This is a genomic window from Mycoplasmopsis agassizii, from assembly GCF_002272945.1.
Lineage (GTDB): Bacteria > Bacillota_I > Bacilli_A > Mycoplasmatales > Metamycoplasmataceae > Mycoplasmopsis_B > Mycoplasmopsis_B agassizii.
In genome coordinates this window covers 1-57,671 of record NZ_NQMN01000002.1, presented here as the reverse complement: position 1 = coordinate 57,671, position 57,671 = coordinate 1, and the positions used below count along the sequence as shown (strand labels likewise).

Below are 57,671 nucleotides of genomic sequence, written 5' to 3'. Positions count from 1 at the left end.
GGGCGCTTTATCATCAACCGTAAGTTAACCTTATTAGACCGTATAACAGGGACTTATCTAGCTGAAGATTTAAAAACTTCTAAAGGTGCAATCATCTTTGAAAAAGGAATTAAAATCGATAAGCAAGTTGCTAAAGATATCCAAAAAGCTTTTAGTGACGGGATTTTACCTCTAAGCAAATTAACTAAAGAAACTTCTTTATCAGACGATGTTTATGCACGTTATGGAGAAGAAGATAATGAATTAAGAAAACGTGTAAATGTGATTAAAGTTCGTATCTTTAAAAACCGTCGTGACCGTGATTTAGCAGAAACTAATCCTGAAGAAGATAACAGTTATTTAGTTATTGCTAACGATCCTTCTTCAAATGAAAGACACTTATTAGTTTCAGATATTATTGCCGCTTTAGGTTACTACTTTAACCTAGGTGATGGTATTGGTTTAGATGATGATCCTGATTCACTTGTTAATAAAAGAATTGTTTCAGTTGGTGAATTATTATTAAACCAATTCATCATTGGTTTAAACAAAATGGAAAAAAACACCTTAGAAAAAATCTCTGCTAGAGAAGCTTCTAAGATTACACCAAAAAATGTAACTAACAATAAAATGGTGCAAAACCAAATTAAAACATTCTTTAACTCATCAAAACTTTCACAGTTCATGGACCAAACAAATCCTTTAGCTGAAATTAGTTCAAAACGTAAAATTACATCTTTAGGGATGGGTGGACTTAACCGTGATACTGCTCAATTTGAAGTTCGTGACGTTCATACAACTCACTATGGAAGAATTTGTCCAATTGAAACACCTGAAGGTCAAAATATCGGACTGATCTTAAACTTAGCAACTTTTGCAAGAATTAATGATTTAGGATTTTTAGAAACTCCTTACTACCGAGTTAATAACGGTGTAGTTGATGCTTCAAAACCTATTTATTTAACTTCTTATGAAGAATTAGATCTGCATTTTGCCCAATCAACTATTAATTTAGATGATAATAACAGAATTATTGACCCTAAAGTTACCGTTAAATATAACGGTGAATATACAATTGTTGATGCTACCGAAGTTGATTATGTTTCAGTTAGTTCAAATCAAATGACTTCATTAGCTAGTTCATGTATTCCTTTCCTAGAAAATAACGATGCTAACCGTGCCTTAATGGGGGCGAACATGCAACGTCAATCAGTGCCTTTATTAGTTGCTGAAGCACCTAATGTGGCAACTGGTATTGAAGCCGATTTAGCTAAATATTCTTCTGCTAACGTTAAAGCAAACCGTGCTGGAAAAGTTATTTATGTTGATGGAAAAGAAATCAAAATTCAACCTTTTTCAGATAGTGATAGTAAAACTAGAACCGATGTTTATCAACTCCTTTCTTATGAAAGATCTAACCAAGGAACTGTCATGAGTCAAACTCCAATCGTTAAAGTTGGCGATACAGTTGAAGCAGGTCAAATTATTACCGATGGAAGCAGTTTTAAAAACGGAGAAATGTCAATTGGTAAAAACTTATTAGTTGGTTTTTCAACTTTTGAAGGTTATAACTTTGAGGATGCGATTATCATTAACGAGCGTTTATTCAAAGATGATACTTTAACCTCAATTCATATTGAAGAACAAAGCATTCAGTTTAGAAAACTAAAAGCAGGAGATGATGAATTAACTGCTGAAATTCCTAACGTAAGTTTGCGTTCAAGAAGAAACTTAAATGATGAAGGTATCGTTAATATTGGTTCAGAAGTTTTACCTGGAGACATTTTAGTAGGTCGTGTTTCACCTCGTGGAGATGAAAACACAAGTCCTAGTGAAAAACTATTAAATGGCATCTTTAACCAAAAAATTACTACTAAAAAAGATACTTCATTAAAAGTTAAAAACGGACACCAAGGAACAGTTATTGATGTTCAAATTCTAAGCCGTAAATTCGGAGATAAATTAGAAGATGGAATCGATAAAATTGTTAAAGTTTATATCGCTCAAAAACGTAAAATCAAAGTCGGAGATAAAATGGCTGGGCGCTATGGAAACAAGGGAGTTATCTCAAGAATCGTGCCTGAAGAAGATATGCCATACTTAGAAGATGGAACACCACTTGATGTTTTATTAAATCCTCAAGGGGTGCCTTCTCGTATGAATATTGGTCAAGTTTTTGAACTTCACCTTGGAATGGTTAGTCGCTTAACAGGTGCAAAATTCGTTTCACCTGTGTTTGATGGAATCAAATGAGAAGACATTCAAAGCGAACTAGAAAATGCAGGACTTGATAGAAGTGGTAAAACCAAAATTTATGATCCTCAAACAGGATTACCTTTTGACCACCCTGTTTCAGTTGGAATGATGTACATGTTAAAACTTTCACATATGGTTGATGATAAGATGCATGCACGTAGCGTTGGACCTTATTCATTAATTACTCAACAACCTCTTGGAGGTAAATCTCAAAACGGGGGACAACGTTTTGGAGAGATGGAAACTTGAGCTTTAGAATCATATGGAGCAACCAATATCTTGCAAGAAATCTTGACTTATAAATCAGATAATATTGAAGGTAGAAATTACTTATATGGTGCTTTAACTAGTGGTACAGCACTTCCTAAACCTGGAGTTCCTGAATCATTTAGCGTGCTAGCTTATGAGCTTCGTGGACTAGGAGTTAAGTTCGAAGTTCATGAAAAAGATACCGATGATAATTTAGAAAATGAAATCGGTGATGTTGATGATTTAGATGATATCGAATTCGAAGATATGGACTCTGATTTCAACATTGATGCTTACGAAAATTAAGGTCTAAATGATCAAAAACAGCATACATGTTGCTGTTTTTATTGTTTTAATAACCAGAAAAGCAATTTTTTTAAACTTAAAAATAATTCAAAATTGGAGAAAAAAATGCCTAAAAATCAAACCATTGATTTAATTTTAAAACGTCGTTCACACCGTCAAATGAGTGGTGATTCAATTACTCCTGAAGATTTAGATGAAATCGTCAAAGCAATGAATGCAGCACCTACTTCAAGCAATAAATTTCATGTTAGTGCTTTAGTAATTAAAGATCCTGAAGTCAAAGAAGAAATTTTTGCAAAAGTAAATATTGAAAGACAAAAACACTACTTAACTTCAGCAATTACAGTTGTTTTCATGATTGATTTTAACCGTATTGAAACTGCAAGTAAAGTACAAAATCAAAGCGTAGTTATCAAAACTTTTGACAACTTCTTAAACGCTTGAGGTGATGCTTATATCATGTTGCAAAACGCAGTTATTGCTGCTGAAAGTTTAGGATATAACAGCACAATTGTTGGAGGTGTACGTCATTTTGGACTACCTGTATACTTAAAAGAAAAATACAACTTACCAGAAAACGTCTTTCCTGTAATTGCTGTAAACATCGGAAAAAGCGATGGACCAGCTTTAGAAAGACCACGTTTAAATCGTGTTTACATTGATAAATACGACAAAAATGAAGTTGCTCAAGAGGTCAAAGATTTTGATGCAGTTGAAACTAAATTCTGAAAAGATGTGATGAATGTTGATACAAGTTGAACCAAAGCAATGGTTAATGCCTATGCCAAAGATGTTTCACACGTTTATACAGATTTCATGAAACCATTATTTGATCCACATAAAGACTATCCTGAATTTTCAAATGAGCCACGAGAAAATTTAACAGCCGTTACTTTTGGTCTTAAAAAGCCTACTGAAGACGAAGATAAATAGGTTTTTTGCATATCAAAAAATGGCTTAAAAATTCAAAAAAATAATTATTTTTTTTCGATGCTAATCTATATAATGATGAAACATTGAAATTAAATAAGAATCAAGAATTTTAAAGTCAGAAAAATAACTTAGGTTGTTTTTCTTATTTTTATTTAATTAAAAAATTAAGACTGGAGAACTATATGGAAAAAGAAATTATTAAAACACGAGCATACCACTCGATTGACGAAAATAAAATCCAAAAAATTTCACTTTCATTAGTAACACAAAAAGACGTTGAAGAATGATCTCATGGGGAAGTTACTAAGCCAGAAACTATTAACTATAAATCATATAAACCTGAAAGATATGGTCTATTTGATGAATTAATTTTTGGTCCAACAACTGACTATAAATGTCCTATTTGTGGGCGTAAATATAAAAAATCAAACGAAGGTCAAATTTGTAATGCAACTTCTCTTTGTGAAATTGAAAAACCTGAAATTTTACCTAAATTAGCAAGACGTTCAAGAATGGGTCACATTACTTTACATGTACCTGTTGTGCACTTTTGATTCTTTAAAATTGATCACTCAATTATTTCAAAACTACTTGGTTTAAGAGTTGAAAATAGTTCAGAAAACGTTTCTAAAACTGATTTAGAAAACGTTATCTACTATAAATCACATATCATTTTAGAATCAGGCGGCTTAAAAAATCTACCTAAAAATAAAATCATCAACATTAATAATGCTGCTGAAATTTATAAAAATGTTTTAATCGAACTTAAAGAACGTTTACCAGATGATGAAGAAGCTCAAGAAATTATTGATGAATCATTAAATGAAATTATTGAAATTTCTGAATCAAAATCAGGACCAGATTATGGTGTTGATTTTTACGAATTAAACGAAGTTATCGAAGAATATTCAGATGCAAAAATTGCAACTGGAAGTCGTGCGATCGAATACTTATTAAAAAATATTAATTTAGAAGAAGAACGTGAAAAAGTTCGTGAAAAAATTAACGAAATTAATAAGGGTGAGTTATCAGGTTCACACTTACCTGTTTCTAAAAAACAAGAACGTTCAATTTTATATAAGAGGCTAAAAATTATTAACTCATTTATTGACTCTAAACAAGAGCCAATTAACATGTTAATTTATAAATTACCTGTTATTCCAGTTGAACTTAGACCACTTGTACAACTAGATGGTGGGCGTCACTCAACTAGTGATATTAATGAATTATATCGCCGTATTATCATCAGAAATAATCGTCTTAAAAAATGACTTGATTCAGATGCTCCAACATTAATTTTACAAAATGAGTTAAGAATGATTCAAGAAGCAGTTGATGCTTTAATTGATAATGCTAAGAAAAAACCTAAACCAGTTGTTTCCAAAGATAACCGTGCTTTAAAATCACTAGCTGATGCTTTAACTGGTAAAAAAGGACGTTTCCGTCAAAATATTTTAGGAAAACGTGTCGATTATTCAGGTCGTTCAGTTATCGTTGTTGGTCCTAATTTAAAAATTCACCAAGCAGGAATTCCTCGTGAAATGGCTGCTAAATTATTTGAGCCATGGATTATTAAACGGCTAATTCAAAAAGAAATTTCCCACTCAGTTAAAAATGCTCGTAAGTTAATTGAAAATTTAAACCCGATTATTTGACCTGAAGTTGCTGAAGTTATTAAAGGTAGACCAATTCTACTTAACCGTGCGCCTACCTTGCACCGTTTATCAATTCAGGCTTTTGAACCAGTTTTAATTAGAGGACGTGCAATTCGCTTGCACCCACTTGTTACTGAAGCTTTCAATGCCGATTTTGATGGTGACCAGATGGCTGTGCACGTACCGATTTCTGATGAAGCAGTCCGTGAAGCAAAAGAACTTTTATATGCTAACCGTAACATTCTAGGACCTAAAGATGGTGAACCAATTATCAACCCTTCTCAGGATATGGTTTTAGGAATTTACTACTTAACAATGGAAATTGCAGGTGCTAAAGGTGAAGGACATGTGTTTGCTAATTTGGATGAAATTAAATTAGCATACGATTCAGGAATTGTTAGCTTACACGCTCGTGTAGCAATGCCTTTTAAAAATCTAAACAAACTTTCAACAGTTTCAACTAATAAAGGTTATGTAATTTCAACAGTTGGTAAATTCATTTTTAATGAAGCCTTTCCTGAAAGTTTTAACTTCATTTTTGATAACACTGAAGCCACCTATGCAAGAAATGATTATTTTAAAAATTATCAAGTTCCTTATGGTGGAGACATCAAAGAATTTATCAAGTCAAAACCTATTAATGATGCTTTAACTAAGAAAAATGTTGCTCGTATTATTCGTGCAATTTACGAAAAATACTTACCAAGTATTTCTAAAGCAGAATTAGCAGAAGTAATTGATAAATTAAATGCTGAAAACTATACAAACGTACGTGATTTACTAGCAAATATTAAAGATGTTGAAGGTTATGATTTAAATTACACTCACATTTCAATGCTTGAAAAAATCACCATTATTGGTTTTGAAAAAATCAATAAACGTTTAAAAATTGAACGCAAACTAGATACACCTCTATGAGAAATGGAACAATACATCGAATTACTTGAATATGTTTGATTCGAATATGTCAATTCAATTGCTTCATTCTTAGACAAAATTAAAGATCTAGGATTTAAGTTCTCAACTATTTCAGGAACATCAATTTCAATTGCTGACATTATGACAGTTGAAAACAAAAACGATAAGATTCGTGAAGGTGAAGAATACACTAACCAACTGAAATCAAAATACAACCAAGGTTGAATTACTGATGATCAGCGTTACTCACTAACTATTAGAAAATGATCTGAAATTAAAGAAAATATCCAAGGTGATTTAAAACGAGTGATTGAAAATAATGACTTTACTTTCAACCCACTATTTATCATGATGAATAGTGGTGCTCGTGCAACTATTTCTAACTTCGTGCAGCTAGCAGGACTACGTGGACTGATGGCAAATAATGCGCAAAGATTAAAAGCCGATGCTGAAAATGAGCGTGTTATTCGTTCAACCGTTGAAATCCCTGTTAAGTCATCATTTTTAGAAGGGTTAACAAGTTTTGAGTTCTACTCATCAACCCACGGGGCTCGTAAAGGACTAACTGATACAGCCTTAAATACTGCTAAATCAGGGTATTTAACTAGACGGTTAATCGACGTTGCTCAAAGTATTGTTGTGCGCGAACCTGATTGTGGTGTTGATAGTGGATTTGTAATTAAATCAATTATTGATAACCGTACTAAATCAGTTATTGTACCTTTATTTGAAAGAATTCAAGGTCGTTTTAGTATCAGAGAAATTAAAGACCCATACGGAAACACTATTACTAAAGAAAATGAATTAATTACTCCATCAATGGCTCGTGAAATTATTAAACATCATGAAGCAGTGGAAATTCGTTCAGTTTTAGCATGTGCAACACGTAATGGTGTTTGTCAAAAATGTTTTGGAAAAGACTTATCAACCTCAAGAACAGTTTCAATTGGTGAAGCAGTTGGAATTACAGCTAGTCAATCAATTGGTGAACCTGGTACACAGCTAACCATGCGTACTTTCCATACTGGAGGGGTTGCTGGTGTTGAAGATATTACTGGTGGTTTTGGTCGTTTATCAGAGTTAATCGATGCTTACCAAAAACCTTGAGGACGTCAAGCTGAAATTGCTAAAACATTCGGTGAAATCCTTAATATCGAAGAAAGAAAGCACCGCAATGGAGCCTTTAGAGACTATCAAATTACTGTTTTATATGGAACTTCAGATGGCGGCACAGTTGAAGATAAAATTAGTGCCAACACAACTTCAAGTATTCGTGTAAAAGTTGGTGATAAAGTAGCACCTGGAGAAAAAATTGTCGATGGACCAATTATTCTAAACCAATTATTAGAATACGCTGGACCACGTGCTGTGCAATCTTACTTATTAAAAGAAATCCAAAGAATTTATCGTATGCAAGGGATTGCAATTAACGATAAATATGTGGAAATCATTATTAGTCAGATGCTTTCAAAAATCCAAGTTAGCTTACCAGGTGATTCTCAATTAGTTGCTGGTTCATTAATTAGCCGTGACAAATTTAGACAAATTACAGGTAAATTATTATCAGAAGGAAAGCGCCCACCATTTGGTAAAACAGTTATTTTAGGGGCAAAACAAATTCCTTTATTATCTGATTCATTCTTAGCTGCTGCTTCATATCAAGAAAGTGCAAAAATTATTGTTAATGCTGCAATTTCATCAAAAATTGATAGATTAAGCGGTCTAAAAGAAAACATCATTTTAGGGCACAAAATTCCTGCTGGAACCAATGTTTCAACTGGTAAAAACTCTAAATTTAATATCCAAGATCCTAAAGACTTCTTCAGACATCGTCAAAAACACAATCATGCGATCGAAATCGATCAAAAAATCTTGAATATGTTCCAAGATGACATCGAAGGAATGGACTTTTAAAACTCAAAAATAGCCTCAAAAGTAGGCTATTTTTACTTCTTTGAGCAACTATTTTCAAAATAATTCAAAATTAATAGAAAAAACTTAATTTGCAAGTTTTCTATTATAATTTACCTACAATTTTTAGTAAGGAAGACTATGATCAAAAATAAAAGAGGAAAAAGTTTTTTAAAACTTGCATTAATTGCAAGTGGTTTTACAATTGTAGCAACAGCCATTTCATGTAGCACACCAAGTAATCCATCACGGCCAACACCGATAGATATTAATGCTGCTGCAATTCTTATTAAGGCAGAAACAAGTTACAAAATACAAGAAAGTATTATTGGTAAATCACCTTCAGTTCTTAAAAGTGAATTAGATACTCAGGAAAAATTAAGAAATGCATTTGGTTTAAACGAACTAGTGCTTGGAACTTATAATTTGACTTTAGCAATTAAAGATCCTGATGATGTAGAAGGTAAATTAAAACTTTCTGTTAGAGTTGCAAATGCAACTAATGTTGATACTGCAAGTAAGGATTTTGAACTTAGTGGATTTTTAAAATTCACTAGAATTGATTTAGATGCAATTGTAAATAACATTACAACAACAGTTGAAGCTGCACGTGCATCAATTAGCAAAAAAATTACTAGCGAACAATTTAAAAATCTTGTTTCAGATATTTTTAAATTTGAGCAGTATTTTAAAGTATCAACAAATATTGATAATGTAACTTTTGAAAATTATGAAGTTACAACTGAAGCACAAAAAGCGACTATCAAATTTGACATTAAGCAAACAAATGTACCTGCAAACAAAAAGTGTCTAAGTTTTGAATTTGCTAACTTTTCTGAAGTTAATCAAGATGAATTAGCAACAACAATTTATAATGCTTTAAATAATCAAACACTTGATATGGCAACATCTATCACTAGAGAAGCATTTAAAAATTCAATCATAATTGAAGAAAATCAGATTAAATTAAATGATGCATGAAGTGATAATTTTAAAGCCAAAATTAGTGAATTTAATAACTCTTTAAAATCAGTTAAGGATTTATCTTTTAGCTTCAAAGATGAAGAAAATGACAACCTAACTTTTAGTCTAACTTATAATTTTAATGATGCTGATTATTCAGCAATTTTGAAGTTAAATAATTTTAGAACTGAAGCAGAACAAAAAGAAATTACACATAAATGAAAACTGGAAAATGACAGTGATTATAAAGCATTTTATGATGTTCTAAATTCCATTAAAACTGCTGATTGAAATTTAAATTCAATTTGAAATAAACAAAAATATTTAAGTTATTTTGAAACTCTAAATCCTAATGGATCTATTAAATTTTTAAACACTGAAAAATTAGAAATATTTGCTAAATTTGTAATTAGTGAAGATAGCAAAAACATTCTAAAAAATTCATTTATCAAAAACGTAACTTTAACAAATGATAAAGATGTTTTAAGAGCAGAATTCTTTGTAATTAGTGAAAATGGATTAAATGAAAAAGTTAATGTAATTTTAAATTTTGGAGCATCTTCACCAGCACCTGAATTAAGTCAAACAGCAACCGAAATCATCGCATTTTTCGATACTTTCGAATCAAAATTCATTACTTTTGATATTCAATTAAGAAGCAATAATGAACTAGAAGTTAAATCATTTTATGATCGAATTAAAACCTTAGAAGGCGATGTATTATTAAATGCATTAAAAGAAGAATCAGGTGAAGCTGGTAAGGGTAGAATTGATCAAATTTTAGCTGATAAAACAGAGCGAGAATTAGAACTAGAATTAACTGATAATAATTTAAAACTTTACCTAACATTAAAATTAAATGGTCTATCTAGAAAATACATTTTTACAGTAACAGGTTTTGGTGAAGGACTAAATGATCCAAACCAAGTACAAACAAATTTTTCATTATGAAAATTAAAATTAGAAGTCTTCTTACTTAGAAATTTACATCTAAAACCAGGCACAGTAATTAGTGACTTTTATCAAGATCTTTTAGTTAAAAGTAGCGCCGAAAGATTAGACATAATTAAAGGTTTAATTAGTGATCAAGCAACTAAAGATTTATTTGATAAATACGATTTAAAGGTGACAACTATTTCTTATAATGCAAGTGATAAATTAACATGAAATATGTTAAAAGTTAACCTAGAATTTAACAACATAATTACTAATAAAAAAGAGACTTTAACTCTAACCTTAGAATCAGATTATAACGATGTTGTTGTTTACAACGTAATTCAAACACGTGTAAATTTCTTCACAAATAAAACCTATACAATTGCCAAAGATGTTTCAAGTTATATCTTTAAACAAGAAATTGATAACCGTTATACTAACGGTACATACATCATTGATGCAATTGCGATGTATTTAAATCCAAGAGATCAAGTTGAATTTAGATCGCTAGCACAATCACCTTTTACAAAGTTTGAATTTGAAATTGATGCTAAAGATAAAACAACAATCAATATGACAGTAACTGCTCAACTTGATAAAATTATTAAAACATTTACAATTAAAATTACTGGATTTAAAATCTAAAAATTATGAACTTCCAATGCGAAGTTCATTTTTATTTCTTGAAATTTACTAATTTAAGGCAAAAGAAAAATCTGCCCGAAAGCAGATTTTCAGATTAATTTGGAAGTGATTTTCTTAAAGTAAAGTTACCGTTTTCAAAGTAAACTACATAGAATAAATCTTGTTTCATTGATGTATTAACGATTTCAAAAGCAAGTAACGATTCGATTTTATCTTGAATAAAGCGTTTAATAGGTCTTGCTCCAAAGTTATCGTTAAAAGCTTTTTTAAGCATTTCTTGCACAACACTTTCATCAAATGAAATATGGTAGTTATTCATAATTAAGCGCTGCGCTACCTTAGCTAATTCTAATCTAGCAATTTCTTCTTTAACTTCAATTGTTAACTTATTAAAAGTAATAATTGAATCAATTCGATTGACAAATTCAGGTCTAAAAAATTTATTTAATGCTTCTTGCACTTCTACTTCAGTTGCACCTGCATGTGCTAATTCAGCAGTTAAATTACTTGTCATAATGATAATCAAGTTCTTACAGTTAATTTCTCTACCTTGTGCATCAGTTATACGGCCTGAATCAAGCATTTGTAAGAAAATATTAACTACATCAGGGTGAGCCTTTTCAATTTCATCAATTAATAAAATTGAATAAGGTTTTCTTCTAATTTTTTCAGTTACTTGTCCACCTGATTCATAACCTACATAACCTGGAGGTGAACCAATGATTTTAGAAACTGAATGTTTTTCCATGTACTCTGACATGTCTAAACGAATTAAGTCATTTTCACTTGAAAATAGTTGTGCAGCTAGCGCACGACTTAATTCTGTTTTACCTACACCAGAAGGTCCTAGGAATAAAAATGAACCAATTGGCTTATTTAAGTCGTTGATATTTGCTTTATTGCGCATGATGATGCGATGAATTTCCTTAATCGCTTCATCTTGACCTTTTATAGTTTTAGCCAATTCCTTGTCAAGATTGAGAATTTTTTCACGTTCATCTTTTAATAATTTGGTTGCAGGAATGCCTGTTCAGTTAGAAATTACGATCATAATTTCTTCACGAGTTACCTTATTTTTAATTAATCTTTCTTCACTATTTTCTAAGGTTTTTTCTAGTTCAAGTTTTTCTTGTTCTAGTTTAGGAATATCTCGATATTTGATTTCAGCAGTTTTTCCATAATCAGCAATACTGTTATAGTAGTCCATTTGATGGTTAAGATCATATAGTCTTTCTTGATATTCAGCTAGTTTATCCATTTTAGCTTTTGCTGCTTTTCAAGCTTTTTCTTGAGTAGCAAAAGTTTCGTTTAACTTAGTTAATTCAGTATTAATTTCCTTAATACGTTTTTCATGTTTAGAACTGTCACTTGAATTTAAAGCAACTTTTTCCATTTCTAAACGAGCAATTTTTTCTTTAATTTCAATTAAAGGCAAAGGCTCATAATTCATTTCAACTTTAATTGCTGAAGCTGCTTCATCAACTAAATCAATTGCCTTATCAGGTAGAAAACGATCAGCAATATAGCGGTCTGACATTTGCGCAGCAGCCACTAATGCTTCATCATCAATTTTAACTTTGTGAAATGATTCAAAGCGATCTTTGATTCCTCTTAAAATTGTAATTGTGTCAGTTACTGATGATTCATTGATTAAGATTTTTTGCATTCTTCTTTCAAATGCAGGGTCAGTTTCGATGTATTTTTTATACTCTTTTAAGGTCGTTGCCCCAATCATGTGCATTTGTCCTCTGGCTAACATTGGCTTTAACATTTGTGCTGCATCAAGCCCTGATTCAGCACTGTTTTTACCCATGCCGTTTAACATATGAATCTCATCAATAAAGACAATGATGTTGCCATTTGCTTCATTAATTTCTTTTAATAAGTCCTTCATACGCTTTTCAAATTGCCCCTGATAAGAAGCACCTGCAATAATTGAAGCTAGATCAATTTCATAAACTTCTTTACCTAGTAAATCAATAGGAACTTGTTTTTCAACTATTTTTCTAGCTAATCCTTCGACTAGAGCAGTTTTACCAACTCCAGGGTCACCCACTAAAACAGGGTTATTTTTGCTTTTTCTGCTCAAAATTCTGATAATTTCACGAATTTCACTATCACGATTAATAACTGGCTCTAACTTGTTTTCTCTTGCTAGTTGAGTCAAGTTACGAGCATATTTTTCTAAAGGTTTGCGGTTATCTGTTTCTGTAAATGTTGCATTCATCTTTTCTCCTTAATAATTTTATCTAATAATAATATTTTAGCACTCTAACGCTTAGAGTGCTAAAAATTAAATAAAATTATTTTCCGTTAATTCAAGTATCTTTAAAATTGTCATAAAGATCTTGATTATTAACGTTTTTAAGGATCAGTGTTTCTTCCAAAACTTTTAAAATAATGTCGCCATAAAATAACTGAGCAACTCGACTAGATAAAGCATTGACTCGTCTCTCTTGACTAAGTGAAGCAAATCTAAGAACTAAACGATTTTCAGTATTTGTAATTTTAGTATTTTCAGTTATTAATAAAACTTTGATTTTGAATTTTTCTGCAATTTGAATGATGTAGCGATTTTCTTTTGAAGAAACAGTTTTAGAAAACATGATGATCATGGTTTCTTGTAAATATTTATTTCTTAAAGATAAAATAACTTCGTGCACGCTATTTGAAACGTGACTTTCAAAACCTAAAGTAGCAAGTCCTTGCCCTAATTCTCTAGCGACTGAATATGAAGAGTGAATTCCAAAAACTAAAATACTTTTAGTTTTGTAGATTCACTTAATTGCTTTTTCTAGTAGTTCAATATTGATCATTTCATAATTATTTTTAATTGCAAAATAATAATGATTAAAAACCTGATTTGCTTTTTTTACTAGTCCACTCATTTGGTCATCGGGAGAATGAGTGGCAATTGATGTGTTTAGTTCGGCAACATAAATTTTGAAAGATTGATAGTTGTTGTGGTTTAGTTTTTTAACCAGTCTAGAAACTGAACCAGTTGCAATTTTTAATTCATCTGCAAGCTGGTTAATAGGCATTTTTAAAAATGTCTCAGTGTTATGTTCAATAAAATCTAACAGGATAATTTCGTTCTTACTTAACTTGATCCCGTCACGATTAGTTAATTTAATCATATTTGGATACCTCTTTTTTGCTTTAAACTTGAAATAATTTCAAGTTTTTAAATATTTATCCTAAATATTTTAAATTAATTATAAAAAAATTTTTATTTTTTATTTATTAAAGTTAATTGAATGATAATTAAAAGGAAAGGGGGATGATATAGATTAATAAAGGAAAAGTTAAAAAATTTATATTGAAATATGAAAAATAAACTAAACAAGCCAAGTTTTCAGTTTTTTGTTTCTTGTCAGGCTCTCAAAGATGAACCTTTATTTGGAAAAACGACTATGCTAAAAATGGCAAAAGCCGCAATTCTAGGTGGTGCTGATGGCATCAGAACTAGCCAAATAAATAATATTAACCTTATTAAAAAGAACTTCCCACAGGTACCTTTAATCGGTCTAATTAAAAGAGAATATGATAATAGCGATGTCTACATTAGCGCAACTTTAAAAGAGCTTAAAGCCTTAATGAGAACTGATGCTGAGTATCTAGCAGTTGATGCAACGATGCGCAAGCGACCTAAAGAAACCTTACAAGAATTAGTTACTTACTTTAATAATAACAATCATAAAGAGCAAGTTTTGCTCGCTGATTGTTCAACAATTGAAGATGTAAAAAATGCCTTAGAACTAGGTATTAAATACATTGCAACTACTTTAAGAGGGGCAACAACTGAAACTGAACAATTTTCAAATACTGAAAATGATTACCAATTTATCAAAGATTGCGAAAAACTTGTTCATCAAAATGGAGCTTTTTTAATTGCAGAAGGTGGACTTAATCATCCAAAAGATTTAAAAGCAGCCAAAGCAATCGGTTGTGATTTTGCAGTTGTTGGATCAGCAATTACAAGACCACGATTTATTACACGACAATTTATTAAAGAATCCAGCATATAAGACGGGGTACAATGAAAATAGAAGTATATAAAAACTATGAATTAATGAGCGAAAGAGCTGCAGAGATTATTACTAATTTAGTAATGGAAAAACCTGATGCAAAAATTGTTTTTGCAACAGGCAATACCCCAGTTGCTACTTATGAAAAGTTAGTACGTAACTATCAAAAAAACCTAGTTTCTTTTGAAGAAGTAAAGTCATTTAACCTAGATGAATATGTAGGTTTAGATGAAACTGACAAGCACTCTTTTAGATATTTTATGAACAAACATTTGTTTGATCATATTAATATCAAAAAACGCAACATTGCGTTTCCTAAAGCAATCGATATGTCGCTTGAAGCGTTAAATAAATATGATCGCAAGATTGATAAAGTCAAAACTTTTGACTTATTAATCATGGGTATTGGAACAAATGGGCATATTGCTTTTAATGAACCTTACACTGATTGAGATCTTAGAACCCATTTTGTTTCTTTAGATCGTAATACTCTAAAAGACAATTTTTGTGATGAAAACGCACGCATTAACCGTGCGATCACAATGGGCATATCTGATATTTTAAAAGCTAAACAAATTATTGTTTTAGCAAACGGCAGTAAAAAAGCCAAAATAGTAAAAACTATTTTAAATGCTAAAGTAGGTGATTTAAAAATCCCTGCGACTGCTTTACAACAACATAAAAACGTTACACTTATTCTAGATCAAGAAAGTGCAGCGGGAATAGAGGCAAAAAATGATTATCGACAAGTTGAGTAATTTATCAAGATATAAAAGTATTGATAAAAACTTTGCTAAAGCCGTGGAATATATCGAAAAAACTGACCTAAGTAAATTAGGTTATGGAAAATTCGAAATTTCAGGTTCAGACATCTTTTTATTAAAAATGGAAGTTGATACATATGACTATGAATCTTCACAATATGAAGTTCACAACGTTTATGCAGACTTACATATTTCTCAAGATTCTGATGAAGTTCACTTCTTTGAAAGAGGTGAACTAATGGAGCGTACCAAAATGGAGTACGACGAAAATGGTGATGTTGCTTTATATGAACTTGATTCAACTAGAAATAAATTACAACCTCTTGTAGGTGAATTTATTTTCTTTTGACCAGGTGAAGCACACGCACCTAAAACAACTGATAAGATCCGTAAAATGGATAAAATCATTATCAAAATTAATACAGAAAAAAGATAGGAAAATTCTATGAAAAATAAAAAATACAGTGGTTTATTTGCAGCAATGATCACTCCTTTTGATGAAAAAGGTAAAGTAAAATTTGATGCCATCCCTTCAATTGTAAAATATATGATTGAAGTGCAAAAACTAGATGGTCTTTATGTTACTGGTTCAACTGGAGAATTTTTATTAATCTCAGTTGAAGATCGTAAAAAAATCTTTGATATTGTTGCTAAAGAAGCAAAAGGTAAAATTACTTTAATTGCCCAAGTAGGAACATTAAATTTTGACGAAATTTTAGACATGGCACACCATGCTAAAAAAGCAGGATTTGATGCTATTAGTGCAATTAGTCCTTACTATTTTGGCTTTAGTTTTGATGAAATTAAAAATTACTATCAAAGCATTTCAGACAATGTCGATATTGACTTATTCCCTTACTATTTACCACAATATGCAGGTGGAAAAATGTCAGCATCACAATTTAGTCAGATCTTAAAAATCAAAAACGTAGTTGGTGTTAAATATTCAGCAGGGGATCCATTTATGTTCGAAAGACTAATTAATAGTGACCCTGATAAAGTTTACTTCTGAGGTAGCGATGAAGTTTTAATCTATGGAGCAGTAATTGGAGCAGATGGTTACATCGGTTCAACCTATAATGCTAATGGGCTAGGAGCACGTCGTATTTTAGAAGCTTATGAAGCTAGAGATTTTGTTAGAGCTAGAGAATTAATTCATGAATACAATGACTATGTTGAAGATGTTGTAGGTAATGGATTAATGACTACCTTAAAAGCTTTATTACGTCTAGATGGACTTGATGCAGGAATTAGTAAACATCCTTTTGCTAAAAAAGATGATGAAGCATTACTAAAAAGAGCACGAGAAATTAAATCTAAATATCTAGATAAAAAATAAACTAAAATCTAATAAGGAATTGCAAAATTCCTTATTTTATAAAATTGAAAAAAGAGTAAAAAATGAAACATGTATTAGCTTTTGATATTGGTGGAACCCATATCAAATACGGTGTGATTAATGAAAAACTAGAATTTAAAGTTAAAAATTTTATTGTCACCAAAATTGAAACAATTATTGAAGACTTGCTTGATATTGCTTTAAGTATTTTAAAGCAATATCCCGAAATCAAAGATATTGCAATTTCTTCAACAGGCATTGTTGATTCAAAAACTAAAAAAATTATTAATGCTAATGGTGATTTTAAAAACTATATTGGCACTGATTTTAAAATAATTGAAGAAAATTTAAATGTCAATTTAATCTTATTAAATGATGCAAATGCAGCAGCATATGCTGAAGTTGAAAATAATGATGAGCGTTTTGCGATGATCACTTTTGGCACTGGTGTAGGTGCAGGAATAGTTTTTAATAAGACCTTGCAAGTATCACAAAACGGTTTTGATGGTGAATTTGGTTATTTACTTCATAATCATAAAATGGTTAATGATTCACTAAGTTTTAGTAAGTTCAATGAACTTAGTAAACAAAAATTTAACTTTGATTCTAATAGTACTAATGAATTTAAAAATTCCTATCTAACTAATCATGAGTTTAAAACCTTTGTTGACAATTACCTAGATGAAATTGCTAGTTTTTTATTTAACATTATAGTAACTTTAAATCTAGACAAAATCTATATTGGTGGCGGCATTAATCATATTAGTCATGAAGCAAAACAAGCTTTAATTAATAAATATAATGCTTTAAAAAAGCAGACATTTTTTGAAGCAGATATAGTGTTTTCTAACCATGGAAATTCTGCTGCTTTAATCGGTTTAGCAAAGCAAATTTTGCACAGTAAAAAATCTTAAAATTTTTTACAATTTTAAAAGTTATGTATATAATTAAAAAGCCTTTAAAACAATAAGGCTGTAAGCCCGGGTGGCGAAATAGGTAGACGCAAGGGACTTAAAATCCCTCGGTAGCAATACTGTGCTGGTTCAAGTCCAGTTCCGGGTACCAAAAGCGTCGTTAGCTCAGAGGTAGAGCAAATGGCTTTTAACCATTGGGTCATAGGTTCAAATCCTATACGATGCACCATATCATTTTAATGATCACAAAATGTCCTTTAACTAGGACATTTTTTTATTGTTTTTATGCTCTTTAGAGTAATTCTTTTTAAAAATGTGTTAAACTAATTTAGTTAAAAAAATAGCCCGTGTGGTGAAATGGCAGACACAGTTGACTCAAAATCAACCGCGAAAGCATGCTGGTTCGAGTCCAGTCACGGGCACCATATCATTAGATGATGACCACGAACACTCTTATTTATATAAGAGTGTTTTCTTATACTTGAAAGTTACTTGAAAATATAAAAACTAACGACCTGTATATGGTTTCAGGAGTTTTTTTGATTTAAATTCGCCTTAAAATATCATTTATTAAATTATACAATTCCTGCCTTTATGACAGGTTAAACTATATAATAAGATAAAACTATTAATGCTAAAAGGAACTTAAAATGACAGCAAACGAACACGCTAAAAGAACTACTAATAACATTCAAGAAAAAGCTAATTTAATTTGAAATATAGCTAATCACTTAGTAGGTGTATTTAAACCACATGAATATGGAAAAGTTATTTTACCTCTAACAGTTATAAAGAGATTCGATGATGCTTTATTAGAAAGAAAAGAAAGAGTTCTCAAATTAAATGATACACTAACTGCTAATGGTGATGCTCCTGGCTTTAAAGAAAAGGTGTTAGCTAATGAATCTGGATATCCTTTTTATAATACAAGTAAATTTACATTTAAAAATCTACTCGAAGATCCAGATAAAATAGCAGAAAATTTTGACAACTATTTAAAAGGGTTTTCAGAAAATGTTACTGATATTATCAGCAATTTTAAATTTGATCAAACTCTTAAAACCATGATTCAAAACGATCTTTTATTTGCTGTTCTTCAGGAATTTAATTCTGAAAAAGGAGACATGCACCCCGATAAAATTACTTCAACTGACATGGGATATATATTTGAGGAACTTATTAGAAAGTTTTCAGAATCATATAATGAACAAGCTGGTGCACATTTTACATCAAGAGACATTATTTATTTAATGGCAGAATTATTAATAAAAGGTGATCAAGATCGAGTAAATTGACAAGGAAAAGGTATAACAAAAAGTGCATATGATATGACAATGGGGACATCGCAAATGCTTGGTTGCTTAGAAGAAAAAATTAAAGCAATTGATGACACTATAATAATGGATTTAGCGGGTCAGGAATTAAATCCTGAAACGTATGCAATTGCTAAAGCAGATATGTTAATTAAAGGTGGAACTGCTGAAAGTATGAAGGTTGGAAATACATTGAGTGACGATCAATTTCCTAATAAAGAATTTGATTACATAATTTCAAATCCACCTTTTGGTATTGATTGAAAATTAGAACGAAAAGAAGTGGAAAATGAACATAAAAGTTTGAAGAATGACGGAAGATTTGGACCTGGGCTACCACAAATTACTGATGGTCAATTACTCTTCCTTTTAAATGGGGTAAAAAAATTAAAAAACGGTTCTGGAAGAATGGCTATAATTCAGAATAGTTCATCGCTTTTTATGGGGGATGCAGGCACAGGTTCTAGCAATATTAGAAAATATTTAATTGAAAATGATTATATTGAAGCAATTGTTCAACTACCTGCAAATTTATTTTATAACACAGGAATATCTACTTATATTTGAGTTATTTCAAAAACTAAAACTGAAGAACGGAAAGGAAAAATACAATTAATAGATGCATCTAATTGTTATGTTCCAAGAACTAGAGGTATTGGTGACAAACGCGTAGATTTAGATGATAGGAGCATTGATTTAATCAGTAGATCTTATGTTGAATACAAAAACGCTGAAATTATAGATGGTTACTTAAAAGTTGAAAGCAAAATTTTCGATAATGAACATTTTGGATTTACTAAGATTGTAGTAGAGTCTCCTTTAGTTGATGATAATGGACAAAAAATATTAAAAAAAGGAAATCATCAACCTGATCCTAAAAAGAGAGATTTTGAATTTGTTCCTTTGACTGAAGATATAAATGACTTTTTTGCCAGAACAGTGTTACCGTATAATACCGAATCATGAATTGATTTTTCTAAAAATAGGATCGGATATAAGATTCCTTTTATTAGTTTGTTCGCTAAGTATCAACAAAGAGAAAAATTACCAGAACTTATAAAAAACATTGAAAAACTAGAAAAAGAAGAATTTATTTTAAAATCAGATTTATTAGAATTTAGAAAATAAATTTAAGATAAACCATTTTCTTTAAATCTTGTTTAGAAAAGTTTAAAGTCATTTTAATATTAAGATATTGTTTTATTTTAAGTAATAAGAAAAAAATGTGGAGTAGTTATGAATAAACAAATACATAAAATTGTTTCAGGAAGATTAAAAGATGTAGCAGGAATTTTTGTTGGTAAGAACATTACAATAGAAAAAATAAAAAGTGAGAAGAACAAATATAAAGTAATGGGTGGTGGATCAAAGCCTTCTGGTTATTATTATGATTACAACTTTGAAAATGGTATAGTACTAGCGAAAACTGGTTCGGCAGGTAATTTAAATTTTTTATCAGAAAGGTTTTGAGCAACTTCAAATTCTTTTGTTATTCTAACCAAACTTGATAGGTTGCTTAATAAATATTTATTTTACTACTTAAAATCTATAGAAGATAATATTATTAGTAGTGCTACTACAACAGCTATACCGACAATAACAAAAAAGAAAGTTGATAATATTTCGGTTAGTTTTCCAACATTAGAAACTCAAAATAAAATAGTTGAAAAACTTGACCGCATAATTAATAATACTGACAAGTTAATTAAAAATCAACAAGAGCAAATAGAAAAATTTATTGAATATAAAAAAGCTCTTATTAGTGAAACAATTTCTTTTGGTATAAATGGTTCTAAATCTTTAAAAGATAGTGGTATTAAATGAATAGGACAAATGCCTTCTAATTGAAGAGTTATTAGAATAAAAGACTTTGCTACATTAAAAGGAAGAATTGGATGACAGGGTTTAACAACATCTGATTATACTGATGAAGGCCCATATTTAGTTACAGGAACAGATTTTGTAGATGGAATTGTTAATTGAGAAACATGTGCTCATATTAGTGAAGAAAGATTTCGAGAAGCTCCTGAAATTCATTTGAGAGAAAATGATCTTTTGATTACAAAAGATGGAACTATTGGTAAGGTTGCAATTGCAAAAAAATTCGTGGGTAGTGCATCACTAAATGGTGGGATTTTGCTAGTAAGAATTAAAAATGGATTTAATTTTGATAAGAAGTATATATATTTTGTTTTACAGTCTCATAGTTTTTGAAATTGATATAATTCATCTCAAATTGGTGGATCAACTATAAAACATTTATATCAAAAACAATTTGAATATTATTCTTTTGCATATCCTAGTTTTGAAGAACAAGTAAAAATAGCTGAATTTTTAGACGAAAAAGTTTCAAAAATTAATAAACTAGTTGAATTAAAAAAACAAAAAATAGAGTTATTAAAAAAATATAAAAAAGTAGTTATTCACGAATACGTAGCAGGCAAAAAACCTGTATAACAATCAAAATATTATTAATATTTAATTACATCCAAAGACTTTAGTTTACTAAGGTCTTTTTTTCATTTACTTCAATTTTTGTTTTATACCAATGTATTAGTAAAACATTATTCTAGCGATTAATATTTTTGTGATTTTGTTTTGTAGACAATATAATATATTAATATAACTATTTTTTAAGGTAATTATGGAAGACAACGAAAAACGCTTTGAACAAGATATTGAAACACATCTTTTAGATAAAGGATATATAAAACTATCAAGTTATGAATATGATATAGATAAAGGTCTATATCTTAATACTCTGATCAGTTTCATAAAATCAACACAAGAAAGATCATGAAGAAAACATGAAAAATATTATGGTGAAAGAGCAATTGAAGCATTTTATCAAAGACTGCAAAAATCAATTGATGAGCGCGGTCTACTAGATGTTATTAGAAAAGGTTTCGAAGACATGGGTACTAAATTTTTCTTATGCTTTTTTAAACCCGAAACAAAATTAAATGAAGAAACTGTGGATAAATACAACAAGAATATATTATCTGTTTCAAGACAATTTAAATATTCAAATCGTAATAATAATACAATTGATATGGTAATTAGTATTAATGGAATTCCATTAGTTGCACTTGAATTGAAAAATCAACTTAAAGGACAAGATTATAAAAACGCTATTAAACAATTTAAAGAAAATAGAGATCCAAGAGAGTTTGTTTTTAAACTTAATAATAGAATATTAATATATTTTGCCCTTGATCTATATGAAGTTTGAGTAAGTACTAAATTAGACGGTTACAAAACTGATTTTTTACCTTTTAACCAAGGAAGAAATGGATCAGGTAAAAGTGGTGCTTCAGGTAATCCTGAGAATAAGGAAGGTTATGCAACATCATATTTATGAGAAAACATTCTTGACAAAGATAATTTTCTAGATATTATTAACAAGTTTATTTCTAAACCAAAAGACCAGCAAAAAATCATTTTTCCTAGATTCCATCAATATGATGTAGTTAAAAAAGTTTTAACAGATGTAAAAGAAAACGGAGTAGGTAAAAATTATTTAATAGAACATAGTGCAGGATCAGGAAAATCCAACTCAATATCATGACTTGCTTATAGACTAGCTTCAATTCATGACAAAAATGATTTAATCATTTTTGATACAGTTATTATAGTAACTAACAGAATTGTCTTAGATTCACAACTTCAAGAAACTATTAAAACTTTTGAGCATACAAGAGGGCTGATAGAAACAATCGATCAACGCAAAGGATCAAAGGGACTAGTTGAAGCTATCAACGATAAAAAAAGAATTATAATTTGTACAATTCAAAAATTTTTACACGCTTACAAAGATTTTAAAAATATGAGTGGAAGAAATTTTGCAATTATCGTAGATGAAGCACACCTTGGACAAACTGGTGAAGCAGCAAGAAAACTAAGAAAAGGTTTAATAGATAAAAAAGAGGCGGTTAATAATTTAAGAGAAGAACATGAAATTGATGAATTAGATGAAGGCGGTGAACTTATTTATGAAATAATTTCACAAGGAAAACATAAAAATCAATCATTTTTTGCTTTTACTGCAACACCCAAAAACAAAACCATCGAACTATTCGGTAGACATAATCCAGAAAGTAAAAAAACAGAACCATTTCATGTTTATTCAATGCGACAAGCTATTGAAGAAGGTTTTATTTTAGATGTTCTTAAATACTATTCAACCTTTGAAGAACAAGCAAGGATTATTAAAACAACTGAAGATAATCCAGAAGTTTATAAAGATGATGCTAAGAAACAAATCTATAGATTAATAAAAAATGACAAGAACTTAATCAGAAGTAAAGTTGAATTAATTATGAATAATTTTTTAAGCCATGGTATTCATGAAATTGATAAAAAAGCTAAAGCAATGGTTGTAACAAGTTCTCGTTCTAGTGCTGTTAAATATTTTTTTGAAATCAAAAATTATCTACAAAGAAAATATGGAGATGCAAGTCAAATTGGTGTTTTAGTTGCCTTTTCTGGTGAAGTTAACCTTCACGGAAAAACTTACCGTGAAGCCGATTTAAACAAAGACAATAACGGCGACTTAATTAATACAGATAAAAAATTTAGAAAAATGTTCCATTCAGATCAATACAAAATTTTAGTTGTTGCTAATAAATATCAAACAGGTTTTGATGAACCATTATTGCATTCAATGTATATTGATAAAAAACTAATTGGTGTTAGTGCTGTTCAAACTTTATCAAGATTAAACCGTAAGTATCCTAAAAAAACAAGCACATTTGTAATGGATTTTGTAAATAAAAGCGAAGTCATAAAAAGTGCTTTTCAGCCTTTTTATGAAGCCACTTATTTAGAAGGTATTACTGATCCTAATATTGTTTATGATCTAAAAAATAAGATTTACGAATTTAACTTATACGATATTGAAACTGTAAACAAGTTTTATGAAATTGTAAAAGTTTCTCTTGAAGAACAAAATAAAGATGACCTTGGCAAGGCATCTAGTTTATTTATACCTATTGAAGAAAAATATAAATCACTGACTACTGCTGAGCAAAATAAGTATCGTGATCTACTTAATAAATTTAATCGTTTATATTTATATATAACGCAAATGATTCGAATTCACGATACACAGTTATTAAAAGACTATAGTTTTACTTCATATCTAGTAAGACTTTTACCTAAAACAGATTATGAAAAAATAAGCATATCCGATAAGGTGCAAATTGATTTCATAGATATTCATGAAACCTTTAAGGGGAGTATCGATCTTGAAAAAACATCCGCAGATTTATCTGTTGATAAAATTAAAAAAGATTTAAAAACTGAAAGACCAAAATCCACACTAGAGAAAATAATTGAAGAAGTAAATGATTTTTATGGTGATATAGTTGATCCTGATAAAAAAGCTATCGAATTTATTTACAATGAAATTTTAAATGACAGTGACTTAATGAAGAAAATACATAGTTACATAAAGAATAATGATCGGAACACATTCGTTGAAACATGATTTCCAACGCTTTTCTGAAACATAATAATTAACTCGTTACAAAAACACGGAGATAATTTCCCAGAAAAACTTCGTAAAGACGATGGTTTTACTAAGTTTGTAATGCAATTAATTGCTAAAAAAATATGAGATGAATTTACCAAACAAACAGATACATAGAAATTATTAAAAACTTGCAAAATTAATAAAATACAAAAACAGTTTTTCTTATCAAGTTTACTATGGAATTAGTTAATTTGGTTTTTAGAATTAATAACAACATATATTATTTATTATTCAAATTTTAAGATAAAGGGAGAAAATGTCAAATAGAACAGACACATTAATGGCATATGAAATAACTTTTACTCCATTAGTTAAGAAAAGTAGCAAAAAACAAACTATATTAGAAAATGATGCCGAATATATAAAAACAGATCCTGCTCTTAATTACAAATTAGATAGTTTTTTTGTTGATTTTTTGAAAGGAATAAAGGATAAGAATGTAACTAAAGATAGCCAAAAAATTGTATTGTGTGAGAGTATAAAAAAAGATCAAGAAAACGAAAATTCTCAAAGATTTTATATTAAAACAAATTGTGGAAGAAGGAATGTAGTAACTAAGATGGTGAACACTAAAAATTCAGAAACCACAGAACACATTTACAATGAAGAGTGATCTCCAACAATTGGTTATAATATTTTTGCATATCAAATTAAAGAAAAATATTATGCTGTTTTCCATAGAGAAAATAATAGTGGTTGCAAAACTGCCTTTTTAGAAGCAGTGAACCAAATAATTAAATCAAAAGGGGTAAGAATGAACTTAAATTTATTACTTCCTAATGCTAATAGTCATTATGATTATAATAAACCTGTAATCCCCAAAAAAATTAAATTGTTTTATAAAAAAAAGAATACTTCGGATGATATTGCAGATCATATTTCTAAAAAAAATAAACATAGACAAACGATTGTGAAAGAACTTACTTTATATTTAAAAGAACATGAAAATATTTTTGCTAAAAATATATTTGAAAAACTATGAAATAAATTAATTACTTGAGGACAAGCATTAAAAGAAATCCAGAATGAATTATCTGATGAATATAATTCAGCAAGTTTTTTTGTACAAATAGGCAAAAAAAGAAGATGAATAAGCTGAGAACAATTTGAAGATACTATAGGTGTTTATGATATTACTAAAGAATTTGATGAACTTAAAAAGAAAACTAATAACCCAATTGAAGCACTAGGTATATGTGCAGATAACTATCTATCTAATTTGCTAAAAGACTAAAATGCAATGATATCAATATTTACTTATAGTCGCAATGACTGTATTGTTGTTATTTGTTATAATAAATCGAAAAATTAGGCTTTTTTCCTTATTTGTGGATCAATTTAAGGTATTTGTTAAATATAACGATCAAAATGAAAAGCAAAAAATTTCTTGAAGAGATCTGATTGGTTTTATACTGTTTCCTCTAGTTACGTCATCTGCACTTGTGTGGGGATTTGAGTTTACTTTTTCAATTGAAGTTGCAAACCTCCTTACAACATTCTTTTCAATTATTTTCACTGTCTTATTTGGTGTAAGTTCTGTCTTGCTTGTTAGAACTAATTCAAATAATAAAATTGAAAGAAAAGCAATAATGGAAACATTTACATCAGTAGTAAATGCAATGCTTCTTTTAATTTTTTCAACTGTTCTACTTGTTGTTTATGTTTCTCAATATGGACAAGTAATTATTAATAAGATAATCAGTAATATTGTTATTTCTTTTTCTATAACATCACTATTACTAATACTTCTAGCTACAAAAAGAATTTATATTTCTTTTAAAGAGTCAAACACTTAAATATTTAAAATTTTACAAAAAAATAAGAGTTTCATTTTTTTAATCTCCAATCAGATATTGAAAATAATTATCATTTTAAATAGAGTATTTTTAATTAAATAAGGTTTTTGTGATCTTAATAATAATTTCTTTTAAAACAGGAATCGCCACAGAATTTCCGAACTGTTTATAAGCTTGATTAATGTTTTCATCTATTTTAAAATCTTCGGGGAAACCTTGCAATCTGGCACATTCTCTAGGAGTTAATTTTCTAATTTTTCCATTAATATAATAAGCACCAGTTCTTGAAGCAGAACCACCACCCCTAGCAGATAGTGTTATACCAATACCATTGATATCATAAATTCTGTCTCCTTGACCACCTTTATTTATAGTCCCAATTCTAACTATCTTTTTAGTTGGAAGGTTTACTATTTTTTCCTTGTTCAATACGAAGGATTTATTTTCAATAAAAAATCTTTTGTCAGTAAGATTTTCATTTTCTAAAATATCTTTGATTGTAACTATTTTATTTAAAGGCTTAGGAAACTCAAAATTTTTTATGTTTAAATCATTTCTAAAACATACAAAATAAAGTCTCTTACGTGATTGTGATACTCCAAAATCACTTGCATTTAATTCTTTTATAAAAACAGTGTAACCTTCTTTTTCAAGCAGTTTTATCATTAATTTAACTGTATTTGAATTATCATGTTTTGCTAAATTGGCAACATTTTCTAAAAAAATTATTCTTGATTTATGATGTTTAACGATACGAATAATTTCAAAAAATAAAGTACCTCTTGCATCATCAAAACCTAGTTGTTTACCTGAAATACTAAAAGCTTGACAAGGAAAACCTGCACATAAGATATCGTGTCTCGGAATGCATTCTGCATCAATTTTAGTAATATCTCCTTCAGGTCAATCACCATAATTATTAAAGTAAGTTTGTTTACAGAATTTATCTATTTCAGATGAAAATACACATTTTGCTCCATAACTTTGAAGTGCTTGTCTAAAACCACCTATTCCAGCAAACAGATCTATAAAAGTTCAATTATTAATGTTACTCATAATTTAATTAATTAAAATCCTCTGTTTATTTAGTAAATGACTAATAAAAACTTATTACATGTTTGTAATAAGTAAGTTCTATATTAAATTCTTTTTCAAATCTAAAAAGCGATTTTTAGTAAGTTCAAGATATTCTAATTCGCTATCGATTCCTATGTATTTACGATTTAATTTGTTTGCAGCGATTCCTGTTGTTCCTGAACCGTTAAAGCAATCAAGCACAAGATCATTTTCTTTTGTGCTAGCTAAAATTAAGCGCTCTAAAACTGAAAGTGGTTTTTGTGTTGGGTGTTTACCAAATTTTTTCTCAGATGGAGTTGGTAAATTCAATAACCAAACATCCTTCATTTGTTTGCCTCCATTGATTTCTTTCATCAAGGCATAATTATAAAAATGTTTACCTTTAGTTTTAGCAGTCAGTTGTTTTCTTGCTCAAATAATTGTTTCAGTTGAATTAGTAAAAGAGCGTCCTGCTAAATTAGGCGTAGGATTTGGTTTTTGTCAAGTTATATTATTAATAATTGAATAACCTTCAAGTTCTAAAGCAACACCAACTGTATAAATATTATGATATGTACCACTAATTCAGATGGTACCATCATCAGTTAAAACTTCTCGACATAGTCTTAATCATTCACGATTAAACTCTAGTTTTTCTTCGATAGTTTTAGTTTCATCTCATTTACCTTTATGATTAACCACTTGTTTACCACTATGACAACTGATGCCATTGTTACTTAGAAAATAGGGAGGGTCTGCAAAAATCATGTTAACTGATCTAGGTTCTAAGGTTTTTAGAATCTGAAATGAATCACCTTGAAAAAGTTTAAAATTTTCAGCTTCAAAAAACACATTTTGATCATCAAATGTGTTTTTAAAAATAGGTGTTTGAACTGATTTAGTCTTTGTAATCATCTTAAAATAACTCCCTCTTTATTAATTAAATTATTAGTTTCTCTAATCTCTATTTGTCATTATATCTTTTTTAAAAGTGCTCGTTAATAAAAACTTAACTTTTATAAAACTAGTCAAAAAATACTAACTAAACAAGGTTCAAATTCCTGTGCAGTTTCATCATAGAACCTAACTTACAAATTAATTTGATTAAATTAGCAAATTAATTTAGTTATGGGTATTATTTTTATATGTATAAAAAAATCGAACTAAGCGACACCTTAATTGCCGAAGCAATTAACGGTGAACTAAATAGACAAGCAAGTCATATTGAACTGATTGCTAGTGAAAACTTTGTCTCTGAAGATGTTTTAAAAGCAACAGGAAGTGTTTTAACTAATAAATACGGAGAAGGTTATCCAGGTAGAAGATATTATGGAGGCGCTGAATTTATCGACAAAGTCGAAAATTTAGCAATTGAAAGAGCTAAAAAATTATTTAATGTTAAACATGTGAATGTGCAACCTTATTCAGGATCTGTTGCTAATGCTAGCGCTTTAGCAACACTAGCAAAACCAGGAGCTAAAATTTTAGGAATGTCTTTATCTAGTGGAGGACATTTAACTCATGGTTATCATATTTCTTTTTCAGGTGTTTTTTATGAAGCACATAGTTATGATGTTGATGAAAATGGTTTTCTAGATTATGATTTAGTAGAAAAAAGAGCATTAGAAGTAAAACCTGAAGTAATTATTACAGGTTATTCAGCTTATCCTAGAGTAATTGATTTTAAAAGATTTAGGCAAATAGCTGATAAAGTAGGAGCAAAGTTATTTGCTGATATTTCTCATATTGCAGGACTTGTAGTTGCCAATGAGCATGATTCACCAATTGAACATGCTCATTTGACAATGACTACTACTCATAAAACACTGCGTGGTGCGCGTGGAGCAATTTTAATGACAAATGATGATGAAATTGCTAAGTTAATGAACCGTTGAGTTTTCCCGGGTTATCAAGGTGGACCTTTATTTCATGCAATCGCAGGTAAAGCAGTTGCTTTTCATGAAGCACTGCAGCCTGGGTTTAAAACTTATGCGCAAAATGTCAAGAAAAATGCTAGAGCTATGGCAAATGAATTTATGAACTTAAAAGTACCTGTGATTACAGGTGGTACTGATAATCATTTATTTACAATTAATGTTTTAAAAGGTTATGGCATTAGTGGTAAAGAAGCAGAATTAACGCTTGATAAGGTCAATATTACAACTAATAAAAATACCATTCCCCATGATACTTTAAAACCAATGATTGCTAGTGGAGTAAGAATTGGTAGTGCAGCTATGACAAGTCGTGGTTTTGATGAAAACACTTTTATAGAGGTTGCTAGAATTATAGATCAAGCCTTAAAAAACTATACAAACTTAGAAGTTTTAAAAAACTTAAAAGCAAAAGTTCTAGAAATTACTAGCAAACATCCACTTAAAAAAAGTTACTTTTAAATAACTTTAAACAACTATTTTAGATATTGAAAAACACTTAGACAAAAAGCAATTACTTGCCAGTGTCTAAGTGTTTTTTGTATTCTTTATAGTTATTCAGCTGGTTCAACTTCTACTTCTACTTCTTGAGCTTTTGAAGAAATAATTTTATTTGAATTTTCTGCTAGTTCACTGTCACTTACTAATAGCATGAAGATTCCACCTAAAATACCATTGAAAAACATTGCTAGAATTGCTGGTACTGTAAGTTCACTTTTATCTGTTGCAGTTCTAAGTTTTTTAAAGCTAGATGCGCTGTAAAAATAGGAATAATTGCTCAAAAATTAAAGATTGTGCCAATAATTATAAATACTTTTGCTAGACCTTTCATATGTCCCCTTTCTTAATTATAATTGTTTTTAAATTATACGACCAAAGGCAGATACTTTGCAATTTTTTTGAAAGTATCTAGTTGAAAAATCCAAAATTTATAAAAGTGCCTGAATTTCGCTTACTTTATCTAGTTTTTCTCAAGGTGCTTTCTTTTCAGAGCGACCAACATGACCAAAAACTGCTAGTTTTTTATATGAAATATTTTTCATATCAAATTGATCAATAATACCTTGCACACTTAGATCAAAAACTTTTTCAATAATTTCAACGATTTTTTCTTTAGCAATTTTTTCACTATTAAAAGTTTCAATATAGTAAGAAATCGGTGTTTTTCTTCCTATTACATAAGCAATTTGTAGTTCTAACTTATCAGCAACACCTGCTGCTACTAAGTTTTTAGCAACTCATCTTGCAGCATAGGCACCACTACGGTCTACTTTTGAATAGTCTTTACCACTAAAAGCACCACCACCATGGCGAGCAGCACCACCATAAGTATCAACAATAATTTTTCTTCCAGTTAAACCTGTATCGGCAATCGGACCACCCAGTGAAAAAGGTCCTTTATGATTAATGAAGATTTCAAAATCTTCATTAAGATTAAATTCTTTAACAACTGGATCAATAATCAATCTTTTAACATTTTTCTTAAATTTTTCAACATCCAGGTTTTCTTGATGTTGCAGTGCTAAAACCAGTTTAGCAATTTTAGTAGGTTTACCTTCTTCATAAGCTAAAGTTACTTGACTTTTCATATCAGCTTTTAATTCTTTAATCTGATGATGTTTTCTAACTCTTTCAGCAACTTTTAAAAATCTATGAGCTAAAGTTATGGCAAGCGGCATGTAGTTAGCAGTTTCATTAGTTGCATAACCATACATAATCCCTTGATCACCTGCGGCGATTTCACTATCATGATCAACTAAAGCAGAAATTTCGCTAGATTGAGAATTAACTGAAGAAACGATTGAAAAATCGTTTTCAGAATAACCTAGATCAAATAAAACTGATCAGGCAATTTTAACAACGTCAACATAAGCATGGGTATTAATTTCACCACCAATTACGATTAAACGGTTAGTTGCAAAAACTTCAACTGCAACACGAGAATCTTTATCCTTTTTTAAAAGTTCATCTAAAATAGCATCAGCAATTTGGTCACAAATTTTGTCAGGATGACCTTTACCAACGCTTTCGGCACTAATATAATTAATCATTTTTCACCTCTTTAATAAAATATCTTAAACAATCATAACTAATTTTTAAGGCTTTTGTTAGCAATTATTTTCAGCCTTATAAAAACGCTCATCGTTTTTGAATTTGTTATTCTATTTTTTTATATAATAAAATTTATGAATTTTAAATTTTGAGTAAGGAAACTTTTAAGAATAACTAAGCTTAATCGAGTTATTTTCTATATTCAAAAAATTAGAAGGGGAATCATCCCTTCAAGGTATATTTTTTTCATTTACTTATTAATAACAATCGGTTTTGCAGGTATCTTATCAATTCCAGCGATGCATCAAGATGGTAAAGATATTAGTTTTTTGGCAGCCTTATTTACCTCTGCTTCATCTTTTTCAGATACAGGATTAGTAACGGTAAGTACGTTTGATTCTTGAACTATGGGCGGCCAGGCCGTGATTGCAATTTTAATATTATTTGGAGGTTTTGGGGTCTTTACCTTAAAAATCTTCATTTTCAACTACGTTTTAAGGCTTAATTCAGGTGTTGATGAGCGTGAATTAGTTAATACAGAGCGTGGAACGGCTAATATTGGGGCTTTATCAGAAGTTATTATTACATCAATAACTTTCTTATTAGTGATCATTTTTATAGGCGGAATCGGCTTTTCACTATTTTTCTACTACGGTACACCTTCATCAACTTATGCAGAATCATTAGGTAGTGGTTATGTAGGAATCGTGGCAACGGGTGATTTATCAATGGCGTTTAGACAAGGGTTTTTCCATATGATCAGCACCATTAATAACGCAGGTTTTGACATTCTTTCATCACATTCTTTAGCTGGTTATTACCAAAATCATGTCTTTTTATTTTTTACAATTGTAATCTTTGTAATCGGGGGAATTGGTTATCCTGTTATTTATGATTTATCAAGGCACTTTAGGATTTGAATTAAAAAATTACGTAATACGTATTTTTTAAAAAATAAAGAAACTTATTTTCCCAAGATTCGTTTTTCACTATTTACGAAGTTAACTTTAGTAACTTATTTTTCAGTCGGAATCACAATGGTGGTTTTAACAATTGCTTTTGAAGCAACGAGCAAAAACCCTAATACCATCTGAAACGATCCGATTTACGGTTCGTATGAAGATAAAGTTTTCAACATTATTTTTAATGTGGCAGCCACTCGTTCTGCAGGTTTTCAGACAGCAAGTTTTAGTAGTTTTACAGAGGCTAGCACAATTTTAGGAAGTATTGGAATGTTCATCGGTGCATCTCCTTCTTCAACAGGTGGTGGAATTAGAACAACCACTTTTGCAATTGTGCTTTTATCATTATGATCTAAGTTAACAGGTAGACCTAGTGTAAGGATTTTTAAACGTAGAATAAGTGATGAAACTGTACGCATGAGTTTTGTCGTACTTGCTTTATCAGTTATTTTAGTCTTTTTAATTTCCTTTGTTGTGGCTTCTTCTTTATCAGTTTTTGGAGGTCAAATTCCTTCACAAGTTTCTGAAGCAGTTAACGGCAATAACACAACTATCTTTACTTTTAATCATATTATTTTTGAAGTCTCATCAGCCTTTGGAACGACAGGTTTAACCCCTGGAATTACACCACTTTTAAATATACCTAGTCAGCTAGCAATTATCTTTACTATGTTTATCGGGCAGCTTGGAATTTCTTCAACCGTACTTGCTTGAAGAAGTTCAAAACGCAAAGAAAATGCTTACGAGTATTTGGAAGAAGGTATTTCAATCGGTTAATGTCTTTATCAGTATGAAGATGTTATAAAATAGTAAAAAAATTGCTATAATTGTTGCACCTATGAAATCATATTTATTAGCACCCGGGCCAACAAACGTGCCCGAAAGATTTTTAAAGTGTCTTTTTGAAGACCTTGAACATCATAGAACTAGCAAATTTGACAATCTAGTTCAAGAAAACGAAAAGAAAATTAATGCCATTGTTAATAATACTAATGGTAGAAGTTTTGTTTTAACAGCATCAGGTTCAGCTGCACTAGAAGCAATTGCACAAAATTTTACTAAGCCAAAAGATACTGTTTTAGCAATCAATATTGGTTATTTTTCAGAACTTTTTGCTTCAATTTTAAAATCAGCAGATTTAAATGTAATTGAATTAAGAAGTGAATGAGGAAAAACTGTTGATGCTGAAATAATTGAAAGAACCATTCAAAATAATCCTGAAATCACTCATATTTTTGCAGTTCAAAGTGAAACTTCAACAGGAGTTTTAAATGACTTAGAAAGCATCGGAAAAATTGCCAAAAAATACAAATTATTTTTTGGTGTAGATGCTATTTCGGGGTTACTCTTTAACCCTTTACACATGACTCAATGGGGCATTGATGCAGTCGCAGGAGCATCCCAAAAAGGTTTTAATTTGCCACCAGGAGTTTCCTTTGTAAGTTTTAGCCAATACGCATATGAAAACTTTTATAAAGCAAAAGCAACTAACAATTGATACTTCAATCTAGGTAGATATTTTAAATATAATGATCCATTTAAAAGTCTAGCAAGAGCAGTAGCAATTACTCCTCAAACACCTGCTATTAGCATGATCAGATGTTTAGGAAGATCACTAGATGAAATCTTAAAGCAAGGTTTAGTTGCAAAGCAAAAAAATCAGGTTAAAAAGTATCAATACTTAGAAAAAGAATTATTAGAAATCGGTTTTGAAAACGTAGTCAGAACTGAAAAACATAAATCACGCAGTTTAATTGTTGTCAAAAATGACACAATTAACTTACAAGATTTTCTAGATATGCTATTCAAGGATTCACACATTTATATTGCTAATGCTTTAACCTTTTGAGAAAAAACAGCCATTAGAATCGGTTTATTAAGTGAACTTGATGAATATGACTTAGATCATATTATTCAGAGAATGGCTTTAGCAGTTAGAAAAGTGAAAATGAAAGCTAAAGAAAAAGAAAGAGATTAATATGAAAAATCTAAGTGAACAAGAAATTGTTAGAAGAGAAAAAGCCGAAAAAATTCGTGCTTTAGGTATTAATCCCTGAAATAATTTTGATAACAAAAAACTAACACATAATAGTAAACAATTACATGAATTGTTTAATTTAAGAAGTAAAGAAGCCTTACATCTTGAAAATCATATTGTCACAATTGCTGGAAGAATTATGACAATTAGAGAGCCGTTTTTTGTAATTCAAGATCCTTATGGCAGAATGCAAGCCTACTTTAATCGTAAAACCTTAACTGATTATGAAAAGTTATTTGACCTATTAGATATTGGTGATATTGTTTATATTACTGGTTCAGTTATGAAAACTAATAAGGGTGAATTGACTGTTAGAGTTTCTCATTTAGAGTTATTAACTAAAAGCTTAATTGCTTTACCTGAAAAGTTTCACGGTTTAAAAGATACGGAAGAGCGTTATCGTAAACGTTATGTCGATTTAATTGTTAATGAATCAGTTAGAGAAACCTTTAGAACGCGTAGCAAAATCATTTCTTTAATTAGAAATTATTTTGATAATCTAGATTTTCTTGAAGCTGAAACACCTATTTTACACTCTGTTTTAGGTGGGGCAAATGCTAAACCATTTTTAACTCATCATAATGCTCTAAATCAAAGATTCAATTTAAGAATTGCAACTGAATTACCACTAAAACAGCTTATAGTTGGTGGTTTTGCAGGTGTTTATGAAATTGGTAGAATTTTTAGAAATGAAGGAATTGATACAACTCATAATCCAGAATTTACTTCAATTGAATTTTATCAAGCCTATGGAAACATGGAAAGTATTTTAGATATTACAGAAGGTGTTTTCAAGTATTTAGCGATTAAACTAAACAAGCAGCAAATTGAATACAAAGGTGTTAAAATTGACTTTACAAAGCCGTTTAAACGTTTAAATATGGTTGATGCAGTATCAAAAGCAACTGGTTATGATTTTAGAAATCTTAAGTTAGATTTAGCACTAGAAGTTGCTAAAAAACATAAGATTAAAATTGAAAAATATTATACAGTTGGGCACATTATTAACGAGCTATTTGAAGTACTAATCGAAGAAACCTTATTAGAACCAACATTTGTTTACGGTCACCCAATTGAGATTTCTCCACTAGCAAATAAAAATCCACATGACCCACGTTTTACTGATCGTGCAGAATTATTTATTGCTAAAAAAGAATATGCTAACTTATTTACCGAGTTAAGTGATCCGCTTGATCAAAGAAAAAGATTTGAAGATCAACTTGCAGAAAAAGCAGCAGGTAATGATGAAGCAACTGAAATCGATGAAACATTCTTAAATGCTCTAGAATACGGAATGCCACCAGCAGGTGGAAGTGGTATTGGAATTGACAGATTAGTAATGCTATTTACAAATCAAGAATCAATTCGTGAAGTACTTTTATTCCCTACTTTAAAAGATGAAAAATAGTTCCTAAAAAGAACTATTTTTATTTTTCTAAAAATAGCAACATGTACTATGTTTTGGATTATTTTTTACCCAAAACCATATACAGGTTAATACTTTTTAAAATCTCTGAAACTATATACAGGTATAACATTTTTAATTTTATTAGTAGAACAGGATATAAAAAAATCAGCAGTAATTTTACTTGCTGATTCGTTTTTTATTTTGAAGATAAGTTAACTTTTTCGCTAACTATTTCTCATTTACTGTCGCTACCTTCAAGAATGAATTCTCTTGTTTCTTCATTTTGAATTAGATCTGCAACTCTCATTAAAGATGTTCTAATTGATGTTTTTAAGTCGGTGCTGTTATCTAATAATTTTGCTCGATTAATGTCTCTTGCAAAAATTGTAATAGTAACAACATTTTCAAATTCATAATCTGCAGAGACTCTTCCGATCATGACTTCTGCATGTGAACCGACAACTCGTTTGAATACTTCTTTAACTTTTTTAATTTTGTTTTCGTTTAAGAATGTACCTTGAACAATTAAAAAGAATTTTTCACTTGCAGAGTGTGCACCCCTAAAAATAGAACTTGTTAATGCTTTAAATAATGCTTTTTCAAAACGGTCTTCTTTATCGTTTGAAGTTCCTTGTGAAACTAATCAAACATCAGGATTTTTGTCTTGTCTAGTAAGAGATAAAGCTTTTAATCTTGCATATAATTGTGGATTATTAGTAATGTCGTTAAAGGTTCCAATTAATGATTCTGAAATTGAATTTAATCCCTGAATTACATATTGATCACGTTTTAAAATACTTGGATTTACAAAAGATTCAATTAAATGAATTTCATGCAAGTCAATTAAAATTGCTTTTTTAGCAGTTATTAGGTTTCTTAAATCTCTTAATACAGAAGTAAGTTTTACACTATTTACAATTGAATTTACTTGAATGAAAAACACTAAAATATTATTGTCATTCATGTATCTTAGAAATTCTCTCGCATAGTTAATTGAATCAAGATCTCTTGTGTTTAAAGGGATAATTAAAACATCTGTTTTACCTAGAAAATTTTTAATTACTTCTTGATTTTTTTGCAAAGTAATAAGTGGTTTTTCAATTAAGGTAACTTCTGAATTTTTTCTTTTAATTCATGAAACAAAAATTTCTGGACTAGATAAAACGCCTTCTAAGTTCCTCTCTGCTTCACCAAAACGCATGTATGAAATATTTACTCTTCATTCGCTTTTGATATTGTAAAGACCATTTGTCTTATGATCACCAAAAGCTAAAACAGAAATATTTGGTAAGTAGTTATTTTTGTTCTTCATCATTATCCTTTTTGAAACCCTGTAATTTTTACTGAATATGTTTGTTGAATTGTTCCTTTTGTTAATAATACAGAAACTTCAACTTCTCCAGATGCACGGGCTGCATCACCTGTAGCAATTCCGTTAACTCTATGAACTACTCCATTGACATCACTATAAACTGGTTCACCATTAACAATTGTTTCAGTTAAACCTGCAACGTTTTTAAAGTCAAATTGAGCCATTGTCAAGGTTGAAACAGCACTGTTTTGTTTAGTTTGTCCTGCTGAAGGCGTAAAGTTAGGTACAACTTTTTTGCTAATAGCAGCACTTAATGCAGCATTAGAATTCATAAATCCTGTTAAGGTGTATTCTCTTGAAGATGTTGCACCTGAAGATTCACCTGTAATTTTAACTGTTAATTCTTCATTAGAATTTGAAACAGTTACGATTTCACTTGCTGTTAGTGAAATATTTTTTGAGACATTTCCAAAAGGACTTTTTACTACTGCTGTTGCAGGATTAACTACTAGATTTGTAACGTTAACCATGTCTGCTGGTGTAGTTGAATTAGCAACTGTTGTACTATTATTTTGTAAATGAATGCTTCCAACTTCAACTTCTGTTTCTAAGTAAGTTGCAATTAGATCTGAAGTTGATAATAACCCACTTGTTTTAGGAACTGTAATTGTAAAAGGATCGCTGAAGATGGTTGAACTTTGTCCATTGTCTGCAGTTGTAGTTGTTAATTGTAGATACATTCTAACTTTTAAAGTACCTGCAATATCATCAATATCTGTAATTGCTTCACTAATATTAGTAATTGCTGGTGTACTTTCATTAACTGTTGAAAGTCCATTTCTTACTAGGTTAAAAGTAATGTTTGGTAAACTAGCTTCACGCACACCTGCAATTAATTCAACTGCATTTAAGAAGGCTAATGGGAAATTATTAGCATCAACATCGATAGAAGTTCCTGCTTTTAAGGCTGCTAATTCTGAAGGTAAATAAGTTTTTTTGTTTTTCAGATCAAAGTTAACTTTGTTGTCTGTAAATTTCTTATTAAGTAGCGCTTTCATGGTGAATAGCCCTGTTTTTTGCATTTCAAAACGGTGGCTTGCTCTTGCATCACCTTCACCTTTAGTTGCTAAAACAGTTAAGGTTGCTAAACCTTGAACATCATTAATTTTAGTGATAGTTTCAATTTTATATTCGATATTATCTGCAGAACCAATTACAGCACTAGGACTTGAAATTGTAAAGTTTGCTGTTTGTAATTGTGAAGGTAAAACAAATTGTGAACCTTCGGTTAATTCAGCGCTTCCTAGTGAAGAAATTTCATTTCTAATAGCGATTAAGTTATCTGTTAAGGTTGATTTAAAACCATCTGCAGTGAATGTATATTTACGTAAAGTTCCTACACCTGTTGATGATTTAACTTCAACTTCACCACTAACTTTTCCTGTTATTGCAGCATCAGGATCTGGTGTAATTGAAACAACTGATAAAGATAAACTAGGATCAATTCCTGCAGCAACTAAATCTGCTTGACTAAATTGAAAGTTATTAGTTGTTAAAGCAGAAGGTAAGGTGTTTTCTTTAGTTGCAGTTGAACCTTGTCCTGCAGAAACCGCAACATATGAAGGCTGTAATCTTGTATTATATGCTGTTGCGATTAAACGGTTAGTGTTTAAAGCATCTGAAACAAAACCATTTTCTTCGAAAGTAATTACTTTGCTATATTTTTGACCATTAATTAGTTTTATATTTAAATATAAACTAAAAATACCTAATGTATCATTTGCATCAGCAATTTCACCTGTAGTTCCATCACCTGTTGAAGTTGTAAATTCAAATTCAACACCGTTAGTTGATGCAGGTTGACTAATTGCAAAAACCTTTTTTAAGCTTTCTAATTTAGTAGCAACTGTTGCATTTGAACCATTAATTAATGTCAATAATTCTGATGGTTTTAAACTTGCTTTATCACCGTGAATACTTGAATCGTAGGTAATTGATAATAATGAATTAGCGTTTGCTTCTTGGGCATTATTATATGAATCGACTAGTTTGAAGTCACTTGCTGATAAAAATCCACGCATTGCAACTGTAAAACTTTTTTGTGAATTAGCTAAAATTTTGTCAATTAAAAGCACTGTAATTGTTGCTGAAGTGGGATTAGTTGAATCTGATTGAACAGATGTTAATTCAACTCCAAAATTTCTAATGTAAGCAAAGTTTTCTCGCCCTTGCTCTGTTTGTGGGTTATAAAATGCTAGTAAATCTTGAGGTAATTGGCTAGCATATGTACTGAATAAACCAGCAATTTTATTAAATGAAAGTTCAGCAAATGCTTGTGAACTATTGAAGGTACGTTTGAAGTTTTCAACATCATTTGAACCATAAATTAAATTATCATCAACATTAACGAATTGATTAGAAAATAATCCATGTGGTGTTTGCGCAGCTAAATTAGTTTGCGCTCAGTTAATCAGTGCAATAAAATTAGTTAATTGTTCTTGAGAAACTTCTAAAGATGTTTTAAATCCTATTAAAGGAACAAATAATTCTACGTTATCAAATTGATTAGGATTAGCAGCAGTAGGAGAAATTACGATTTTTAAAGTAACTGTTCCTGATCCATTATTATCACTTGCATAAGAATCGATTTCACTATTAAATTGAATTAATTCACCAGTAGGTAGAGTGAATTGATTTGTAAGATTTGCACTTGATAATCTAAAACTTGATTGTAATTGTGCTTTAGTATAATTTTTAATTTCTGAAGGAAGAATTGATTTTTGTGGTGAAGAAGAAATTCATGAAAGTGTTGGTACATAACTAGAACCATTATGGAAATAGTTATTAACTCCTGCCTGAATTACATTGTAAACTCCAGTTGCAACATAGTCATAACTTCCTGTTTCATTACCTGAAGTTACAGTAACTCTAACAGTTACTGTATTAGGAGTTGTCGCTGCAATTGCTAGTGAATATGTTTCACCAAATTGTGATTTTGGCAAGTTAAAATCAGCAACTGTAATTTCTTCAGCATTTTTAGTAGTAGGTGCTTTACCATCAACTGTTGCTCAAGTTAAATTTGGTTTTTCGCTGATGATTTTTTGCACTGCATTTGCATCATCAACTTTAAAACCAGTAATTAGTTGTTTAAATTGACCACTAATTACTGGTTCAGTTGTATCAAATTTTCTTGAAATAGTATAAGTTAATTCAACTGCGTTAACTCCTGCAACTGCAAAACTATCTTTTGTAATTGTTCACCCTTGTGAACTAAAATCTGTTTCAGGCATTTTAGAAGTAATGTTAAAATTTGCTAGTGTCAATAATGATGAACTATTAACAACTCCTGCTTGTAAAGGTACATTTGTTGTACCAGTAAATTCAGGTGCGTTTACTCATTGATTGTTAAAAACAGCAATTTCAGCTTCTCTACTTTTACGTGCTTCAGGGCTAATTGTACCTTCACTTTTAGGTTGAGCATTAATTGCGATTCCTGCTGCAATTCCAGCAACTACAGGAATTGCTACTAAAGTAGATGCTGCCGTGATAATAAGAACTTTTCTCTTCATGTTTCTCCATTATGTAAAAATACTCATAAAATGAGTATTAAAAATTTTCTTTAATTATACTATTTTTAAGTGGTTTTAATCCAAAAGCATTTTTTATATTTTATTTGCTAAAGTGAATTTTTAAAGCTTCTTGAGCAGCTAAAACTTCAGCTTCTTTTTTGTTATGACCAACACCTTTTCCAAAGACTTTTTCATCATAAATTAAGGTTGTTACTCACTCTTTTGTTTCAGGTATATATTCTGAACGATACTCAGGTTTTTTATGACTAAAAGACTGCACAATTTCTTGAAATTGTGTCTTTGGATCTTTTAAAGATTGAGTTAGGTCAAAAGTATCTACAAAAAGATATTTTTTTAGAAAATCTATCACTTTTGCTTCACCTTCATTATAAAAAATTGCAGCAACAAGTGATTCAAAAATGTCTGCTAAGACCTTTTCATTTTTTTCTAAATCTCTGGCTCCATGACCTTTAAAAATTAGTTCATCTAATTTTAATTCCTGAGAAACTTTAGCTAAATTTGTTGTTCCAACAATTTTAGATCTTAAAAGTGAAGCATCTCCTGGATTTTTAAATTGGATATTTTCGATAATATATCTTGCACAAATATATTGCAAAATTGAATCGCCAAGAAATTCTAGCATTTCATAATTACCTTTAATTGGTGATTCATTTTCGAAAGTTTTGTGGATGAAAGCAAGTGAATAATTATTGATCGTGAAAGCATCAACTCTTAATCCAAATGACTTTAACCTACTAATTAGTGTTTTATGTTTTTCTGTCTCTAATACTGTTAATGGCATATTTTACTCTTTAATTGCATTTTTAAATTGCATGATAATGTTTTTTTCTAAGGCGTTTTTTATTTGTCCTAAAGCACCTAAAAACGCCGTTTTATCGCTATTTCCGTGTGCTTTTACGACTAGTCCATCGACACCTATAACATAGGCTCCACCTACATTGCGATGGTCTAAAACGTTTTTAGCATTTTTGAAAGCACCCTTTAAAATTAAGGCTCCCATTTTTTTCATAAATGAAGCAGTTATTTCTCTTTTGATTAGTTGCCCAAAACTTTTAACTGCTCCTTCATAAGATTTTAAAACCATGTTACCAGCATAGCCATCAGCGATCACGATGTCAGTAACTCCGTTCATTAATTCACGTGGTTCTAAAAAACCTTTATAAAAAGGTGCTAGGTTTTGGTCAGCTTCAATTAATTGAGAAGCCTCTCGGTGTCAAGCAAAGCCTTTATAGTCTTCGGTTCCAATATTTAAAATATTTAGTCTTGGAGTTTTTACTCCAAGCACATTTTTACTAAAAATAAAAGCTAATTTTGCTCACTGATAAATGTAAGAAGGTTTAACTTCTAAGTTAGCACCTACATCTAACATCAAAAACTTTTGACCTTGATTAATTGTGGGAAAAACTGGCATGAAAGCAGGGCGATCAACACCAGTTAAACGTTCTAAAACAAAGGTTGAATGAGCAAGCAAAATCGCTGTATCACCTGCAGATAAAATCGCATCAACTTTTTTATCTTTAAGCAATTCAAAGGCAGTTTTCATACTGCTTGATTGCTTCTGCGCTTGGCGCAAAGAAACGTTATCCAAAGTTGCTTTTTCAGGGTTATTTATAAAATTTAGATTATCAAAATTTTTAAATAACGGCTTGATTTTTTCAACATCGGCAACGATTGTAAAAGCAAAATTGGGATTTGCTTCTTTAAATGTTTCTATGGCTTCAACTCAGGGTTGATAGCCTAAATCATTACCAATGGCATCGATTGCTAGGTGATATTTTTGCATTATTTGACTCCGATACTAAATTGATAAATGCTTTGATTACCGCTTTTAATTTCCACTACTATATCATAGTTGTTATTTAGATAATTTTCAATTTCTTGTGCATCAGAAAGTGAAACAGAATCACCATAAAAAATATAAGCAATTTCAGTCTTATCTGTAATAACTTCATTTAAGGAATAAATAGCTGCTTTTATTTTATCACTTTTTGTATTAATAACTTGACCATTAACAATACATAAATAATCGCCTTCATCAACTTTAACACCTTTAAATTTAGTAGTTTTTGTTGCTTGAGCAACTTCAACTACGTTTAAATCATCAAGTCCTTCTTCGATTAATTCTAGGTTATCTTCTAAATTATTTTCATTTGAAAAATGTTGAATTGCAATAAAACCTTCAACTTGATTTCTGGTTGGAATAACTTGCACAACTTTATCATCAATAATTTGCGCAGCTTGTTCAGCTGCTAAAATTACATTGCCATTATTAGGTAAAATAAAAACATTTTCTGCTTTAGTTTTACGAATTGCATCGATAATTTCTTTAGCACTAGGATTTTGTGTTTGCTCGGAAACAATCACTTGTGATGCACCTAGTTCTTTCATTTCGTTAACAAAACCTGAACCTAGATTACAACTGATAATTGCACTTTTAGTTGCTTCTTGAGCTAATAAAAGTTCCTGAGTTGATTCAACATTTTTGCGTGAATTTTGGGCTTGCAAAGTCATATTGTCAACTTTAACTTTTTCAAATTCACCTAAACCTTGAACTAAATCAAGCAATTTTCCAGGGCGTAAAGTATGACCATGAACTTTTAAAATGTTATCATCTTGAATGACAACTAATGAATCAGCGTACTTATTAAATTTCTCAATTCACTTTTCTTTCTTAAAGTTTTCAACTTTATCTAATTTCAAAATGAATTCAGTGCAATAACCAAATTCGCCTTCAAAAACATCTTCATGAATACTTAAAACACCACCATGTTTTTCATCACTTTGTTTAATTTGAATATCTTGATCATTAACAGCTGCTTTCATGCCTTTAAAGATTTCTAAAAGACCACGCCCGCCACTATCAACAACACCTACATCACGTAAAACTTTTAAGTGATTAGGTGTATTGTTTAATGAAATTTCAGCAACTTTAACTAAATCATCAAGTAACTCTCCATAATTTTTATAACTATTTTTTTTGCTTACTAGTCTTTCGCTAGTTTCACGAATAACTGTTAAAATAGTTCCTTCAACAGGTTTTAAAACTGATTCATAAGCCTTTTTTTGTGCTTCATTAATAGCGTTAATAAAATCAACTAAACTAGCTTCTTTTTTGTTTTCAAAGGCTAAAGAAAAGCCTTTGAAAATTTGCGAAAGAATAACACCTGAATTGCCGCGAGCACTAAGTAGCATCTGACGAGAAATTTTTGAAGATAATTCATCCATAGTGTTATATTGATTATTTTTAATCACATCGGCTGCTTCAAAAGTTGTTGCTGACATATTGCTTCCAGTGTCACCATCAGGCACTGGAAAAACATTTAAGTGGTTGATTTCATCTTTATAATTTTGCAAATTATTTGATCCAGAAATAAATAATCTACTAAATTCAAAAGCATTTAAAACGTTTTTATTTTTCATCTTTAATTCCTTCCACAATAAATGTTGCATTTCTTAAATTCAAATTAAACTTAGGAGCAATTTGATTAATTAAATTTTCAAAGTTTCTAATAATTATATTAACTTTGATTTGGTAAAAAAAATTCAAAGCAATAGTTAAATCTAAAAAATTATTTTCAACTTTATAAGCAATTCCTGGAAAATTAGGGTTAATCTCTTGGCTTTCAGGTTTTGTTAGATTAACAAAACTATGAAAGCCAATTAATGACTCAGCACTGCTAACTAGTGTTTGTAAAAAATTTTCCATGTATCATTACTCCTATAGGGGCTTTTTGGTTATCATATACTTAGATGGCAACTACAATAAAAAGCGGGATTTTGTTAAAAATTGTACCACATAATCAAAAAGATGGAATTATCAAAGTACTTTTTGAAAAGGAAATTATTTCTATGATTGCAAGAGGTATTTTACAAGTAAATAGTAAAAATCGGTTAAATTTAATCGAAGGTTCAGTCATTGAATTTGAGTATTTTGCTGCTAGGTTAATAACTTCTTTATCAAAGTTAAAAACTGCCCATTTAATCACTAGATACGATCAACAAACTAGTTTTAACTTGATTTTTTGACCAATTGTTTTGGTCTTATTAAATCAACTAGAGCAAACTAATTCTGAACTCTATAATTTTATCTTACTATTACTTAATTTCACAAATGAAACTAAAGCAATTTATCTATTTGTTTACCTATTTTTCTTGTTATCAAAACCTTTTGGTTTTGAGATGAATTTTCATTCTTGCGTAGTTTGTGATAGCTATAAAAAAATAATTTTTTTAGATATTACAAAAGGTGGTTTTGTTTGTGCTTTGCATAGCCTTGAAAAAACAGAATTACATCTTTTAAAAGGTTTTCATAGTTTAGAAAAAAGTTTTTCAGAGTTTCTAGAAACAACTTCGCAAGCGACCACTTTAAAAATGCTCCGTATTTTTGTCGATCTTTTTAGATTGCAAGGTGTTTATGTGCCTGCTGAAATTAAACTATTTTACTAATTTGATTTTATGAATAAAAAACGAACCTATAGGTTCGTAAATAAATTTATTTATTATTCATCAAAATGCAGGTTTTTAATTCCACCGCTTTCTAAAAAGCGAGAGTATTTAATTTTTGCAAGTTGTCAATCTCTAAAGTAGTTAGATTTAATTGAAGGTAAATACTCACGAGTGATGAAATTAATTAAAGCTTTAGTGGCATCGATTACTCATTTTTCACCAATATCAAAGCCACGTTCAGTTGATAAGGCATCTGCCATGTTGTAAAATACTTCTTTTGTTTTGAAAATTAAAATTTGTTCAGCGATGTTTTGGAATCATGATGCAAAAGTTGTTTTATTTAAAATTAAGAAATGAAAAGCCTTCACATCTTCAATATTCATTTTGTAAAACTCAACAAAGTCCATTAACTTTTCAGTTGAATATCTTTTTAAATCATTATATAGATCTAAATAAACATTGCTTTGTTGTCTAATAAATTTTGCTTCGACGCTTTGATCTAATAACAATTCAGTGTCTGATTTAGTTTCATTTGTTAAGATGTTGTGGTAAAACTGTCTATTTTCCTTGCGGCGTTTTTCCAATTCATAAAGCTCATTATCAAAAGCACCTGTGTTACCAATGCTATTTGTTTTGATTCCAACAATAACTGCAGTGTTATTTAGGTCTAAAAGGTCAGCTGAACGACTAATTCTTTTTATTGCCATAACTTGTCTCCATTTCAATTCTATTTTTATGATATCAAATGTTTTTATATATTTTTATATAAAATTCAAGTATATGGATAATTTTTCAGAAAATATTTTAAATACACCTAAAGGAACAAAATGCTTAAAATCAATAACATCACTTTAACGAATGCGATCTTTAATAAAGATCTGGTAATTAAATCAATTAATCTAGAACCTGGAAGAGCAAATTACTTGATTTCTGATAATAGAAAACAGGCTTTACAATTATTTGATTTATTTTTAAAACCAAAACAATCGCCCGGAATTTTAAAAGTCAATAATGTCATGATTGAAGATTTTGAAAGAGAAAGTCTTGATGTACAATCTTATTCTAATTTTCTAAATTACACAAATAATGATACTGTGACAACTTTCTTGATGTGGAAACTACTTTCAAATTCAAAGTTTAAAGAAGATCATGAAGAAATGATTGAGCATTTGCAATGACAAATAAATAACTTAATTTTTATTGCTAATGGAGCAAAGGAAGAAGAGTTAAAAGACTATCAAGATTGCATTGCATATTTAAAAAAATCAATGAGTTCCTATTATGAAGAAGCGTATGCAAAATACAATTTTATTTTCGATGATATTGAACTAAATTATAAGATGTTATTTAATATCAAAAAAGGTTTCTTTACTGAAAAAGATATGTCTATTTCATTAAAAGAATTAAATGAAAGAATCAAAATTTTGAAGGTAAATTTATTATCAAATACTTTATTAAAAACTCAACAAGATGCAATCAAAAATATTAAGTCAGAATACAAGCAAAAACGCAAAGATTTAAAGTTTTTTGAAAAATCTTTAAGTAATAAATATGGTAGAGAAATTATTAAAAAAGATAGTGATTATGCAAAAACAATTGATTTATTACATAATCAAATTTTACCTATTGCAGAGTATGCAAAAGAGTTATTAAAACAGCTAAATGATATTTGAAAATTAGACAACATAATTAATAAAAAAATGTCTGAATTAACAGAGTCAGAAAGTCTATTAATTTACTTGTTTTTCTGTATGTTAAATAAGTCGCAAATTGTACTAATTGATTATTTTTTTAAAGATAACATTTATACGGAAAACACGGTGATTTCGAGACTTTTCGAAATAATTTCTAGAGACAATTTTTTACTAGTTTATAGTGAAAAAATTGATGATGTAATTATTGAACCTTTTGACTTAAATATATTTCAAAATGATCAATTTGAAATGCAAAAACAAAAGACAAAAAACAACTTAATTTTAAGTAGTGAATATATAAACAAATGGGTAGGTGAAACTAATGGCTAAAATTTCTTTTATAGGTACTGGTGCATACGGAACTGCACTTGCAAATGTACTATTAAAAAACAATCATGAAGTTAATTTCTATGGGATTGATGATCAAGAAATTAATGATTTAAAACAAGGTTCAAACACAAAATATTTTAATCAAAAAAAGATGCATAAAATTCCAAATTTGGTTACTAAAAATTTAGAAGATGTTTTGAATAATGTTGACTTAATTATTTTAGCAACGCCTTCAAAAGCAACAAGATTTATTTTGAAAAAAATAGATGATTTTAAACTAAATAAACAATTCAATTTTATTAATTTATCTAAAGGTTTAGATGCTGAAAAAAATGATTTATTAAGCAGAACTTTAACCAGTGATTTTAGTCACATTATTAATAATTATGCTGCCTTAATTGGACCTTCTTTTGCACAAGAAGTTTTTGATGAAAATTTAACAATGATTAATATAGTTTCAGAAAATGAAGAGTATAACAAGAGGATTGCTAAACTTTTTACTAACGAAAATTTTAAAGTTATTCCAAATACAGATTTAATAACTTTACAAACATACTCAGTTTTAAAAAATATTTATGCACTTGCAACTGGTATGACAAAAGCAATGCATGATGCTTATAATACTTTGGTTTCAGTTCTGACTTTAGGTTTTAAAGAAACCAATCATTATTTAAAACAAGTTGAAAAAATTACTCCTGAATCCATATCAGAATTAGCTGCTTTTGGTGATTTTGTTTTGACCGCAACATCAAATAAATCACGTAATTTTAGTTTTGGCTATGAAATTGGAAAACTTGGAATTGAAGAAGCAACTAAACTTCATAAGTCAGTTACAACTGAAGGTTTTGTTTCACTACTAGCAATTAGTAAAAAATTAAATAATAATCTTGAAGATTTTCCACTATTAAACTCTTTATATCAGATTTGCTACGGCAATAAAAGTCACCGAGATTTATTAGACTTCTTAAGTAAGTAAATGCTAAAATAAAGTACAATAGTTGAACTAGTATATTTTAAAATACTTTCACATAATCAAATGTACAAACTTAATATTTAAGGAGTAATGATGTCAGGTATATCATTTTATGCCCTAGGTGGGCTTGACGAAAACGGTAAAAATTCTTATGTTTTAGAAACAAAAGAACACATTTTTATCGTTAATATGGGGGCAAAGGTTCCTATTTCAACACATTATGGAGTAGATACAATCACTCCAAATGTTGATTATTTAAAGAAAAATGCTAAAAAAATTGCAGGAATTTTTATTACAGATACTAAAAATGACTCTTTTTCAGCACTTCCATGGTTTTTAATGCAAATTCCAAATGTGACAATTTACACAAGTCCATTTAATAATTCAACAATTTTAGAAAGATTAAGCAAATACAAACTTACTACAAAAGTTAATGTTAAAAGTTTAATCAAGGAAGAAAAATTTGGGAATGTCACATTAAAACCTTTTCAAGTTTATGGAGCAATTCCTGGAACACTAGGTTTCAATTTTGAAACTGAACAAGGTTCATTTGTTTTCATGCACAATTTTGTCGTTGGTAATAGCGAATTATTTGGCGAAACAAACCTACCTTTAATCAGAAAATCTATTTCAAAAAACGTTTTAGCACTTGTTTTTGATAGTGGTAGAAGTAACTACAAAGGTTTTGCAAATGAAAAAATTCATACACCAGAACACATCAAAGAAATCATTAAAAAAACTGATCCAAATGAAAGAATTATCATTGGTGCTTATGATGAAGAAATGACAACTTTGATGGAGTTGATTGAATTAGCATACGAGTTAAAAAGACCTATCGTAATTTATGGAAAAACCTTTGATAATCAGTTAAAACTTCTGAATAATAAATACTTTGTAAATAAAAAACCTTTCCTTGGTGAGTTAAAATTAGCAGACCATCGTAGACTTAATAAATTAAATAATGCAATTGTTTTTGTAACTGCAACAGTTGAAGTTTTATATCAACGTTTCATTAGAATTACAGATAATTTAGACGCTTATTTAAAAATTAACGAGAAAGATAATGTAATTATGCTTGCTCCACCCATTAATGGAATTGAAACTACAGCAGCTTTAACACTAGATAAAATTGCTCACATTACTAAAAAAATTACAGTTGTTGATGAATCACAAAGATACCAACATCGACCTGCAACTGATGATTTAAGAGAAGTTGTTAAAGCTTTAAAACCAAAATATTTTATTCCAGTTCAAGGGCTATACAGACACCAAATTTCAGCATTAAATAAGATTAAAGATTTAGGTTATAACCAAAATAATTCACTAGTTTTAGCAAATGGTAGAATTGCTTATTTTGAAAAAACAAACTTACTAAATAAAACTAAAAAAATAGTCCAAGTAGGTGATCAAATAGTTGATGGTTTTGGATTAGGTGATGTTTCAAATGAAGTTATTTCTGAAAGAGAAAAACTAGCTCGCAATGGAGTTGTCACAATCAGTGTTTTGGTTGATAAAGAACGCCATTTAGTTGGAGATATCGATATTAATTATGTTGGTTTAGGCGCAAGTTCTAAGAAAAATGAACTTGATGAAGAAGTTAGAAAGATTTTTGTGCAAAACTATTATGAAAATCTAGATTCTTCTTATGAAGAGTTGCAAAAAGTTTTAAGAAATAGAGTACGTAAACGTATTTTCAAAAAAATTGAAAAAGAACCTACAGTAATTGTTAGTCTTTATAAAGTATAATTAAGCAGGAAAAATGAAAAAAGAAAAACGCTCACAAACAGGTGTTAAACATTCTCCTTTGAGAAGTTTTTTTTATTTTGTTTCAGAAGACAATTATTTTAAGGGTAGCAGTTTAATTTTAATTGCAATTTTCTTATCAATTCTTAATTATTTAACTAACGTTTTCATTTTATCAACAGCTTATGGCTATAGTTTTGGCTTTTTACTAGGTGAATTTGGGATAGTAATTTATCTATGATGAATTTGAAAAGGTATTCGCTTACTTTTTCATAAGCAGCTCAAAGAGCTTTATTATTCAAGGAATTACTATTTCAAGATCTTTTTTTCAAGGGTTAACTTATTAAATTATTCACTTTTATGTAGCGTTATAATTTTGGCAGTGATTGCTATTCAGGGAAATATTTTATACCCTCAATTAGAGCAAAGACAAGACCCTTTTAACTTCTACTTTTTTGAATGATTTAATAGTTTTACAAACGGTTATTATAAGGAAACCAACATCTTTGTTTTGGAAAGAGCAGAAGCTTTAGCATACTTACCTAACTATTTAAATTTTGGTTTTTTTATTAACGGAATCTTTACAGTTTTATCTGCTTCTTATAATAATTACATGCTTTATTTATTTTTAGCACTACTTACAATTGCAGTCTTTTTATACTGATTTAGATTTTTAATCTTTAAAAAATATAAAGATGTTTGATTAGACGCTAAGTTAAAAAATCTTGAAAGTAAAGAAAAAAGAAGACTTAAAAAAGAGCAAGAAATTATTAAAAAACGCACTCAAATTCTAATGGGAGAAACGCCTGAAGATAAAGTCTTAAAAAATCCAGTTAGCCGCAATATAACTGATGAACTAAGAACGGATTTAACTGATAGTGAAGCAAAAAGAGCAGAAGAAATTAAAATCGCTCAAAAAGAACTTGGTACTTATGAAGGTGATTTTACAGGCAAATTCACTCCAAAAACTGTTACTTTTGACATTATTAGGAATAATCAAACTCGTGAAAATTCCTTTATAAAAGAAGAGAGTTTACAGGCTTATAAAGAACAGCAAAATCAGCAAAAAGTTATTTTTAGCCCACAAAATCAGCCAAAAACTAATTTATTTAAAGATGAGATAGTTTTACCAAAAGTTGAAAATAATGCTAAAATAAGTTTTGAGGACGATATTCTAAGCACTAACAAAACAAAAGATTTAGAAAAAACTATGCCTCAATTAGTTAAAGAAATGCTAGCACACGATGGAAGTGTTTTTGTTGATGTTAAAAATTTAAACAACAACCAACAAAAGCAACCAAATCAGCAACTTGATCGTGAAAATGATATGTTTTACGCTGAATTTAAAAAAGAAATTGAGCGCAAAATTCAACAACGAGAGCAAGCAAAAATTAATAATTTTGACAATGGTTTCAATACTTTTGAACATAGAAAAAATTGACACCAAGGTGACCAACGTGTTGCAGGTGATGATTGAATTAGTGCAACAAAAGAAGTGAAACTTCCCAAAGAAAAATTAGAAACTGGATTACTCGAAACTATCCCTTTTGATAATCCACTTGAATAGGAGCAAACAATGTCACAAGATTTATTACAATGAGATTGAGAAAAATGAGAAGATGTTGAACATCAAATTGATAAAGGTTTAGTCTTTTTAGAAATCGTTACAGACTGATGGGGTGATTGTAAAATGATGGCGCCAACAGTTGCCAAACTAAGAGCTAAATACATTGATGATCAACGTATTAAATTCATTAAAGTAAATGCTGAACAAGCAAATTTATATAAAAATGAAAAAGCAAAATTCCATGTTAAAAGAATTCCAACACACTTATTATTACAAGATGGAAAAGTTTTAAACGAGCATATTGAATACTGTTCACTAGATATGCTTGATGGTTGAGTGCAAGCTGCTTTAAAATAGTAGCCTAAAAAAGCGAAAATGCAGTTTTTGACTGCATTTTTTACTTTCCTTTTTTCAAAATCCCTATATTATGTAATAATAAAACAAAGCAGGAAATCGTGTCTAATAAAAGAATTAAAAAGTTTGAAGAAACACGCCATAGTTTTTGGCAAGAAGAAAATTTACGTTTGTCATTAATTAGATCTGACAAAGACTTAAAACAGATTTATGATGGTTCAAAAGCATATATCAAAAATTTTGAAATTGAACTTTTGAAAGAAAATAAATTTGTAATTAACTATTCAGAAAATAAGCAATATGAAGATGATTCACTTGATTTAAAAGAGATTGAAAAAATTCAAAATGCTTCTGAAAAAGTTTTAGTTGATTTGATTACAAACAATTATTCTTCAGCTTTTCAAGAAGGTTTTTTTGAATATAAATATTTTAATAGTATTATTTCATGAGACCAAAGACCACTGCGATCAAAAATCCAGAAACTAAATTTAAAAAACAAAGAAGAGGAAAAATAAGATGAAGAAAATCAATATCGCTATCGATGGACCTAGTGGTGCAGGTAAAAGTAGTATTAGTAAGATTTTAGCCACGCAGCTAAATTATGTTTTTATCAATACGGGTAGTTTTTATCGAGCTTTAGCTTATGAAATGATGAAAAAAAACTGGTCAGTTGAAGAGTTAATCAAAGAACTTGCTAATCTCAATTTTTTATATGAAAATGATGAGCATTTATTTTTAAACGGTGTTAACTATTCAGAGTTTTTAAGAGACCCAGCCATCTCACAAAAAGCCAGTGAAATTTCTAAACATGCAGAAATTAGAAACCATGTTAATAACTATATTACTAACTTAGTCAAGCACAACAAAGGCTACATTTTAGAAGGTCGTGACACAACTTTTAAAGTTGCGCCTAATGCCGAACTTAGACTTTTTATGCAGGCAAGCCCTGATGTAAGAGCATTAAGAAGAACTTTACAAAACGAAACTATTGGCATTCATAAAGACTTTAAAAAAGTTTTAGAAGAAGTTAATTTCCGTGACATGCAAGATTCAACTCGTGAAGTCGATCCTTTACATATTGCTGAAGGTGTGATTGTCTTAGATAATAGTTCATTAACATTTGATGAAACCGTAACAAAAATTTTGGAGCTAGTGAATGAAAAAATTAGCGGCAAATAATAAGGTAGCAATCGTTGGTAAACCTAATGTTGGTAAGTCAACACTTTTTAATCGCTTAGTTGGTAAGCGAAAATCAATTGTTTATGATGAACCTGGCGTAACCCGTGATCGTTTATACGAAGAATTTAAGTGAAACGGTAAGTCAATTAACATTATCGACACAGGTGGAATTGAAATCAGTGATAAACCTTTTGCAGAGCAAATCAGACTTCAAGCGCAGATCGCAATCACTGAAGCATCACAAATAATTTTCGTAGTCGATGGTAGATATGCTTTAGATGATAGTGATTTATTAATCGCTCAAATCTTAAGAACATCTAACAAACAAATTTATGTAGTTAGCAATAAATTAGAAGCTAATCAAGACCCTGATTATGATGTTTATCGCCTTGGTTTTGAAGATTATTTTACAATTAGTGCTTTGCACGGCGAAGGTATTGGCGAGATTCTTGACTTGATCGTCAATAACATTGACTACAGTCAAGTTGAGGAAAATAAGCATTTCAAATTATCAATTATCGGTAAGCCTAATAGTGGAAAAAGTTCACTTTTAAACACCTTATTAAATGAAGAACGAGCAATCGTTTCTGATATTGCAGGGACAACTAGAGATGCTATTCAAGAAGTTATAACTATCGAAGATGAGCCGTTTTTTTTAGTTGATACAGCAGGGATTTTGAAAAAATCTAAGCTAGTTGATTCAGTTGATCACTATGCTTTAATGCGTGCAATTGATAGTTTGGAAGATTCTGATCTAGCACTAGTAGTGATCGATGCAACTAGAGAATTATCGCATTTTGATGCCCGTTTAATTGGTTATGCAGATGAGCGCCATAAACCGATCATCTTAGTCATAAATAAATGAGACCTAATCGAAAGAGACCAAAATGCGATGCGAGATTATGAAAATAAGCTCAAAGAAAAATATCCTTTTGTCAGTTGGATGCCTTTTGTATTTTTAAGTGCTCTTAAAAAGCAAAGAATCCATAAGCTTAAAGAGATGATAATTAGGGTTAAAAACAATATTAATCGCAAAATCAAGCAGCAATTATTAAACGAATTGATAGTCGACATGCAAAGCATGCAACCAGCCCCTTCTTTTAACGGTGGACAATTACAAATCGCTCGAGCGATCCAAGCAGAAAGTAAAACTCCAACGTTCATTTTTTTTGTAAATGATGTAAAATTTTTGCACTTTTCTTACAAACGTTACATAGAAAATCAACTTCGAGAATACTTTGATTTTTTAGGTACACCAATAAATTTAATTTTTAAAAGGAGGACTTAAAACATGAATAATATTGCTATTATTGGTTTTAGAGAACTGGGACAAGCCTTTGCAAAACATCTAAGTGACAAAAAGGAACTTAATATCAAAGCATTTACCTTGTCAGATAAAACGGTTTCGCAATTTAAAAATCATCGCTTTAGTGAATTTTTTAATGAAGATCTAGAAATTGCTAACTTATTAGTTAGCAATAACTTAAAAGATGTAGTGCATGATGCAGACATTGTGATTTCAACAATTTCGAGAAAAAATATGCGAGATTTTTTCCCAAAAGTTTTTGAATATATGAAGGATAATGCAGTTTTCATAACGACATACAACGGTAATTTTCCTGAGTCAAAAGTGAATGTACAACACCATCTTAGAGACTTACTTGAATATGAAAATACCGAGCATAAGTTAAATAAAAATATCGAGATCATGGCATTAAGTGGCATGTATCGAGCATCATCTTTATATAAAGGTGATATTCAGTTTTCATCTTTAGTTTCAGAAAATGTTGAAGTTGCAAAAAGTGTTCGTAGTATAATTGGCAAGAAGAATTTTAGAGTTTATATCAATACAGATATTAAAGGTTCAGAAGTCTTTACAAATTTTTTACAACTATCACAGCTCGCAGTTGGGATGCTAGATGCAATAGGTTTTGATGAATGCTTAACAGCAGCATTTGTGACACGGCTAGCAAAAGAAGTGCAACGTTTTAATCACGCTTATGGTGGCAGAATGGAAACATTTACATCGCTATCATCACTTCCTAATATTTTGCTATTTACTTTTTCAAAAACAAGTGACAATTTTTTAATTGCTCAAGAAGTGATTAAAAAAGGCAAGCGAGTTTTAAGTATTGCAAAAATCAGATCACCTTTTGATGCTTTAATTTTCTTTAAGCATTTTAATGACACTGTTTATAAATTGCACATGCCAATTATTGATACAATGTTTGATCTACTGCACCGTGATTTAACGCCAAAAGAAGCAGTTGAAAAATTTGTCAAGAGTGAAATTACTCTTGAAGATGAAAATTAGAAATGGAGAAAAGTAATGACAAAAAAAGAATTAATTGAAAAAATTACAAGTCACAGTGGACTTGATAAAGGTACTGTTAATCAAGTTTTAGAATCAGCTTGATTCATTATTCGTGAAGGTTTAATTCAAGAAGAAAAAATACCTTTAGGTCCACTAGGAAGTGTCAGTGTTAAAGTAAGAGCTGAAAAAACTTCGCACCACCCGATAACTAAAGAAGTTATCAGTGTGGCTGCAAAAAGAGTTGTGAAGTTTTCACCTTCAAAACACATTAAAGAAGTTGTTGATTTTTAAACTAAATATTTTAAAAAATCAACAATTCCTGGAAATTCAATTTCTAGAATAAAGGCATTTAAATTTAATCACTCGATTGAGAGTGATTTTATTTTTAAATTTTCAATTTTAGAAAAATTTAATAAATAAATTTGTGATGTTTTTTCACTATAAATAATTAAATAACTATGACCTTGATGTCTATTAATAGTTTTTAAATGCTCTTTTTGATGAGCTTTTAAATTGCTAATTAAAAATTTATCACCCTCAAAAGTTTTAGCTTCTAAGGCAACATATTTACCTTTATAAATTCCATAAAAATCAATTGTGCTTTTAAGTAATTTAACTTTTGTATTAGCGTCATTTGCATAATTATATTTGACAGGTGTTTTCTTTTTTTCAAATCAGGCAATATCATGACTTATATAATAATCAATTGTTTTAATGACTAAGTATTCTAAAAACATTCCCTTGTTTTTAGAATTTTGCGATATATAATTATCAACTTTATTATTCATATCTAGTTGTTATCATAAATTAAATAAGCCTAAAATGTTTAAAAAATCTTGAGATGATTTTTTAAAAGTTGCTTATTTAATTTTTAATTTAGTTATTTATTTTCCTAGTTAAACCAAGTTGTAAAAATTAAAAAATAAGCATTTTATAATTTATACTTATTTGTAATAAGAAAATTTATTAAGGATTAAAATGAGTTTTAAAATTCTAGAAATAATTAAACATGAAATTGAAAATAAAAAAGTTGAATGATATAAATTAGAAGAGATTGTAACTATCAAACCTGGAAGCAGAATTACAAAAGCGATGATGAATGATAACTTTCAATATCCTGTTATGGGTGGCGGCGTAAAAGCAACTGGTTATTACAATAATTGAAATTTTGAAAATGTTGTAACAGTCATAAAATATGGTGCTGCAGGCCATGTTAACTGAATAGGAGAAAAGTTCTGAGCAATGGATGTTTGCTTTGTTTTACTTCCTAAAAGCAATTCACTACTTGATAGATTTTTATATTACTATTTAAAATCTAAACAGCAAGATTTAATTAATTTAAAAAGAGCAACAGCATTTCCTCCTGCATTAGAAAGAAATGCACTTGCAACATTTTTAATCCCTGTTCCTTCTTTAGAACTTCAAAGTAAAATAGTTAAAATACTTGATGAATTCACGAGTCTGGAAGCGGAGCTGGAAGCGGAGCTGGAAGCGGAGCTGGAAGCGGAGCTGGAAGCTAGAAACAAACAATATAACTACTATCTACATCATCTATTAAATTTTGAAGGTGAAAAATCAGATAATACTGAATGAATTAAATTGGATGATCTTATTGATTACATACAGCCAACTAAATTTATTGTTAAAAGTGATGAGTATAAAAATCAATATGAAACACCAGTTTTAACTGCAGGAAAGACTTTTGTTTTGGGATACACAAATGAGAAAGAAGGAATATATAATGCTTCAAAAGAAAATCCTGTCATGATTTTTGATGATTTTACAACATCAATGCATTGAGTAGATTTTGATTTCAAGATTAAGTCTTAAGCAATGAAAATATTAGTTAATAAGAACAGTGAGAATAATTTTAGATACATTTATTACGCTATGAAAGTGATTGATTATGAAATATCCAAAAGTGATCATCAACGGCACTGAATTTCAAAATATTCTCAAATAGAAATCCCTGTTCCTTCTTTAGAAGAACAAAATCGCATTGTCAATATCTTAGATAAATTCAGCAAATTAACTTCAGATATCAATGAAGGTTTACCCGCAGAAATCAAAATGAGAAGGCAGCAATACGAATATTATCGTGAAAAATTATTAACACTTTCTTAATCATAAAACACACTAATTGGTCCATCTTCATGAACCAATTTTTATTTCAAATGTGAAAAAAATGAAAATTTTTTAAAGGTGATATTCTTTAGTTATAATTAAATCATTATGAAGAAAAACAAAAAAACTAAAATTGATCATAAAAAGCCTGCAGACA

45 protein-coding genes and 3 tRNA genes (1 of these 48 running past the window's edge) are annotated in these 57,671 nt (G+C 29.6%); 34 read left to right on the top strand and 14 right to left on the bottom strand.

Annotation, left to right across the window (positions count from 1 at the left end; translation table 4 throughout):
* The 4 genes from rpoB to CJF60_RS02895 all read left to right on the top strand — a co-directional run.
* A protein-coding gene (gene rpoB / locus CJF60_RS02910; RefSeq protein ID WP_084232008.1) for a DNA-directed RNA polymerase subunit beta crosses the window boundary here: on the top strand, positions 1-2,790 show its 3' portion. 882 nt of this gene lie to the left of the window's left edge; 2,790 of the gene's 3,672 nt are visible here — the last part of the coding sequence; the start codon falls outside the window, past its left edge; its stop codon occupies positions 2,788-2,790.
* Between the two features lie 105 nt (positions 2,791-2,895).
* Complete coding sequence (locus CJF60_RS02905) at positions 2,896-3,723, top strand: nitroreductase family protein (protein ID WP_084232009.1); 828 nt, start codon at positions 2,896-2,898, stop codon at positions 3,721-3,723.
* A gap of 182 nt (positions 3,724-3,905) precedes the next feature.
* Positions 3,906-8,210: a DNA-directed RNA polymerase subunit beta' gene (locus tag CJF60_RS02900; RefSeq protein WP_084232010.1), complete on the top strand. Its 4,305-nt coding sequence runs from the start codon at positions 3,906-3,908 to the stop codon at positions 8,208-8,210.
* A 138-nt stretch (positions 8,211-8,348) separates the two neighbouring features.
* On the top strand, positions 8,349-10,751 hold the full coding sequence (locus CJF60_RS02895) for a hypothetical protein (RefSeq protein ID WP_084232011.1): 2,403 nt from the start codon (positions 8,349-8,351) through the stop codon (positions 10,749-10,751).
* 94 nt (positions 10,752-10,845) lie between these two features.
* Here CJF60_RS02895 and CJF60_RS02890 read toward each other — a convergent pair whose 3' ends face one another.
* On the bottom strand, positions 10,846-12,978 hold the full coding sequence (locus tag CJF60_RS02890; protein ID WP_084232012.1) for an ATP-dependent Clp protease ATP-binding subunit: 2,133 nt from the start codon (positions 12,976-12,978) through the stop codon (positions 10,846-10,848).
* Positions 12,979-13,054: 76 nt separating this feature from the next.
* Positions 13,055-13,888 (bottom strand): MurR/RpiR family transcriptional regulator, encoded by an 834-nt coding sequence (locus tag CJF60_RS02885; RefSeq protein ID WP_084232013.1) that lies wholly within the window; start codon positions 13,886-13,888, stop codon positions 13,055-13,057.
* 189 nt (positions 13,889-14,077) lie between these two features.
* Between CJF60_RS02885 and CJF60_RS02880 the strand changes: the two genes are divergently transcribed.
* The 13 genes from CJF60_RS02880 (at position 14,078) to CJF60_RS02820 (ending at position 26,438) form a co-directional block, all read left to right on the top strand.
* Positions 14,078-14,779 (top strand): N-acetylmannosamine-6-phosphate 2-epimerase, encoded by a 702-nt coding sequence (locus CJF60_RS02880; protein ID WP_084232014.1) that lies wholly within the window; start codon positions 14,078-14,080, stop codon positions 14,777-14,779.
* A gap of 11 nt (positions 14,780-14,790) precedes the next feature.
* The gene (locus tag CJF60_RS02875; protein WP_084232015.1) at positions 14,791-15,537 is read left to right on the top strand and encodes a glucosamine-6-phosphate deaminase; all 747 of its coding nucleotides are present in this window, start codon (positions 14,791-14,793) and stop codon (positions 15,535-15,537) included.
* Positions 15,515-15,979: a YhcH/YjgK/YiaL family protein gene (locus tag CJF60_RS02870; protein ID WP_084232016.1), complete on the top strand. Its 465-nt coding sequence runs from the start codon at positions 15,515-15,517 to the stop codon at positions 15,977-15,979. Before CJF60_RS02875 ends, CJF60_RS02870 begins: the two co-directional genes overlap by 23 nt.
* Positions 15,980-15,988: 9 nt before the next feature.
* Positions 15,989-16,882, top strand: coding sequence for an N-acetylneuraminate lyase (locus CJF60_RS02865; RefSeq protein WP_084232017.1), 894 nt, complete (start codon positions 15,989-15,991; stop codon positions 16,880-16,882).
* A gap of 62 nt (positions 16,883-16,944) precedes the next feature.
* Complete coding sequence (locus CJF60_RS02860) at positions 16,945-17,796, top strand: ROK family protein (protein WP_084232018.1); 852 nt, start codon at positions 16,945-16,947, stop codon at positions 17,794-17,796.
* A 64-nt stretch (positions 17,797-17,860) separates the two neighbouring features.
* Positions 17,861-17,947 (top strand) — tRNA-Leu (locus CJF60_RS02855).
* A 3-nt stretch (positions 17,948-17,950) separates the two neighbouring features.
* Positions 17,951-18,025, top strand: a tRNA-Lys gene (locus tag CJF60_RS02850).
* Positions 18,026-18,139: 114 nt separating this feature from the next.
* Positions 18,140-18,221 (top strand) — tRNA-Leu (locus tag CJF60_RS02845).
* Between the two features lie 225 nt (positions 18,222-18,446).
* Complete coding sequence (locus tag CJF60_RS02840) at positions 18,447-20,237, top strand: type I restriction-modification system subunit M (RefSeq protein WP_084232019.1); 1,791 nt, start codon at positions 18,447-18,449, stop codon at positions 20,235-20,237.
* A 108-nt stretch (positions 20,238-20,345) separates the two neighbouring features.
* On the top strand, positions 20,346-21,566 hold the full coding sequence (locus tag CJF60_RS02835) for a restriction endonuclease subunit S (protein ID WP_084232020.1): 1,221 nt from the start codon (positions 20,346-20,348) through the stop codon (positions 21,564-21,566).
* Between the two features lie 187 nt (positions 21,567-21,753).
* Positions 21,754-24,756, top strand: coding sequence for a type I restriction endonuclease subunit R (locus CJF60_RS02830; protein ID WP_084232021.1), 3,003 nt, complete (start codon positions 21,754-21,756; stop codon positions 24,754-24,756).
* Between the two features lie 142 nt (positions 24,757-24,898).
* On the top strand, positions 24,899-25,876 hold the full coding sequence (locus tag CJF60_RS02825) for a hypothetical protein (RefSeq protein ID WP_084232022.1): 978 nt from the start codon (positions 24,899-24,901) through the stop codon (positions 25,874-25,876).
* Positions 25,877-25,970: 94 nt separating this feature from the next.
* Entirely contained in the window at positions 25,971-26,438 is a 468-nt protein-coding gene (locus CJF60_RS02820) for a hypothetical protein (protein ID WP_143823384.1), read from the top strand.
* 90 nt (positions 26,439-26,528) lie between these two features.
* Here CJF60_RS02820 and CJF60_RS02815 read toward each other — a convergent pair whose 3' ends face one another.
* Positions 26,529-27,494: a DNA cytosine methyltransferase gene (locus CJF60_RS02815; RefSeq protein WP_095279135.1), complete on the bottom strand. Its 966-nt coding sequence runs from the start codon at positions 27,492-27,494 to the stop codon at positions 26,529-26,531.
* 78 nt (positions 27,495-27,572) lie between these two features.
* Positions 27,573-28,409, bottom strand: a complete 837-nt coding sequence (locus tag CJF60_RS02810; RefSeq protein ID WP_084232024.1) for a DNA-methyltransferase — start codon at positions 28,407-28,409, stop codon at positions 27,573-27,575.
* A gap of 230 nt (positions 28,410-28,639) precedes the next feature.
* Here CJF60_RS02810 and glyA point away from each other — a divergent pair, with 230 nt between their 5' ends.
* Positions 28,640-29,890: a serine hydroxymethyltransferase gene (gene glyA / locus CJF60_RS02805; protein ID WP_084232025.1), complete on the top strand. Its 1,251-nt coding sequence runs from the start codon at positions 28,640-28,642 to the stop codon at positions 29,888-29,890.
* 92 nt (positions 29,891-29,982) lie between these two features.
* On the opposite strand, the gene CJF60_RS05155 is transcribed toward glyA, so the two are convergent.
* A complete protein-coding gene (locus tag CJF60_RS05155) occupies positions 29,983-30,210 on the bottom strand; it encodes a hypothetical protein (RefSeq protein ID WP_143823385.1) in 228 nt (75 codons plus the stop codon).
* Positions 30,211-30,357: 147 nt separating this feature from the next.
* Entirely contained in the window at positions 30,358-31,479 is a 1,122-nt protein-coding gene (metK, locus tag CJF60_RS02800; protein ID WP_084232026.1) for a methionine adenosyltransferase, read from the bottom strand.
* A 135-nt stretch (positions 31,480-31,614) separates the two neighbouring features.
* Between metK and CJF60_RS02795 the strand changes: the two genes are divergently transcribed.
* The 3 genes from CJF60_RS02795 (at position 31,615) to lysS (ending at position 35,888) form a co-directional block, all read left to right on the top strand.
* Positions 31,615-33,219, top strand: coding sequence for a TrkH family potassium uptake protein (locus CJF60_RS02795; protein WP_084232027.1), 1,605 nt, complete (start codon positions 31,615-31,617; stop codon positions 33,217-33,219).
* Between the two features lie 61 nt (positions 33,220-33,280).
* Positions 33,281-34,420: a pyridoxal-phosphate-dependent aminotransferase family protein gene (locus tag CJF60_RS02790; RefSeq protein WP_084232028.1), complete on the top strand. Its 1,140-nt coding sequence runs from the start codon at positions 33,281-33,283 to the stop codon at positions 34,418-34,420.
* Between the two features lies 1 nt (position 34,421).
* A complete protein-coding gene (gene lysS / locus CJF60_RS02785) occupies positions 34,422-35,888 on the top strand; it encodes a lysine--tRNA ligase (RefSeq protein WP_084232029.1) in 1,467 nt (488 codons plus the stop codon).
* 196 nt (positions 35,889-36,084) lie between these two features.
* Here lysS and p42 read toward each other — a convergent pair whose 3' ends face one another.
* The 6 genes from p42 to CJF60_RS02755 all read right to left on the bottom strand — a co-directional run bounded on the left by p42 (position 36,085) and on the right by CJF60_RS02755 (position 44,496).
* Positions 36,085-37,200 (bottom strand): gliding machinery protein P42, encoded by a 1,116-nt coding sequence (p42, locus tag CJF60_RS02780; RefSeq protein WP_084232030.1) that lies wholly within the window; start codon positions 37,198-37,200, stop codon positions 36,085-36,087.
* Between the two features lie 2 nt (positions 37,201-37,202).
* Entirely contained in the window at positions 37,203-40,769 is a 3,567-nt protein-coding gene (locus tag CJF60_RS02775; protein WP_084232031.1) for a lipoprotein 17-related variable surface protein, read from the bottom strand.
* A 100-nt stretch (positions 40,770-40,869) separates the two neighbouring features.
* Positions 40,870-41,571, bottom strand: a complete 702-nt coding sequence (rnc, locus tag CJF60_RS02770; protein WP_084232052.1) for a ribonuclease III — start codon at positions 41,569-41,571, stop codon at positions 40,870-40,872.
* 3 nt (positions 41,572-41,574) lie between these two features.
* Positions 41,575-42,573 carry a phosphate acyltransferase PlsX gene (plsX, locus tag CJF60_RS02765; RefSeq protein WP_084232032.1) on the bottom strand — a complete coding sequence of 333 codons (999 nt, stop codon included), beginning with the start codon at positions 42,571-42,573 and terminating at the stop codon, positions 41,575-41,577.
* Positions 42,573-44,210, bottom strand: coding sequence for a DAK2 domain-containing protein (locus CJF60_RS02760; protein ID WP_159444194.1), 1,638 nt, complete (start codon positions 44,208-44,210; stop codon positions 42,573-42,575). Before CJF60_RS02760 ends, plsX begins: the two co-directional genes overlap by 1 nt.
* Positions 44,200-44,496, bottom strand: coding sequence for a hypothetical protein (locus tag CJF60_RS02755; protein WP_084232034.1), 297 nt, complete (start codon positions 44,494-44,496; stop codon positions 44,200-44,202). Before CJF60_RS02755 ends, CJF60_RS02760 begins: the two co-directional genes overlap by 11 nt.
* Before the next feature lie 71 nt (positions 44,497-44,567).
* Between CJF60_RS02755 and CJF60_RS02750 the strand changes: the two genes are divergently transcribed.
* Positions 44,568-45,236, top strand: coding sequence for a hypothetical protein (locus tag CJF60_RS02750; protein WP_159444195.1), 669 nt, complete (start codon positions 44,568-44,570; stop codon positions 45,234-45,236).
* A 53-nt stretch (positions 45,237-45,289) separates the two neighbouring features.
* Here CJF60_RS02750 and CJF60_RS02745 read toward each other — a convergent pair whose 3' ends face one another.
* Positions 45,290-45,943 carry a hypothetical protein gene (locus CJF60_RS02745; protein WP_084232036.1) on the bottom strand — a complete coding sequence of 218 codons (654 nt, stop codon included), beginning with the start codon at positions 45,941-45,943 and terminating at the stop codon, positions 45,290-45,292.
* A gap of 120 nt (positions 45,944-46,063) precedes the next feature.
* Here CJF60_RS02745 and CJF60_RS02740 point away from each other — a divergent pair, with 120 nt between their 5' ends.
* The 10 genes from CJF60_RS02740 to CJF60_RS02695 all read left to right on the top strand — a co-directional run bounded on the left by CJF60_RS02740 (position 46,064) and on the right by CJF60_RS02695 (position 55,681).
* Positions 46,064-47,260: a hypothetical protein gene (locus tag CJF60_RS02740; protein ID WP_084232037.1), complete on the top strand. Its 1,197-nt coding sequence runs from the start codon at positions 46,064-46,066 to the stop codon at positions 47,258-47,260.
* Positions 47,253-48,236 carry an NAD(P)H-dependent glycerol-3-phosphate dehydrogenase gene (locus CJF60_RS02735; protein ID WP_084232038.1) on the top strand — a complete coding sequence of 328 codons (984 nt, stop codon included), beginning with the start codon at positions 47,253-47,255 and terminating at the stop codon, positions 48,234-48,236. Before CJF60_RS02740 ends, CJF60_RS02735 begins: the two co-directional genes overlap by 8 nt.
* Positions 48,237-48,326: 90 nt before the next feature.
* On the top strand, positions 48,327-49,979 hold the full coding sequence (locus CJF60_RS02730; protein WP_084232039.1) for a ribonuclease J: 1,653 nt from the start codon (positions 48,327-48,329) through the stop codon (positions 49,977-49,979).
* A 13-nt stretch (positions 49,980-49,992) separates the two neighbouring features.
* On the top strand, positions 49,993-51,543 hold the full coding sequence (locus CJF60_RS02725) for an APC family permease (protein WP_084232040.1): 1,551 nt from the start codon (positions 49,993-49,995) through the stop codon (positions 51,541-51,543).
* A 9-nt stretch (positions 51,544-51,552) separates the two neighbouring features.
* Positions 51,553-51,900, top strand: a complete 348-nt coding sequence (locus CJF60_RS02720; RefSeq protein WP_084232041.1) for a thioredoxin family protein — start codon at positions 51,553-51,555, stop codon at positions 51,898-51,900.
* 98 nt (positions 51,901-51,998) lie between these two features.
* The gene (locus CJF60_RS02715; RefSeq protein ID WP_084232042.1) at positions 51,999-52,412 is read left to right on the top strand and encodes a hypothetical protein; all 414 of its coding nucleotides are present in this window, start codon (positions 51,999-52,001) and stop codon (positions 52,410-52,412) included.
* Position 52,413: 1 nt separating this feature from the next.
* The gene (gene cmk / locus CJF60_RS02710) at positions 52,414-53,076 is read left to right on the top strand and encodes a (d)CMP kinase (RefSeq protein WP_084232043.1); all 663 of its coding nucleotides are present in this window, start codon (positions 52,414-52,416) and stop codon (positions 53,074-53,076) included.
* On the top strand, positions 53,054-54,364 hold the full coding sequence (der, locus tag CJF60_RS02705) for a ribosome biogenesis GTPase Der (RefSeq protein WP_084232044.1): 1,311 nt from the start codon (positions 53,054-53,056) through the stop codon (positions 54,362-54,364). The genes cmk and der overlap by 23 nt, the downstream gene beginning before the upstream one ends.
* Before the next feature lie 3 nt (positions 54,365-54,367).
* On the top strand, positions 54,368-55,390 hold the full coding sequence (locus CJF60_RS02700; protein WP_084232045.1) for an NAD(P)-binding domain-containing protein: 1,023 nt from the start codon (positions 54,368-54,370) through the stop codon (positions 55,388-55,390).
* 15 nt (positions 55,391-55,405) lie between these two features.
* A complete protein-coding gene (locus CJF60_RS02695; RefSeq protein WP_084232046.1) occupies positions 55,406-55,681 on the top strand; it encodes an HU family DNA-binding protein in 276 nt (91 codons plus the stop codon).
* Here the strand turns inward: CJF60_RS02695 and CJF60_RS02690 are convergent.
* Entirely contained in the window at positions 55,678-56,178 is a 501-nt protein-coding gene (locus CJF60_RS02690; RefSeq protein WP_084232047.1) for a Holliday junction resolvase RecU, read from the bottom strand. The genes CJF60_RS02695 and CJF60_RS02690 overlap by 4 nt on opposite strands.
* 190 nt (positions 56,179-56,368) lie before the next feature.
* On the opposite strand from CJF60_RS02690, the gene CJF60_RS02685 reads away from it, so the two are divergent.
* Together CJF60_RS02685 and CJF60_RS05300 are read left to right on the top strand one after the other, a co-directional pair.
* On the top strand, positions 56,369-57,220 hold the full coding sequence (locus tag CJF60_RS02685; protein ID WP_214608177.1) for a restriction endonuclease subunit S: 852 nt from the start codon (positions 56,369-56,371) through the stop codon (positions 57,218-57,220).
* A 3-nt stretch (positions 57,221-57,223) separates the two neighbouring features.
* Positions 57,224-57,514 (top strand): restriction endonuclease subunit S, encoded by a 291-nt coding sequence (locus tag CJF60_RS05300; protein WP_214608176.1) that lies wholly within the window; start codon positions 57,224-57,226, stop codon positions 57,512-57,514.
* The last annotated feature ends 157 nt before the right edge of the window (positions 57,515-57,671 follow it).